Genomic DNA, 56,671 nt, shown 5'->3' on the forward strand with positions numbered 1-56,671 from the left:
GCCGGGGGGACCGGGGGTTGGCGGCGCAGGTGCAGTTGTTCGGCCAGCGTGCCGAGGTTGTCGTTGAGCACCAGCCGCGCTACCGACAGGGTCAGTAGCCGGTCCTCGGCAGACAGTTGCTGCGCAGGCCTTACAAAGATGCCGCCCGGGCGGTCGAGCAGGGCCGCTTCGCTGCCGGAGGCGACGATCCCCATGATCAGCTCCTGCAGTTGCTGGCGATAACCGGCCTGGTCTTCGTTCCAGATCACCAGGTCGAGTGCCAGCCCTTTCTGGCGCCAGTAGGCATGGGCCAGCACCATCTGCTTGACCAGATGGATGTTGGCCGGGTCGCCGATCTGTACCAGCACGATCGGCAGGTCACCTGACAACCCCTGGCCCCACAGGCCGGACTGGTTGCGCCGGTTGCTGGCCAGCAGCGCTGCGCTGGCCCGCAGGCTGGCATTGGGGTAGAGCACCGAGGCGGCCATCTGCTCGAACAGCCTGGCGTCGGCCAGCGAACCGTTGAGCTGGTGCAGCAGCACCTGGCTGTGCGGCCAGGCGAGGTCGAACACCCGGTCAGCCAGGTGCCGGTCGCGGTACTTGGCGACTTGCAGCAGGCAGGCGTCGCGGCTGTCGGCGACGCCTGTGACCAGGTCGACCGTGGTCGCATGGCCGGGCATCAGGGTGATGCGGCAGCGGATGGCCACGATCGGGTCCAGCACGGCCCCCGCGCTGTCGGATAACGCCTCGCTGTCCCGGTCCATGGCCGCCGGCCGCGCCAGGGTGCGCCCTCGGCCGATGAAGCGGGCCCGATCGGTTTCGTAGGACAGTGCCTCGATGTCGGCCCCGTGCACCGCCAGTACGTGGCACATCCACGGTACGGCGTCCTGTTGCGAGCGCGGCCGCCGCGTGCACAGAATGGCCTGCAGCGGGCGGATCAGTTCGGTCTGGATAAACAGCTTGCTGAAGGCCGGGTGCAGGGCATCGCTCAAGGCCGGTGCCAACACCACTTCGGCGTAGCTGGTCAGCTCCAGGGTACGGGGCTGGTCGCCATGGTTGGTCAGGTGCAGGCGACGCAGTTCGATGTCGTCTTCGGGCGACACGGCAATTTCGGTATGGCAGTCGAAGTCGCGCTCGCGCACGCGAAACTCTGCGCGGCCGTCGCTAAAGATCGCTTCCTGGTTTTTCGTGCGGTGCCGGGTCGGCTGGTAGGTGGTGGACCAGTACGCGCCGCTGGCGACATCGCGCAGGTAGCAGAAGCTGCCCAGGTCGTCGCGGCTGGCGTCTTCACGCCAGCGGGTCACTGCCAGTGTGTTGCGCTGGCTGTAGCCACTGCCCACGTGGTTGACCATGACGTGATAACGGCCGTTGGACAGCAGTTGCACGGCCGGGTGGCGCCGGTTTGGCTCGCTGAACACCCGCAGCCGGGTTTCGGGGACGCGCTCGGCGGCCTCCTCGGCCGGGGCCTGGAGGGTATGCAGGTAGGGTGCGGCGGTTTTTGGCACGCGTTCCTGCAACAGCAGCATGCTGGCCTGGAACTGTGGGTCGCAGCTGAAGCGCCGTTGCATGGGCTTGTCCAGCAGCAATGCGGTCAGGGCCAGGAAGCTCATGCCCTGATGGTGGGCCATGAACGAGCGGACCACTACGGCGTCCTGCCCGGGCGGCAGGCGTGCCTCGGTGTAGTCCACCGCCTCGTAGAGCCCGAAGCGGCCAGCCAGGCCCAGTGTGGCCAGCCGCTGCAGGTTGTGACACGCGGCAGCGGGCGCCACCATCAAGGCCAGTGCACTGGCATACGGTGCCACCACGCGCTCTTCACCCAGGCCGCGCTTGAGGCCAAGCCCCGGTACGCCGAACGCCCGGTATTGGTAGTTGAAATGCGCGTCCAGCGCGTTGTAGGCCGACTCCGAGACACCCCAGGGCAGGCCCGACAGCTTGCCGTGTTCGATCTGCCGTTTGACCGCGGCGTGGCAGGTCTGGTCGAGCAGGGTGCCCTCATAGTTAGGCATCACCAGCAACGGCATCAGGTACTCGAACATCGAACCGGACCAGGACAGCAGCACAGGGACGCCCGCGTTGCTGGTGAGCAGCCGGCCGAGGGCAAACCAGCTGGCCTGGGGCACCTGGCCCTGGGCGATGACGACGAAGTTGGTCAGGCGCATCTCCGATGCCAGCAGGTCGTAGAACGCGGCGTCCAGGCGGTGTTCATCGGCGTTGTAGCCGATGGTGAACAAGTCGCGGTGGCTGTCATACAGGAGGGTGAAGTCCATGCTGGCCAAATCCTCGATACGGCTGGCCAGGGCGTGTGCCTGTGCGATGCGCTGGCGGGCAACCGCCCTGACGTTGGCCACCGCCAGGCGCTCGGCGGGCGGCCACTGGTCTGCGTCGAGCTGTGCCAGCTGGCGCCAGGTCAGCGGCGCTTGGGCGGCCTGATCGTTGCCTGGGGGTAATTGCAGCTGCTGCAGTTCGCCGCTCAGGTCCAGGCATTGCGCATGCAGGGCGTTCAGCCAGAATGCACAATCTTCAGCAGCTTCTGCGCCGGGCGCCAAGGTAGCGGGCTGCGTGATCAGCGCCTGCAACTGATCACGCAGCTTCGGCAGCAGCGTGGCGGATACGTTGCCCTCCTGCTCATGAGCGTGCCACACCTGCTCGCGCAGGGCCGTGATCGGCTGGGCGTCGGCGCTTGTGCGGGCATAGGCGTCCAGCAGCGTGTCGAAGGTGTCGAGCAACCCCTGGGTCAGTCGCTGGTCAAGCAGGGGCGTGTCGGCCATTTCCAGCAGGCCGGGCCTGAGCGTCAATAGCAGGGCGGCCAGGTTGCCGCTGTCCACGCTGGAGATATACAGCGGTGACAGCGGCTTGAGGGTCTGGGTGTCGTACCAGTTGTAGAAGTGCCCTTTGAAGCGCTCCAGGCGGGCCATGCTGTCGAGCATGCAGGCCAGGCGCTCGAACAGGCGGCCTGCACTGAGGTAGCCGAAGTCATGGGCCGCCAGGTGCGAGAGCAGGGCCATGCCCATGTTGGTCGGTGAGGTGCGGTGGGCGATGCTGGCGAAGGGCGGCATCTGGATGTTGTCGGGTGGTAGCCAGTTATCGTCAGGGCCGACGTAATTGTCGAAGAAGGCCCAGTTGGCGCGGGCGAGTCGATGCAGGAAGACCAGGTCTTCGGCACCGGGCATGAGCGCGGTCAGGTCACTCGGGCGGCTGAGCCACCAGGCCAGCGCAGGGCCGAGCAGCCACAGCACAAGGACCGGCGAGGCAATCAGCAGTACCGTCGGCTGCATCGCCAAGGCACCGGTCAGCAGAGCCACCAAAGCCGGTTGCCCCCATTGTTCGCGGTACACCGCCTGCAGGGTATCTGCGCTGCTGCGTTCGTCCTCGCGTGAGGGGTTCCATTGCAGCAGGCGTTGTTTACTGACGGCCAGCCGCCACAAGGTGCGGAAGATGGCGTCCAGGCTGTAACAGGTCTCGAAAGGTAACCAGGCCAATGAAAGGCCAGCACGCAAGAAATAGGTACCCGAGGTGTGCAACGCTGCCAGCAGGTGCTCTGACACCGGTACATCGGTGGCCTTGCCCAGCACTTCGAGCAGCGAGTCCAGCACTGGTCGTGTCAGCAGCAAGGCCAGCAGGGCCAGCGTCCAGGTGAGCGGCGCGGCACTGGCCAGCCAGCCCCACAGCAGCAGCGCCAGCAGCGCCGCCGGCTCCAGGCTGCGGCGCAGGTTGTCGAAAATCTTCCAGCGCGACAAGGCGCTGAGCGGGCTCTGCGCCAGGCCTTGGGTGCCGGTGTGCAGCCCGGGCACCAGCCACGGCAGCAGTTGCCAGTCGCCGCGTATCCAGCGGTGTCGGCGTTTGCTGTCGGCGCTGTAGCGGGCCGGGTAGGTTTCGAACAATTGCACATCGCTGAGCAGGCCCGAATGCGCGTAGCAGCCTTCGATCAGGTCATGGCTGAGTACACGGTTGTCGGCAAAACGGCCCTCCAGTGACTGCTCGAAGGCGTCCACCGCATAGATGCCTTTGCCAATGAAGGAACCGCTGAGAAACAGGTCCTGATAAACGTCCGAAACGGCCCGCGTATAGGGGTCGACACCGGCGTCGCTGCCAAACAGGCGTGCATAGCGCGAGCGCGACACGCTGGGCAGGCTGATGCCCACCCGCGGTTGCAGGATGGCGTAGCCTGCGTGGATGCGCCCCGTGTGCGCGTCGAACCGTGGTCGGTTCAGTGGGTGCTGCATGGCGCCGATGAATTGCTGGGCGGCACCGCGCGGCAATTGGGTGTCGGTGTCCAAAGTGATCACATAGCGCACGTGGCCGAGTGTTTGCAGGTCGCCGACGATGCGCATGAAGCACCCGTGGCCGTGGCCGCGCAACACCGCGTTCAATTCGGCGAGCTTGCCGCGCTTGCGCTCGCGGCCCATCCAGCAGCCCTCGGCGGCGTTCCAGATGCGTGGCCGGTGAAACAGAAAAAAGCGCGCACCGCCCGGGCTTGGGTACTTGTGGTTGAGGCCCCGGATCCCTTCGCTGGCCAGGTCGAGCAGTGCTTCATCTTCGGGCAGGCTCTGTTCACGGGCATCCATGAAGTCGCTGAGCAGGGCAAAGTGCAGATGCTCGTCACGGTTGGCCAGAAAGCGTACTTCCAGCCCTTCGACCAGTTCTTCGACATCGCCGGCGTTGGCCAGCAAGGTGGGTACTACCACCAGCGTGCGGGCGTCTGCGGGAATGCCCTGTGTGTAGTCCAGCCGTGGCAGGAAGGAGGGCTTGACGGTCAAGGTCACCAGCCAGTTCACCAGGCCGATGGCCAGGCGGCTGGTGCTCAGCAGAACCGGCAGGGCCATGGCGGCCAGCACCGCCAAAGGCCAGCCCTCCAGGCCAATGGCGCGGATGAAGCCCCACGCCAGCAGGCAGGACAACAGCGTCACAGGCACCAGGTAAAACGCCAGCGGCGCCCGGTGCAGCAGGCGTTGGCAGCGCTCGGCCAGCGGCACCCGCGCGGCCAGGTGCTGCTCCAGCAACGGCAGGCCGGCCCCCGCCAGGTAGAAGCCCACGTGCTCGGCCGGTTCACCCGGCGCGGCGCCTGCCGTTTGGGCCAGTTCGATGGCCGTGCGCGCCACAGCGGGCTCGCTGAATTTACTGTGGCGTGCAAGGCGCTCGACGCTGTGCCGGTAATAATCACGGCTGGTGAAGTCCATGGCAGGATAAATGGCGGCGGGGTCGCGGCGCAGCGTCTGTTCAACCAGGCTAAGGTGCTCGACGAACAACTTCCAGTCGATGGTCGACAGCAGGCGCAGGCTGCCGATGCTGTTGCTGATGGACACCTGGTCGATGGCCTGCTGCTGGGCATCGAGCTGCACATGGCGCTCGATGCTGTGCGCCGACTCACTGAGCATCTGCTCCACCCACAGCAGCGGCTGGGTCAGTGAAGCGCTGTGGCCCTGCAGCCGCCGGGCCAGCTCGGCGACGAAGGCGGCGGTCATCGGCGGTTGCGAGCGGGCCATGTCGGCAACCACCAGGACCACGCTCTTGGCGTCGCGCTCGGCGGTTTCGCCAAGCTGGTCGGCCCAGACATTGGCCAGGTCGCGGTCAGCCCAGTTGGCCATGACCCGCGCCGCCACACGGCGCAGGTTTTCTATCAGGGCCAGGCGCAGCATGATGGGGATGGCCCAGAGCTCGCCCAAGGTCAGGGTAGAGGCCTGCTGATAAGCCTCGACAAAACGGCTGAAGCTCTCGGCGTCGATGCGCCCGTCACCGTGGGAGATGGTCTCCAGGGCAATGTCGTAGACACGCGGCAGGCCGGTCGAGGGGCCGTTGTCCAGCTGCGGCAACTGCAGGCTGTAGTTGGCTGGCAGGTCGTGCTTGGCAATGCGGATGTGGGTTTCGACCAGGTAAAAGTTGTCGAGCAACCACTGCGCGGCCGGTAACGCCGGGCGGGAGCCGGGCAGGGCGGCGGCGAGGGCGGTGCAGCTGGCAGAGAGCATGCGCTCGTTGTCGGCCAGGCGGTCCAGCAGCGCGTCGTTGGCCGGCCGCTCGCTCAAGCGGTGCTGATGGGCCAGCCGCAGGCCGTGCTCGGCCATCTGATCTGCGTTGTACAGCTCCGAGCGCAGCAGGCTTTCATAGGTGAAGGCATGTCGGGGCGAACGCCAGCGCCCTGCATGGGCGTACAGGCGTCGAAGGTAGCTGCGTGCGAGAAGCCAAGGGTTGTCCATGGTGTGCCGGGGTGCCGATCTGGCCTTCCAGCATTCAGTGTGCGGCGGTTGCCCGGGCAGCGTCTGTACGTTAGCGAACAGACCGGTAATAGCCCTGCGCCCATGCTGAACTCCCGTAATCCTTGCACCGTTTTGTCATGGCGCGCGGTGCTTTCGCCCCTGTCCATCCGGCAGAGGCGGCAATGCCCGCTCGCAGGAGGTTCCACCTTGAACGCGCTTTTGAGCCCAACCGCAGCCTCGGCGTACACCGGCGCCGACGTAGCGTCGCACATACGTGAAGACGCTTCTGACTACGGGTTGCTGTTGACATCGCAGAATGGGCAGATTGCCAGCGCCAACCCGGCGCTGTGCAGGCTGCTGGGCTACACGTACGAAGCCTTGGTCGGTATGCGCCTTGGGCAGCTGCTGGCGGTGGAAGCCAACACCCTTCATCAGCTGTACTGGCAGCCATTGATCGGGCAGTTGGGGGCGGTGGCGAACGTCAAGTTCGATTTCGTGCACCGTCAGGGCTTCACGCTGCCGCTGATGTCCAATGCCATTGCCTGCGCGGGTTCGAACGGCGTTGTTCACGAGCTGACCGTGTTCAACCCTGAAGGGCACCGCTACGAACGTGATCTGCTGCGCGCGCGACTGGTGGCCGAACGTTGCCTGGCCAACAATCTCAAGGCGCAGCGCGCCTTGCTTTCTCGTAGCTGCGCGTGCGTGATGCAGCCCCCTGAGCGCCCGCAGTCCCTGGTGACGGAGCAAATGTTGGGCATCGTCAGTCACGACCTGCGTACGCCATTGCAGGCGATCAGCATGGCGGCCGACCTGTTGAGGCGCCGCTCACACGCAGACGATAGCCCCAGGTTGCTCACGGTGATCAGCCACTCGGTGTCACGTGCGCAGCGGCTTGTGGCGGACTTGCTGGACTTCACGCTCATCCAGGCCGGGCTCGGTATCGCCATCGTGCCCAAGGTGGCTGACTTGCCGCACACCGTGGAGGGATGCCTGGACGAGTTGCGGCTCACATGCCCCGGCCATCAACTGATTTATCAGCATAGTGGCGGGCGCAGTGCCGTGTTCGATACAGACCGCCTGTATCAGGTGATCGGTAATCTGGTGGCCAACGCAGTGGCCTACGGCGATCCTCGCACACCGGTTTACGTGACATCCTGCGCTGACGGCATGACAGCTACCCTGACGGTGCACAACAGCGGCAAGCCAATTCCCTTGGACCTGCTAAAGCACGTGTTCGAGCCGTTCGCATTTGGCGAGCAGCAACTTGCGGGTGCAACCAGCATAGGCCTCGGGCTCTTTATCGTGAACCAGATAGCGAAGGCCCATGCAGGATACGTGTCGGTGGTGTCGACACAGCAGGAAGGCACCACCTTCACGGTAAGGCTTTCGCAACAGAACACTGGCACACGTCCGAGCCTGCCCGCGCGCACAGTGAACCGTCCCCTGGCTCGCCTCGTTACTTCCCGCTAGTCACTCGGGTCCACAGCCGGGTACTCGCGCGCATCCCCGCCGGCGACAGGGTCTTGATGGGGAACAGCGTATCGAGTACCGATTCGGGCGGGTAGACCGCCGGGTTGTCGCGCAGTTCAGGTGTGATGTACTGCAGCGCGGCCGCATTGCCGTTGGGGTACTTGACCGTATTGCTGATGTTGGCGATGACTTTTGGCTCCAGCAGGTAGTTCAGGTACGCATACCCGTTCTCGCGATGCGGTGCCCCCTTGGGCATCACCACCATGTCCACCGCCACTGTCGAGCCCTCGCGCGGAATGCTGTAGCCCACGTTCACCCCGTTGCCCGCCTGCTGCGCGCTACCCATGGCCTGCAGCACATCGCCGCTGAAGCCGATGGCTACGCAGATGTTGCCATTGGCCAGGTCGCTGACGTACTTGGACTGGTGGAAATAGCTGATGTAGGGCCGCACTGCCAGCAAGGCCGCCTCGGCTTTCTTCAGGTCTTCTGGCTTCTCGCTGTGCGGGTCCAGGCCCAGGGTCCTGAGCGTGATCGAGATGATCTGCGTCGGGTTATCGAGGAACGCCACGCCGCACTGGCTCAGCTTCTGGATGTTCTCCGGCTTGAACAGCAGGCTCCAGGATTGCGTCACCTCGGTGCTGCCGAAGATGGCCTTGATCTTGTCGGCGTTGTAGCCGATGCCGGTGGTTACCCACATATACGGGATCGCATAGCGGTTGCCCGGGTCGCTTGCCTCCAGGATTTTCATCAGCTTCGGATCGAGGTTATGCCAGGCCGGCAGCTTGCTGCGGTCCAGCTCTTCGATGGCGCCGGCCTTGATCAGTCGCGGCAGGAAGTGGTTGGACGGGCTTACCAGGTCGTAGCCACTGTTGCCGGTCATCAGCTTGGCTTCGGTGGTCTCGTTGCTGTCGATCAGGTCGTAGGTGGTCTGGATGCCCGTGCGCCGGGTGAATTCGGCCAGGGTGTCGTCGGCGATGTAGCCGCTCCAGTTGGCAATGTTGACCCGTTCTTCGGCCTGCACTGCCGCAGCCAGCAATGCTGAGGACAACAGGGCCACGCAAGTGTGCTTGATCATGGGATAGCGCTCTTGTTCTTGTTTGCGAGGTAATTGAAATATCAGCGTTCCAGCCGTGCACGGCGTACTTCCCAGGCCATGCGCACCTTGGCGCCCAGGTCGAAGAACGGGCGGGGCGGCAGGTAGCCAGGGCTGGCCTGGGCCAGTACGTCGCCGAGCAACGGTGAGTCGATGCCGAGTGCAATTTCGACCAGCAGGCGGCCCCACAGGGTGCCGCGGGCAACGCCGGACCCATTGCAGCCGGCAACGGCATGCAGGCCGTCCGCGACCCGGGCGAAATACGGCTCGCCCGTGCGGGTGCCGCTGAGGTGGCCGGTCCAGGTGTATTGCAGATCTTGTGCGGTGATGCCGGGGAAGCGCTTTTGTAGCCCCAGCAGGTGTGCACCCTGGCGCACGGCCAGGCCACAGTTGTCGATGTCGTGCTGGCGGTATTCCACGGTATTGCGGATCAGCAGGCGGCGCCCCGGCAGCAGGCGCAGTGTGCAGCCGCCCGGCAAGGTAGACAGCACGCCCCAGCCCTGCTCGTCGAACAGCTGCTGCCAGTGCGCCCCGGTCAACGGGCGGGTGATGCTTGCACTCAGCTCCAGCGGGAAAGTGCCGCTGCGCTTGAGCCCGACCCTGGGCAGGAACGCACCGACACAGGCCAGTACCTGTCGGGCTTCTACCTCGCCAGCCTCGGTGCGGGCAGTCCAGCCCTTGCCAGGGCGACGGCGCAAGTCGGTCACGGCGCTTTGCTCGAACACTTCCACCTGCTCTGGCAGGCCGTCAGCCAGCCCTTTGACGTAGCGCGCCGGCTGCATCAAACCGTTGCCGCCCGCACAATGGATCGCGCGTGAATAGAACGCGGTACCGAGGCGCCGGTGCAGCGCTTCACCCTCGTAATAGCTTGCCTGGGCACCCACGGCACGCAGGGTTTCCAGTGCCTGCTCGGCCTGCTGCAAATGGGCAGGCTCGTGTACCGCAAAGTGGTAGCCGTGGTCGCTGAGCTCGCAGTCGATAGCCAGCGCCCGGATTTGCTGGCGCACTTCATTACCCGCCGCGACACCGATGCGCGAGGCGACCTGATAGCCGGAAAAACCTGGTGTACCGATCAGTTCGCCAGCACCTGGCAGCTCGTGGCTGACCACAAAGCCAGAGTTGCGTGCCGAAGCGCCCTGGGCGACGCGCTGGCGCTCCAGCAGCACGATCCGCTGCGACGGAAAACGGCGCGCCAGGGCGTGGGCTGCGGACAGGCCGGTAATGCCGCCGCCGATGATCAGCCAATCGGCCTTGTGGGTGCCTTGCAGGCGCGGCCGCTGCGGTGATTCACCGGCCAGCGCAATCCAGCCACAGTGGTTGTTCATTGCGTGCTACTCCTTCAGTATCGATGCACAGGCGTTATTGGCTATTGCCCGCAAAATCGCGTCTTGGCTCCAATTTACGGGGACCAAAGCGCAATTTCTAACGCTAATAATTCATTCATCCATTCGGAATTTGCATGGATAAGAACCTTCGTGTGCCATCGTTCCAGGCGCTGCAGGCCCTGGTCCGGGTAGCCGACACCAGCAACTTCACCGAGGCTGCGCGCCAGTTGCACCTTACCCAAAGCGCCATCAGCCGGCAGATCCAGCAACTGGAAGAGCATTTCCAGACCACGTTGTTCGACCGCACCAGCCGCAAGGTCGCGCTGACCGCCCATGGGCACGAGGTGTACGGGGTGGCAAAGGGCATGCTGCAAACCCTGCGCACACTGGAGGAAAAGCTGGCGCCGACGCCACTGGACCGACCGTTCCGCGTGCGCATGTTCGTATCGCTGGCAGTACGCTGGCTGCTGCCGCGGCTGACCTCGTTCTATGCGCTCAACCCAGGCCTGACCCTGTCGATTGAAACGGTCGGCGGCGACCTGGTAGACACCGGTGGCGACTGCGACGCGTATGTGCTGTACCTGCCGGGCGGCCTGGACGAACGCCGGTTGACGCCGCTGTTCGACGAGTACCTGATCCCGGTTTGCGCGCCCGTGCTGGGCGACGGCCGCGCCCCGCCCAAGTGTGCGGCGGAGCTTGTCGACCATGCACTGATCCACGGCTCCACCTCGCGCTATGAATGGAACCTGTGGCTCAACGCCCAGCAGGCCCCGGCCGAGCACAAGTACCAGGACCTGTTGTTCAACCTTGACGACCTGGCGCTGGATGCTGCGACCCGAGGTATGGGCATCGCCATGACCGACCGAATGCTGGCCCACGATGCGTTGGTGCGCGGCGACCTGGTGGTGCCGTTCGGCGAGGCCCTGAAGACAGGGGGTGTATATGCCCTGTGGTTACGGGACAGCGGCGTTGCTCACCCCGCGTGCCAGGCCGTGTTGAAGTGGTTCGAGCAGCAGGTGGAGCAGACCGTTCTGCAAGAGCGGCGGCCCCGGCAACATCAGCCGCGAGGCTGAAATCCGGGCACCGCTTTGTGGCCTTTTCGCGACACGGCCGCACCTACACAGTCGGCAGGTGCTTTTCCATCGGCTGATAGACCAGCCCGGCAAATTCGCCCACTTCGCCTGCCAGGGTGAAGCCGTAGCGTTGGTAGGCAGGCACCGAAGGCAACGATGCCTTTACCGTCACGACGTCAACCCGGGCATGTTCCAGCGCCGCATTCATCAGGCGCGTGCCGATGCCCTGGCGTTGCCAACCCGGTGCAATGAACAGCATCGCAACGTGGCGGCCTTCCTTGAGCTCGATCAGCCCCGCGATGGCGCCCTGCGCAACACAGGCCAGCATCAGGTTGTCGCCTTGCATGCGCTCGGCAAACGCCTGGGGTGCTGCCACCTTGGTGAAGGTCTCGATGCCTTGCGCAGACAGCGAAGGCGCGACTGCCTGCATGAAGGCATCCAGGCACACGATGCTGGCCTGGGGGAGGTCGTCAGGGGTGAGGTTGCGTATTTGCATGGCAGGCGTCCGTGTCTGTTATCGTCCTGTTGCCAACCTTACCCTGTAAACCCGGATTGATCGACGAGCGCCCGGGTCCACAGGGACGGTCAAGCTGCCCTTGCCACGGCCGGCTTGCCTTCGCCAATCAGGATGTCTTCGAAAAACGCCCCGACCGGCTCGGTGGGGTGGCACAGCTGTATTTCCAGCACCCATACCACCTCGCTCGGGACGATTTCCACCTCGGCCAGTTTTTCCTGCCCATACAGCACATGCGGGAAGTCGGCGATGCGATGCCCGGCCAGGTTGCGTTCCAGCTGCCAGCCTTTGGCCTGGGCGCTGCGCTCGGCGAAGTCATACAGCTCGCGCCCGGTCAGCCCGCGGCCCCAGGCCTGGCGGGTTTCGTCGAACACCTCGTGCAGTGCCTTGACGCACGCGTGGTGCAGGTCGCGCTGGCCAAACACGAAGGTGTCGCCATAGTCGCCTTCGTAGCCATCCCATACCGGGCCGACGTCGACCACGACAATATCCGTAGTACGTAATACACGTTGCAGGTCGATGCCTTGCCGCGGTGTACGCACGGTGTCGTCGCCGAAGCGGATGTAGGTGGGGTGCCAGGTGTGGGACGCGCCCATTGCCTGCAAGGTTTGCGCAGCCATCTCCAGTGCCTGGGCGGTGGTCATGCCGACGCGCAGTTGGCTGGCGATCGCGGCCACGGACCGCACTGACTGCTCGCGGGCAGCGAGCATGCCATCCAGCGAGTAGCGTGGGCCGACCTTTTCCAGTTCTGGGTGCAGGGTGTTGGCGGTTGCAGCCTGGGGTGCCAGTGCACCGCTGGCGACAAAGGCCTCCGCGACAAAACGATGGGGTTGTACGCCGGCGGCAACGCACAGTTCGCGCGCCTGGCTGATCATTGCGGCATTGCCACAGGCATAGACCTGGGTGTCGGCCCACTGATGCGCCTGGCCCAGCGCCACCTGCTGCACGCGTGCCTCAGCCGAGAGAACCGGGTGCCAGCGAAAATGTGGGTGTTCATGGCTGGCCTGCTCGAGAAACGCACGGTCATAGAAATCCGCCGTCGATGAACCGCCCCAGTACAGCGTAACCTCGGCAGCGCGGGCCAGGGCTGTCAGCAACAAGGGCTTGATGCCGGCGTAACCTGTGCCGGTGGCGAACAGCACCAGTGGGCGTTGGTCTTCATGCTGCCAGGTGCAGGCGCCCACCGGCCCCTCAAGGTTCAGTACGGCACCTGCTTGCAGGGTGGGCAGCAGGCCTTCGGTGAACACGCCGTCGCTGACCTTGCGGATGTGAAACACCAGTTGGCCCTGGTCCTGAGCGGGCAGGTTGGCGATGGAGAAGCAGCGGCTGTCACCGTTGTCGAGCTGGAACCTTACGTATTGGCCTGCCCGCACTTCCAGCGGTTGAGCAGGTTGCAGCACCAGTTCGACGATATCTGCACTCAGCTCGCGCTGGCTGTGAACCTGCGCCTGGAACGCGAGTGACGGAGTGTCCAGGGACCAGCCAGGGATCTCCAGGCGCATGTCGCTGCAGGCGTGGCTCTGGCACAGCAGCATCTCGTCGGCGGCCAGGGGGTAGGAGGGCGCGGGGGCGTCTGCATCCCGCTGCTTGTCCTGATACTGCCCAGACACTACCTTCACTTTGCAGGACCCGCAGGCGCCTCGGCGGCAGGAGAAGGGTACCGGCAGGCCGCTGGCGAGCATGGCATCGAGCAGCAGCTCCTGGCTGGCTTCGAAGGTTTTGCCCGAGGGCGACAATTCGATAACGTGGCGGCTTTGCATGAACACCTCGGGGGCAAATGGAGGCTCGATTGTTGCTATAGTCCAGGACCAGCAGAACCTCCAGTTTTGGATAATTCACATGGTCCAGCTTCGCAAATGGCAGCCGCTGCTCAAGCTTGATGGGGCGCAGGCTTCGTACCGGCAGATCGTCGAGGGGCTGGTGGCCGCGATCAGCGAAGGCCGCCTGCGCCCTGGCACACCGTTGCCGGGCACGCGGGAGATGGCGCAACTGCTGAACGTCAACCGCAAGACGGTGATCCTTGCCTACGAGGAAGCCGAGACCAAAGGCTGGCTGCAGAGCGTGCAGCGCCGGGGCACTTTCGTCAGCCAGCAGCTGGCGGCCGGCACACCCACCGAGTCTGCTACCACGGGCCCCTTCGCCCTGGCGTTGCCAGAAGAGCCCGCCGTTGCCTACTTCGAGGCGAACGAACGGGCTGCAGCGCAGCAGGGGCGGCCAGGGGCCTTGTTCTTCGACAACGGCGCCTGTGACCACCGCCTGCTGCCCCAGGCAGTACTGCATCGCTATTACCGCAATGCCTTGCGCAACAGCTTTACCAGCAACAGCGTGCGCCATGGCAGCGATTGCAGCAGCCTCTACCTGCGCGCCGCCCTGGCCGACATGCTCAGGCACAACCGCAGCCTGAACGTCGGCGCCGAGCATATCTGCCTGACCCAGGGCGTGCAGATGTCGCTGTCCCTGTTGGCCAGCGTGTTGCTCAAGCCGGGGGATGCGGTGCTGGTGGAGCGCCTGAGCTATCCGCCGGCGTGGGAGATTTTCCGTCAGCTGGGTGCCCGGCTGGTGACCGTCGACCTGGACCATGAGGGTTGCCGGGTCGACCAGATCGATGCCCTGTGCCGGCAGCACAAGGTGCGGATGATGTACATAACGCCCCATCACCAGTTTCCGACCACGGTCAGCTTGCCAGCCGGGCGCCGGCAGCAGTTGCTGGAGCTGGCGCGGCAGCACGACTTCTGCGTGGTCGAGGAAGACTACGACTACGAGTACCACTTTTCCGGCCGGCCCTATCTGCCTTTGGCAAGCGACCGCCAGCAGCGCCATGTGATTTACATTGGCACACTGTCCAAGCCCTTGGGCAGCACGTTCCGTTGCAGCTATATCGTCGCGCCGGTGGAGGTGACCGCAGTGCTGGAGCGCAGGGCGACGCTGACCCTGGGGCAGGGCGATGCGGTGATGCAGCGGATGCTGGCGGACTTGATCAATGATGGCGAGCTGAAGAAGCACTTGCGCCGGGTCAACCGCGAGTACCGTCGGCGCCGGGAGACCCTGCTGGCTTGCCTGCACGATGCGTTTGGCGAGCAGGTGACCGTACAGGAACCCGAAGGCGGGTTGGCGCTGTGGGTGCGGTTTGCCGACGCGATCAATGTGGACCAGTTGGTAGATAAGGCGCTGGAGCTGGACCTGGTGGTGCGCAGCGGTCGGCAGTTTTCGCCGTTTGGGCATGCCGAGAATGCCTTGCGCCTGGGGTTTGCTTCGCTGGATGTGGATGAGATCCGGCAGGCTACGCAGCGTTTGGCACAGGCGTGGAGCGCGATAGGCAAAACGTGGTCCCTGTAGGAGCGGCCTTGCGTCGCGAAAGGGCCGCAACGCGGCCCCGGCAATTTTGTGGCGAGGCGAAGATCCTGGGGGCGCTTCGCACCCCTATCGCGACGCAAGGCCGCTCCTACAAGGGAGCGCGTTTGGCCTAGATACGTCTCCACACCTCGCCTTGTTCGGTCACTACCCAAGGCCTGTCAGCTGCATCGACCAGCACCCCGCCAACCCAACGCTGTGCAGGGTTGTGATCAAGCCAGTGCGCCTTACCTGCAAGCACCTGCTCGGCAAGCGGGGTCAGTCGCAGTGGTCGCTGCGCCCAGGCCTCGCCCGGGCCTTCCAGCAGCAGCGGCTGTGGCGCATGGATCAACGGTTGCAGAAGCACATGGAACATCATGTCACCGAGGTAGGGCAGGGGTTCATCCTGCATCATCAACTGGCCAAACACGCGGCCGGCCGCCAGTTCGCCGCGTGAAGCCAGTACCCGCAGCAGCAGGCGTTCGGTAAGGCTCAATCCATCCTGCGCCCCCGGCAGCTCCTGCAGCTGGCGCGCCAATGCCCGGCCCAGCAACGGCAAGGCCGAGTGCTGGCGGCCAGCCAGGCTTGCCCAAGCCTGTGGATCCGCTGCGGTGTAGGCCGCCCATGCTTCGCGGGCCAGGGCCAGTGCATCCTCACCCAGGGTGCGACGTTGCGGCCACAGCCAGGCCAGCAGGTCGGGGGCCAGTTGCCCGATGCCGATGAAACGCTCGATACCGGGCACCTGGCCAATTTCGATCAGTTCCAGCCGACGCGGCAGGCAGGGCAGGCTGGCCAGCACGCGAACCAGGAACAGCTGGTCGTATGCGTCGGCCTCGCACCACAGCACAATTTCACTGTCGCGGTTCAGCCCGGCCAGTGCTTTGCGCTGCGCCGTTTGGCGCTGCTCAAGGTCGTGGGTGCTCAGGTTGAACGCCTGTTGCACGTAGGCGCTTCGCACCTGCCAGTACTGTTCGTCAGGCAGTGCCGGTACGGGCCCCATGACCATGGGGTCGTCGAACATCTGGAAGGCACCGGCAAACCCGGCGGTGCGCAAGCTGTGGGCGATGTCGTTGCCGCAGCGCCAGTGCTGCACGCTTGCCTCGTCGTCGGCGGAAAAACCGGGGTGGCGTGCTGCGAAAGCCACGGCATCGGCATGCGCCTTGAGCCTGGGCCAGCTGGCAAAGCCGGCGTCGCGGGCCACCAGCCATTGGGTGTCGGCCAGCCGGTAGTCGGGGCCGGGCAGGCCAAGCGTGCGCAATTGCTCGCGAGCGTCGTCGGCTTGGTGGTTTTTCAGTTCAGTCAGCAATCGCTTGGCGCGTTTGCGCAAGGCGGGCAGGTCGAGCAAGCCGTGGTGGCGGGAAGCATTTATGGCGGGCATGCCAACTCCTTTGGGGCTCGGTCCGCCGACAAGCCGGGAGCTGGTATGGGAATGTAGAGACGCATGGCTCGGGCAACCCCTTCGCGCGGACCGCAGGCGCAGCCAGCGCCCAGGCCCCGACTTTAACGGTGCAGCGCGGCGGGTTGCAAACGATAGTTTTCCCATGGGTTGCCGTGCGCCTTATAGTGGCGGGCTTTTCTCCGTTGAAGTCAAAGGAATGGCGACCATGCGCATACGCACCCTGCTTGCAGCAATCGGCACCAGTTTGTCGCTGGGCTCGGCATTGGCTGCACCAAGCCAGCCAGTGCCTGTGGCTGGCGAACGTATTTCGGTAAAGGTCGAGGGCACTGGGCCGGACGTCATCCTGATCCCCGGGCTGGCCTCATCCCGTGAGGTTTGGGCGGGGCTCGCCAGCACACTGCGCCAACAGCATCGCCTGCACCTGGTGCAGGTTGCAGGCTTTGCCGGTTCGCCTGCCGTGCCCACGTTGGACGGGCGCGTGGCCGCTCCGGTGGCCGAGGCGGTTGCAGACTATATCCGCAGCCAGCACCTTGAGGCGCCAGCCATCATTGGCCATTCGCTGGGCGGTGAGGTCGCGCTGATGCTTGGCGCACGCCATCCCGAGCAGGTAGGGCGGCTGATGGTTGTCGACGCGCTGCCGTTCTACACGTTGTTGATCAATCCCATGGCAACCGCCGAAGCGGCTGCACCGCAGGCGGCGGCATTGCGTGATGCGATGCTGGCGGCCCCGCCAGCCCAGGCCGAAGCGATGCAGCGTACAGCCATCGACCGGCTGGCCAAGACGGCTGAGGCCAGACCTGCGCTGGCCGAGGCAGCGCTGCGTTCGGACCGCAAGGCTGTAGCCGATGCCACCTACGAATTGATGACTACCGACCTGCGCCCGGAACTCGCCCGTATCCAGGCGCCCGTCGAGGTCGTGTATGCCTATGACCCCTTGTTTGGCATACCCGCTGCCAGCGTTGATGCAACGTTCGCTAACGCCTATGCCGGCACGCCGGGTATCAGCTTCAAGCGCATTGACGGCAGCTTCCACTTCGTCATGCTGGACCAACCACAGGCGTTCGCTGACGCGGTCGTCGACTTCCTCGGCCGCTGACGCAAGCCTCGGCGCGAGAAGATCGCAACGTCCTGCCGGCCGTCAGTGCGCAGCGGTCGGCAGCATGCCTGAGCGCTGGGCATTGTGCGCGGCCTCTATCAGCTGCAGGTTGCGATTGCGCAACGCGCGGTTTGCGCCGACACGCAGGTTGGAGCGCAACGCGAGGGTTTCTGCCTGTTCATACTGCCCTTGCTGCAGGCGAAGAACGCCCAGGTAGTGCAAGGTTGCCGGGTTGTTCGGCTGTATGTGCAGTGCTCGCTCCAGGGTGGCTGCAGCCTGGTCCAACTGGCCGTCGGCATACTGCTGCGAAGCCGTTTCGATCAGCACGGTCGAGGCATTGTTGCTGCGCGCAGGCGCCGAGCGCTCGCCGGCCTGTGCATAGGCTGATGCGGCTACGCTGAGCAACAGTAGCAAGGCTGACAGAACAGGTGTGCTGGGCATCGGCAGTAAACTCGACAGGTCTTTGGCAGGCCCCTTGCTGATAGAGGGCGAGGGGTGCTATCGACCGGTAGCAAGGGATGAAGTTCCCAGCTGAGCAGCGCGACCTTCGCCCCCTGCCTTTTCAGCAACATCTGTTCGGTTACCGCCCATAACCGCCTCCCTGCGGCTCAAGCCTGCGCCGGCACCTCCGATAGCAGCACACCCACCGTCGAATCTCGACCAGAAGTGGTGCCAACAAAGGAGTACTGCCTGCATGCTTGCCAACCTGAAGATACGTACCGGAATGTTCTGGGTGCTGTCGTTGTTCAGCCTGACCCTGCTGTTTTCCACCGTCAGTGCCTGGCGGGCAGCAGTGGGCAGCGGCCAGCAGATCACCGAACTGGACCAGACCGCACACCAGTCGGACCGGTTGAACAATGCGTTGCTGATGGCGATTCGCGCCAGCGCCAATGTGTCCTCGGGCTTCATCGAGCAGTTGGGTGGCCACGACGAGAGCGCCGGCAAGCGCATGGCGCTGTCGGTCGAGCTGAACGACAAGAGCCAGAAACTGGTCGACGAATTTGTTGAAAATGTCCGCGAGCCAGCCCTTCGCACGTTGGCAACCGAGCTGCAGGCTACCTTTGCCGAATACGCCAAGGCGGTGGCGGGGCAGCGTGAGGCAACCCGCCAGCGCTCGCTGGAGCAGTACTTCAAGGTGAACGGCGATGCCGGCAATGCCATGGGCCGGCTGCAAGCGCTGCGCCAGCAACTGGTGGGTGCACTGAGCGAACGGGGCCAGCAGATCATGCTTGAGTCTGACCGGCGCCTGGCCCGCGCCCAACTGCTAAGCCTGGGGCTGCTGGCGGTGACCTTGGTGCTGGCGGCGCTGTGCTGGGCTTTCATTGCGCAGCGTGTGTTGCACCCGTTGCGCGAAGCCGGTCGGCATTTTCAGCGTATTGCCGGCGGCGACCTGAGCGTGCCGGTACAAGGGCAGGGCAACAACGAGATCGGCCAGCTGTTCCATGAGTTGCAGCGCATGCAGCAGAGCCAGCGCGACACCCTGGGGCAGATCAACCACTGTGCCCGGCAGCTGGATGCCGCTGCCACGGCGTTGAACGCGGTTACCGAGGAAAGCGCCAACAACCTGCGCCAGCAGGGGCAGGAGCTTGAGCAGGCAGCCACCGCCGTGACCGAAATGACCACGGCCGTGGAGGAGGTGGCGCGCAACGCCATCACCACTTCGCAGACCACCAGCGAGTCCAACCAGCTGGCCGCGCAAAGCCGCCAGCAAGTCAGCGACAACATCGATGGCACCGAGGCCATGACCCGGGAGATCCAGACCAGCAGTGCGCACCTGGAGCAACTGGTCGGGCAGGTGCGGGAAATCGGCAAGGTGCTGGAAGTGATCCGCTCGGTGTCCGAGCAAACCAACCTGCTGGCGCTTAATGCTGCCATCGAAGCGGCCCGCGCAGGCGAGGCCGGCCGCGGCTTTGCGGTGGTGGCGGATGAGGTGCGCACGCTGGCCTATCGCACGCACCAATCGACCCAGGAAATCGAGCAGATGATCGGCCGCGTGCAGGCGGGCACCGAAGCGGCGGTGGCTTCGATGCAGGCCAGCACCAACCGCGCCCAGTCGACACTGGACGTGACCCTGGCCTCGGGGCAGGTGCTGGAAGGTATCTACAGTGCAATCGGCGAAATCAACGAGCGCAACCTGGTCATTGCCAGTGCGGCCGAAGAGCAGGCTCAGGTGGCGCGGGAAGTGGACCGCAACCTGCTGAACATCCGCGAGCTGTCGAACAATTCGGCGACGGGAGCGCTGCAGACCAGTGAGGCGAGCAAGGCGCTGTCGGGGCTGGTGGGGGAGATGACCGCGTTGATGGGGCGGTTCAAGGTTTGAGGTTCGAGGGGCGACACGCCCGCACCTGACCGGCTGTTGCGGTCAGCTGCAGGCGCGGCCTTGTGTCGCGAAAGGGCTGCAAGGCAGCCCCAACATTTTCTCGGTATACGGCATTCTGCAAACCTGGCAACGCCACCTGCCAAAAAACGACCACCCACACATTCGGGGTATGTCGCCCCTCGGCAAATCCCTCGATAGTGAACCCATCGGCTCGTTCCGGAGCACTCACACGATGGAGTTGCCATGCGCAAGGTACTGAAGGTGATTGGTGGTCTGCTGCTGGCGTCTGGTGCCAGCCTGGCCCAGGCGGCAGAGGTGGACAGCGCCAACACGTTACGCTTGTACAACTGGACCGACTACATCGGCGAGACCACCCTGGCCGACTTCGAGAAGGCCACCGGCATCAAGGTCATCTACGACACCTTCGACGGCTACGAGACGGTACAGACCAAACTGCTGACCGGCCGCTCCGGCTACGACCTGGTCATGCTCAACGCCTCGCTGGTCCCCCCGCTGATCAGCGCTGGCGTGTTCCAGGCGCTGGACAAGCAGCAACTGCCCAGCTGGCACAACCTCGATCAGCAGGTGGTCAACAACCTGCAGGGCTACGACCCTGGCCTGAAGTACTCGGCGCCCTACACCTGGGGAAGCTCGGGGGTAACCTACAACGTCGACAAGATCACCGCGCGCATGCCCGACGCACCGATCGGTTCGCTGGCCATGCTGTTCGACCCCAAGATCGTCTCGCGCTTCGCCGACTGCGGCGTCACCCTGATGGACGCGCCCACCGAGGTCATCCCGCTGGCCCTGCAGTACCTGGGCAAGGACCCGCGCAGCGCGTCGCCCGCCGACCTCAAGGCGGCCGAACAACTGCTACTGGGCATCCGCCCCTACATTCGCAAGTTCGACTCGGTCAACTACCTCACCAGCCTGCCCAACGGCGATGTCTGCCTGGCGCTGACCTGGTCCGGTGACTACGCCACCGCCCAGGCCCGTGCGATGGAAGCGAAGAAGGACATCAAGCTGTCGTTCTTCATCCCCAAGGAAGGTTCGCTGATCTGGTTCGACAACCTGTACATCCCCAAGGATGCGCCGCACACGGCCAACGCCCACCGCTTCATCGAGTTCCTGCTGCAGCCGCAAACCATGGCCAAAGTCACCGACTACATCCACTACGCCAACAGCAACGCCGCCGCCACCGCGCTGGTGCGTGACGACATCCGCCAGGACCCGGCCATCTACCCCGACGCACAAACCCGTGAGCGCCTGTTCGCGCAGAAAACCCAGAGCCCCAAGGACATGCGCGCCATCACCCGGGTCTGGAGCACGGTCAAGACCGGTTTCTGAACACTGCCCAACGATTCCCGCCAAGGAGCTGCCCATGGCCACCCCAAGCAAAGCATTCGCCATCGCCCACGACCCGCTGGTGGAGGCCGACAAGGCCCACTACATGCACGGCTACCATGTGTTCGACGAGCACCGCGAGCAAGGCGCGCTGAACATCGTCGCCGGCGAGGGTGCCTACATTCGTGACACCCACGGCAACCGCTTCCTCGATGCCGTCGGCGGCATGTGGTGCACCAACATCGGCCTGGGCCGCGAGGAAATGGCCCTGGCCATCGCCGACCAGGTACGCCAGCTGGCGTACTCCAACCCGTTCTCCGACATGGCCAACGACGTGGCCATCGAACTGTGCCAGAAGCTTGCGCAGCTGGCGCCCGGCGACCTGAACCACGTGTTTCTGACCACCGGCGGCTCGACTGCGGTAGACACCGCCTACCGGCTGATCCAGTACTACCAGAACTGCCGCGGCAAGCCGCACAAGAAGCACATCATCGCCCGTTACAACGCCTACCACGGCTCCACCACCCTGACCATGTCGATCGGCAACAAGGCCGCCGACCGGGTGCCGGAGTTCGACTATCACCACGACCTGATCCACCACGTCTCCAACCCCAACCCGTACCGCGCCCCGCACGACATGGACGAGGCCGAGTTCCTCGACTTCCTGGTGGCCGAGTTCGAGGACAAGATCCTGTCGCTGGGCGCCGACAATGTGGCGGCGTTCATCGCCGAGCCGATCATGGGCTCGGGCGGGGTGATCATTCCGCCCGAGGGCTACTTCCAGCGCATGTGGCAGCTGTGCCAGACCTACGACATCCTGTTCGTCGCCGACGAAGTGGTGACCTCGTTCGGGCGCCTGGGCACCTTCTTTGCCAGCGAAGAACTGTTTGGCGTCACCCCCGACATCATCACCACCGCCAAGGGCCTGACCTCGGCCTACCTGCCGTTGGGCGCGTGCATCTTCTCCGAGCGTATCTGGGAAGTGATTGCCGAGCCGGGCAAGGGCCGCTGCTTCACCCATGGCTTCACCTACAGCGGTCACCCGGTGTGCTGCACGGCGGCGCTGAAGAACATCGAGATCATCGAGCGCGAGCGACTGCTCGATCACGTCAAGGACGTCGGTGGCTACCTGGAGCAGCGCCTGCAAAGCCTGCGCGAGTTGCCGCTGGTGGGTGACGTGCGTTGCATGAAGCTGATGGCCTGCGTCGAGTTCGTGGCCGACAAGGCCAGCAAGGCGCTGTTCCCCGATGAGGTGAACATCGGTGAGCGCATCCACAGCAAGGCCCAGGCCCGCGGGTTGCTGGTGCGCCCGATCATGCACCTGAACGTGATGTCGCCGCCGCTGATCGTCACCCATGCGCAGGTGGACGAGATCGTCGACACCTTGCGCCAGTGCATTATCGAAACCGCGCGCGAGCTGACTGCGCTTGGCCTGTACCAGGGCCGATGAACCTGGCGCAAGGGGCTGTGCGGGGGCGTGCCTGGCAGGCTAGACTGCCGGGCATGACCCAGGCCACTCCCGACACCCCGCTTACCCTGACAATGGGCGCGCTGCAGCAATGGCATGCGGCGCTGCAGCGTGCGCTGGCCAATAGCGATACGCCCGAGGCGCTGGCGTATGTGGCCGCTGCCATCGGCCAGCTGGTGCAGGTTGAATCGATGATGATCAGCCTTGAATGCCAAGGGCGGGCGCCGCAGCTGCTGTACCAGCAAGGCATTCCCGAGCTGCACCGCGCCGCCGTGCTGGAGCGTTATTTCAGTGCCGGCTACCTGCTCGACCCGTTCTGCCTGGCCGTGCAAAGCGGCCTGGCCGAAGGTTTTTACCACCTGCAGGAAATCGCCCCCGACAACTTCTTCGACAGCGACTACTACAAGGCCTATTACCTGGGCACCGGTTGCAGCGAAGACAGCTATTACATCGTCGACCTCAGCGCTGGCCGCAAGTTGTCGCTGAGCCTGTTCCAGGGTTGCAGCGGCACGCCCCTGAGTGCCGGGCAGGTTGACCTGCTGCGGGCGCTGGAGCCCATGGTGCGGGAACTACTGGGGCGCTATGCCCGGCATAACCTGGAGCCCGGTGCAGCATCGGCCGAACACGGCAGCCTGCAGGCGGCGTTCGACAGCTTTGGTTGCCAGGTGCTGACCGACCGTGAGCGGGAGGTGGCACACATGATCCTGCGTGGGCACTCGGTGAAGTCGACCGCGCTGGAGCTGGGCATCTCACCGGAGACGGTGCGCATGCACCGCAAGAACCTGTACCTGAAGCTGGAGATCAACTCGCAGTCCGAGTTGTTTGCGCGGTTTATCGACTGGTTGCGTGGCGATCAGCTGAAAATCTAGAAGTCATCGCGGTCCCTGTGGGAGCGGGCGTGCCGAGGCGTCGAACCGCCGCGAACACGGGCGAAGCCCGTGCCATCCACCGCGGTGCCTGTTTCGCGGGCATGCCCGCTCCCGCAGGGATCGCGTCAGTTCTGAAATTCCGGGTAGGTCACGAAACCGCCAGGCGGGCTTCCAGGGCGGCGATGTGCGCCTGTAGCCGTTCATGCTCCTGGCGCTCGGCGCTGATGTCTTCGAACACGCTGATCAGGTGTTCCGGTTCGCCGTTGTCCCGGCGCTGCAGCGAGGTGCGGGCGCGTACCCAGATGTACTCGCCGTTCTTGTGGCGCACGCGTTTTTCCACTTCGTAGCGCTCGGTTTCACCGGCCAGCATGCGTTGCAGTAGTTGCAGGTTCTGCGCCAGGTCGTCGGCGTGGGTGATCTGCTGGAAGGTCATGCCGTAGAGCTCTTCGGCGCTGTAGCCCAGCAACTCGCACAAGCTGTTGTTGACCCGCTGCCAGGTGCCGTCCGGGTCGATGTAGGCCAGGGCGCCCCAGGCCAGCTCGAAGATCGCCCGCAAGCGTTCCTCGCTCTGGCTCAGCGCCTGCTGGGCCACCTGGCGTTCGGTGTTGTCCATGCTGATGCCAACCATCTTCACCGAGCGCCCGGCGCTGTCGCGCACCACGGTGGCGCGGGAAGAAATCCAGCGGACTTCACCGTCCGGGCGGGTGATGCGGAAGTCGCATTCACAGCCACTGCCGTCAGCCACCGCGTCGGCGTACATCACCTGCATGCGCTGCACGTCTTCGTCGGGCAGGTGCTTCCAGAAGTCTTCGTTGTGGTGGACCGGCCAGCCATACACCTGCTCGACGTTGGGCGAGTAGGTGACTTCGTCGCTGATCAGGTTCCACTCCCAGGTGACGATGCGCGCGCCTTCCTGGGCCAGCTTCATGCGCGCTTCGCTTTCCATGATCTCGGCGGTCAGGCGCCGGCGAACGTCGGTCATCGGCAGCTCGACCACCTGCGGTTGCTGGATGTTCTGCAGTGCTTCGTCGCCATAGCGCAGCCAGATCCAGTTAACCTTGAGAAAGTCGGCCAGCTTGCGCAGGTTGTCGTAGTCGATCTCGCCGCCTCGGGTCCACTTGTGCACGGCGGTGCGCGAAATGCCCAAGGCCGTGCCCACGGCTTGCAGGGTCAGCTTGTGATGCTCGAGCAGTTCCTTGAGGCGGAAGGCGAAGCTGTTTTCCAACATCGGCAGGGTGTCCTGATCTGGGCCAAGAGCCTGCCAGTATACGCAACTTGTCAACTTTGGGTTGACGTTGGGGCGAGGGACGCAGTACCTGTGGGAGCGGGCTTGCCCGCGAAGCAGACACCGCGGTGGCTGGCACGGGCTTCGCCCGTGTTCGCGGGCAAGCCCGCTCCCACAGGAGCCCGCACAAACCTTCAATACTTACAAGTCAAGCACCAGGCGGGCAGTGCGGGCGCGGGAGACGCACAGCATGATGCTCTGCTGCGCGGCCTTCTCTTCGTCGCTCAGGTACTGGTCGTAATGTTCGGCTTCACCTTCAAGGATGGCCGTCTCGCAGGTACCGCACACGCCTTCGCGGCACAGGCACTCGACCTTCGCGGCCTTGGATTTCTCGATGGCCTGCAGGATGGTCATGCCTTCTTCCACCTGCAGTTCCACGCCCGATTGCGCCAGCACCACGGTAAAGGCACTGCCGGTGACCGGGGTGGCGGCAAACTGCTCCCAATGCACGCGCTGCTCGGCAATGCCGGCCTTGGCGGCGCAGGCGATGACCGCGTCGATCAGTGGTTTCGGGCCGCAGACATAAAGGTGCGCTTGCTCGTCCAGCCCCGCACACAGGGCAGCCAGGTCAAGCTTGCGGTCGAGGCTGTCGATGTAGAACTGCGTGTTGGCAGCATGCGGGCCGTTGGCCAGCTGGTCCTGGAACGCCCCGTGCTCTGGCGCGCGGAAGGCATAGTGCAGCTCGTAGTCGGTGCTGCCGCCTTCCAGCTCATGCAGTTGCGCCAGGAACGGGGTAATGCCGATGCCGCCGGCAATCAGTACGTGACGGCCAGCCGAAGGGTCGAGGGCGAACAGGTTGTTGGGCGAGGAGATGGTCAGGCGGGTGCCGACCTCCACCTGCTGGTGCATGAACGCCGAGCCGCCCTTGGACTGCTCCTCCAGGCGCACGCCAATCTGGTAGCTGCGGGTGTCGCGCGGGTCGCTCATCAACGAATAGGCGTTGCTGAACTGGCTGCCGTCAGCGCCTTGCATCTGCACGATGACGTGGCTGCCGCCGGTGAAGGCGGGCATCGCCGCGCCGTCTTCGCGGGCCAGGGTGAAGCGCTTGATCAGCGGCGTGGCGTGTTCCACGTCGGTTACGCGTACGCTGAACATTTCATAAGTGTTGGCCATGGTTCACCTCGACTGCCTGGGCGCGCGGCAGGCCCTGCCGCGCACCTTTACGTGCAAATAAACGTGGAGCGGTTGCTATCAATCGTCGAGGTGGGCCACGGCGATCAGGTTGTGGAAGTGGGCAATGCCGTGTTCGCTCATGCCACTGCGCTCGCGGTCGGCCATGATCCGGCCCTGGCCACGGTAGCCACGCGACTTCAGGCCCTTTTGCACGCTTTCGACCAGGCGCAGGTCTTCTGGGCGGAACACTTCGCGGTACCAGTCGATCAGCTTCTGCTGTTCCTCGGTGATGTCCTTGTTGAGGAAGTAGATGTCGTAGTGCTGCAGGGTGGTTTCGGCATCGACCGGGAACTCGTAGATCACGGTCATGAAGTTGGCCCCTGGCGGCACGTTGAACATGGTGCACGGCCAGGCCCAGAAGCCGGCGAACGACGGGTCTTTCACGTTTTCGTCGAACTTGAACGACTGCTCCGAAGGCTTGGCCAGGCCATATTGCAGGGTCCAGTTACCGTGCATGGTGTGGCTGTACTGGCCGACGTCCACCGAGTCGGAGAAGCCTGGGTGCGCCGGGGCGCAGTGGTAGCACTCCAGGTAGTTGTCGACGATCGACTTCCAGTTGGCCGGGGTGTCGCTGACGAAACGCGCCGCCAGGTGCAGGTCGTCGATCACCGCGCAGGCTTCGCGCATGCGTGCTTGCATGCCTGGCAATTGGTCTTCGACGGAGCCCGCGTCCATGTCCATGTTGATGAAGATGAAACCGGCGTATTCCTCGACGCGCAGCTGCACCAGGGTGGAGTTCTCTTTGTCGAAATTGACCACGTTGTCGCAGTTGCGGGCGTGGGCCAGTTCGCCGTCGAGCTTGAAGGTCCAGGCGTGGTACGGGCAGGTGATGACGTTCTTGGCCTTGCCGCTGCCGCTGAGCAGCTGGTGGCCACGGTGCGGGCAGACGTTGTAGAACGCCCGCAGCACGCTGTCACGGCCGCGCACGACGATGATGCTTTCGCCAATCACGTCGCGGGTGATGTAGGCATTGTTGTCTGCCACCTCGCTGCGGTGGCCCACACAGATCCAGCTGCGGGCGAAGATGGCTTCTTTCTCGTGTTCGAACACCGCGGCCTTGGTGTAGAAATTGGCCGGGATGGTGAAGGCCTCGTCGGCGTTCGCGCAGAAATCGGCGGGCAGGCGTTTGAAGTCGTTCATGACAGGTTTCTCACAAGCTCGGTTTATAGTTGTTGGTTAACGCGTATCTGTTGGTTAACAGGCCAGGCAAAAAAATTTGCAACCCCTCAGAGGGGCCGCAGTACGGCCCCTCTGATTGAATCAATGCACGGCAGCAGCGCTGCGCGGGGCATGTTCGGCAGGTTGTTCACCGGCCATCCGTGCCGCCTCTTCTTCGATGACGTGGGCCGGTACGTGGCCGTAGTCGGCGATCATCCACTTGAAGAAGCCGTAGATTTTCACCAGCAGAATCACCATGAACGGGATTGCGGTGAGCACCACGGCGGTCTTCATGGTCGACAGCGAGGCCTTGGCGAACAGCATGGCCAGCGGCACCAGGGTCAGCACCACGCACCAGAACAGGCGGTGGGTGGGTGTCGGGTCGTCACCTTCACGCAGGTTGCGGGTGCTGGTGGCAGCCACCGCGTAGGCCGCGGCATCCATGTGCGAGGCACAGAAGATGGCCATGATGAACAGGTACACGCCAAGGAACACCTGGCCCCACGGCAAGGCCAGCAGCAGGTGCGTCACGGCCGATTCGCCGCCTTGCTCGGCGAGCATTTTCGGCACATCCACCGCGCCGGTGATGAACTGGTGCATGCTGTAGCTTTCCAGCGCGCCGAAGAAGAACCAGCAACCAAAGCTGCCCCCCATCAGCAGGGCCAGGACCACTTCCTTGATCTGCCGGCCGCGCGACACGCGGGTGACGAACATGGCCACGCCCGGTGCGTACGACACCCACCACAGCCAGTAGAACACTGTCCAGTTGCGGGTGAAGGCACCGTCGCCGGCCGGGTCGGTGAACAGGCTCATGTGCACGTAGTTCTGGATCATCAGGCCAATCGAGTTGGCGGTGTTGTTGAGGGTGAACTGGGTAGGGCCCACCAGCAGCACGACCGCGGCAAACACCAGCGCGCCGATGCACACCATCTTGCTCAGGCGCTGCAGGCCACCGTCGATACCGATGTAGGAGCTGAGGGAGAACATCACCGCCACGCCGCCGATCACCATCAATTGCACGGTGAAGGTATCCGGGGTGCCGGTCAGGTCATGCAGGCCACGCGTCAGGGTAGAGGCGGTGAGGGCCAGCGACACGGTCAGTGCGCCCATCATGGTCAGCAGGAAGATCAGGTCGACGGTACGGCCTACCGGCCCGGTGGCCTTGAAGCCCGTCACCGCTTCGATCACCGAAGCCAGGTTCAGGCCGCTCTTCTTGCGTACATGGAAGTGGTAGGCCATGGCCAGCGAGGCCAGGGCGTAGATCGACCAGGCGCTGATACCCCAGTGGAAGAACGAGTAGCCCACGCTGTACTCGAGTGCCTTGGGGGTGGCCGCGGCGATGTTCAGGCCCGGGGTCTGGTAGTAGTAGGCCCATTCCATCACGCCCCAGTAGAGGGTCGACGAACCCATGCCGGCGCAGATGAACATGAACACCCAGGTGGCGGTGGCGTATTCAGGCTTGCCACTGCCCAGGCGGATGTTGCCGTACTTGCTGAAGGCCAGGTACAGCACGGCCAGGGTACTGGCAAACACCAGCACCTGCACGCTGGTACCGAAGGTGCGGGTGGACAGCTCGAACAACTGGTTGGCAGCGCTTTCAGCCTGGGCGGGGAAGGCTGCAAGGCCGATCACGGTGAGCAGTACGGCGATCAGGCTCATGGTAATCAGGAACACATCAATCTTTTTATTCTTGTGCGACATCATCGTCTCCTGGACGTTGGCGTACTTGTTATACCCGGCAGGCATCCGGGGTGTTGCGGTACCACTCCTTCCTTGGTCGTTAACTTATGGTTAACTAATATCTAATGGTTAACAGATTTTGCATACAATCCACGCCGCTCGCAAGAGGCAAACGGCCGATTGTCAGACACTTCTGACAATCGGCCCCGGGTGCATCAGGCTTCGATCAGCGCGGTGATGGCCTGGCCCACTTGCTGGGTAGACTGCTGGCCGCCCATGTCGCGGGTCACGTCACCGGCGGCGATCACCTGCTCGATGGCTTTGAGGATGTCGTCGTGGGCAGCGCGGTAGCGTGGGTCGGTGCCTTCGTTGCCGAGGAAGTCGAGCATCAGCGCACCGGACCAGATCATCGCGATCGGGTTGGCGATGTTCTTGCCGTAGATGTCTGGCGCCGAGCCGTGCACCGGCTCGAACAGCGACGGGAACTTGCGCTCGGGGTTCAGGTTGGCCGATGGCGCGATGCCGATGGTGCCGGCGCAGGCCGGGCCGAGGTCGGACAGGATGTCGCCGAACAGGTTCGAAGCCACGACCACATCGAAGCGGTCCGGTTGCAGAACGAAGCGGGCGCAGAGGATATCAATGTGCTGCTTGTCCCAGCTGATTTCCGGATAATTGGCTGCCATTGCGGCAGTGCGTTCGTCCCAGTACGGCATGCTCACGGCCATGCCGTTGGACTTGGTGGCCGAGGTGACGTGCTTGCGCTCGCGGGTCTGGGCCACTTCGAAGGCGTACTTGAGAATGCGGTCGACGCCACGGCGGGTGAACACCGATTCCTGCAGCACGAACTCGTTCTCGGTGCCTTCGAACATGCGCCCGCCCAGCGACGAGTACTCGCCTTCGGTGTTTTCGCGGATGACCACGAAGTCGATGTCGCCCGGTTCACGGCCAGCCAGCGGGCAGGGTACGCCGGGGAACAGGCGCACCGGGCGAATGTTCACGTACTGGTCGAAGTCGCGGCGGAACTTGAGCAGCGAACCCCACAGCGAGATGTGGTCCGGCACCTTGTCTGGCCAGCCCACGGCACCGAAGTACAGGGCGTCGAAACCCTTGAGCTGTTCGAACCAGTCGTCCGGCATCATCTTGCCGTGGGCCAGGTAGTAGTCGCAGCTGGCCCACTCGAAGAACTCGAAGCTGATGTCCAGGCCATGCTTGCGCGCAGCGGCCTCGACCACACGAATGCCCTCAGGCAGTACTTCGTTGCCGATGCCGTCGCCTGGGATTGCCGCGATTCTGAAGGTCTTGCTCATGGGGTGCACTCGTTGTCTAGGGAACAGGTGCTGGCCATGCTATAAGGGCTTTGCCTGGAGATAATCTGGCCAATCATGGATTCTTGGAACACGATACGTGAATAATCTGCCCAGCCTCGACGACCTAAACATCTTCCTGCAAGTGGCCAGGCGCGCCAGCTTCGCGGCCGTGGCCGACGAGCTGGGCATGTCGGCGGCGTACATCAGCAAGCGCATCCGCATGCTTGAGCAAACCCTGGAAGTGCGCTTGTTGCACCGCACCACCCGGCGGGTGACGGTGAGCGAGGAGGGCGAGCGGGTGTATCAATGGGCGTTGCAGATATTCGATGCGGTGCAGCGCATGGGCGATGACATCAGTGCCCAGCACCGCGAGCCGGCCGGGCAGTTGCGCATCGCCAGCAGCCTGGGCCTGGGCCGGCGTTTCGTGGCGCCGGCTTTGTCGGAACTGGCCGAACGCTACCCGCGGCTGGACATTCGCCTGGATGTGCACGACCGCCTGGTGGACCTGATTGCCGAAGGTGTCGACCTGGACATCCGCGTGGGCAACGCCATTGCCCCCAACCTGATCGCCAAGCCGCTGGCCCGCAACCGCCGGGTGCTGTGCGCCGCGCCGGCATACCTGGCGCGTCGCGGTACGCCCAAGGTGCTGGGCGAACTGGGCAGCCACGACTGCCTGGTGATCAAGGAGCGCGACCACCCGTTCGGCGTGTGGCAACTGACGGGGCCGATGGGTGAAGAAAGCGTGCGGGTGACCGGCGGCCTGTCGACCAACCATGGCGAAGTGGCGCACCAGTGGTGCCTGGACGGGCGCGGGATACTGCTGCGTTCATGGTGGGACGTGCACGACAGCTTGCAGGACGGGCGCCTGGTGCAGGTGCTAGAGGCCTATCACCAGCCGGCGGACATCTGGGCGGTGTACACTTCGCCGCTGGCCAGTTCGGCCAAGGTGCGGGTGGCGGTGGACTTTTTCCGGCAGTACTTTGCCGAGCGCTACAGCCTGCCGGAGTAAGATCAGGCCCTGGCGCGCTTTGTGTAGGAGCGGCCTTGTGTCGCGATGGGCTGCGGAGCAGCCCCAGATGTCAGCATTGACGCATAGATTGCCGGGGCTGCTTTGCAGCCCTATCGCGACACGAGGCCGCTCCCACAAAAATCAAAAGCGGAGCGCGGCGGGTTTCAGGGCACGGGTATTCGGGAAACCGCCTTCACTTCGCGCAGCGCCAGGCTCGACTGGATCGAGGCGATGCCTGGCTGACGGCGCAGCACCTCTTCGACAAACCGCCCATAACTCTCCAGGTCATTCGCCAACACCGTCAGCACATAGTCCGCCTCGCCAGTCACCTTGTGGCAGGACAGCACCTGCGGCAGCTTCAAAATCACCTGCTCGAACTCATCCGGTGCGTTGGCCGAATGGTTGCCAAAGCGCACCTGGGCAAACGCCATTACGTCGTACCCCAGCTTCCTGCGGTCGAGGTTGGCCTGGTAATCCTTGATGATGCCCAGCTCCTCCAGCCGTTTGCGCCTGCGCCAGCAGGGCGTCACGGTCATCGACAGGCGCTCGCCCAGCGCAGCGCTCGACAGGGTGCCGTCCTCCTGCAAAAGGCGCAGCAGCTCGCGGTCGGTGTCGTCCAGTTGTTCGATAGCAAAGGCTTTGCTCATAGGTGGCCAACCCTGTGAATATTTTGCTCAAGCATCCGGTTTGGTTGAGCATAAAGCAAAGCATTTTCACCGCTCTGTCGCGAAAATTGGTTATCCGGTAACCCCTTGGAAAAGGACATTCGCGTGCTGACAGTCTTTAGCAACAACCACCGCTTGCACCATGGCTCGGAACTGAAGGACGGCGCCATTACGCCATCGTTCGAAAACCCCCAGCGTGCCGACACCGTGCTGGCCCGGGTGCACAGCACCGGCCTTGGCGACGTTATTGCCGAACAGGCTTTCGACCGTAACTGCTACGTCGCGGCGCACAGCGAGCGCTATGTAAGCTTCCTGGAAAACGCCTGGTCGGAATGGGCCGCCACAGGCAAGACCCACGACGCACTGCCACTGGTGTGGCCCGTGCGCGACCTGGCCATCGACCGTGAGCCCGGTTTCATCGACGGCAAGCTGGGCTTCTATGCCATGGACGCAGGTGCGCCGATCACTGCCGGCACCTGGGAAGCGGTGCGCAGCAGCGCCAACGTTGCCTTGACCGGCATGCAGCGCATCATCGACGGTGCCGACAGTGCCTTCGCCCTGTGCCGCCCACCGGGGCACCATGCAGCGCGGGAATACATGGGCGGCTACTGCTACCTGAACAACGCCGCCATCGCCGCCGAGCGCTGCCTGAGCCAGGGCGCCAAACGCGTTGCCGTGCTGGACGTGGACTTCCACCACGGCAACGGCACACAGAACATCTTCTACGATCGCCCTGATGTGTTCTTCGCCTCCCTGCATGGCGACCCGCACGTGTCCTACCCGTACTTTTCCGGCTACGCCCATGAACAGGGCGCAGGCGCTGGCGAGGGTTTCAACGCCAACTACCCGATGGGCAAGGGCACGCGCTGGGCCCAGTACCAGCTGGCTTTGCAGGACGCGCTCAAGCGCATTGTCGCGCACAAGCCGCAGTTCCTGGTGGTGTCGCTGGGTGTCGACACCTTCGAGGATGACCCGATCAGCCACTTCAAGCTCACCAGCGAAGACTTTCTGCGCATGGGCGCCGAGATCGCCAGCGCCGGTATCCCGACCCTGTTCGTGATGGAAGGCGGGTACATGGTCGACGAGATCGGCATCAACGCCGTGAACACCCTGCAAGGTTTTGAAAGCGCGCGCTAACCCGCGTAACAAGCCGTGACGAAGCCTCTAAAGGGCCTCGCCACGGCACAGCGACATGTGACAGGCCAACAATAACAAGAGGTCGCCATGCAAGACATGCCCGCAAGCCTTGAGCAAAGCAAACCGGTAACGCCCGACCGTGAAGGGCACCTGCAACGCACGCTGGAAAACCGCCACATCCAGCTGATTTCCATAGGCGGCGCCATCGGCACCGGCCTGTTCATGGGCTCGGGCAAGGTGATCGCGCTGTCCGGCACCTCGATTCTGCTGGTGTACGCCATCCTCGGGTTTTTCGTGTTTTTCGTCATGCGCGCCATGGGCGAGTTGCTGTTGTCCGACCTGCGCTTCAAGTCGTTCGCCGACATCGTTGCCCATTACCTGGGGCCGCGCGCCGGCTTTGTGCTGAGCTGGTCATACTGGCTGAGCTGGAGCGTGGCGGTGGTCGGCGACGTGGTCGTGGTGGCCGGGTTCTTCCAGTACTGGTACCCCGATGCACCAGCCTGGCTACCCGCGTTCTTCACCCTGTTCGTGCTGCTGGGGTTGAACATGCTGGCGGTGCGGATATTCGGCGAGGTGGAGTTCTGGTTCGGCATCATCAAGATCGTCGCCATCGTACTGCTGATCATCACGGCGGCGGTGATGATCGCCACCTCCTATACCTCACCCAATGGCGTGGTGGCTTCGCTGTCCAACGTGGTCGCGCCCGGCGCGGTGCTGCCCCATGGCATCAGCGGTTTCTTTGCCGGCTTCCAGATTGCCGTGTTTTCCTTTGCCGGCACCGAACTGATCGGCACCACCGCCGCCGAGGCGAAGAACCCGCATCGCTCGCTGCCCAAGGCCATCAACACCATCCCCTTGCGCATTCTGCTGTTCTACATCCTGGCGCTGGTGTGCATCATCAGCGTGGTGTCGTGGGCCGAGGTGCCGGCCAACCGTAGCCCCTTCGTCGAGCTGTTCCTGCTGGCCGGGTTCCCGGCGGCGGCCGGCATGATCAACTTCGTGGTGCTGACCTCGGCAGCCTCTTCGGCCAACAGCGGTGTCTACTCGGGCTGCCGGATGCTGTTCGGGCTGGCCGAGCGGCGTAACGCGCCGGCCCTGTTCGCCAGGCTTTCGGCACTGAGCGTGCCGGTGTACAGCCTGGTGTTTTCCGGCGTGTGCATGCTGATCGGGTTGAGCCTGCTGTTCATCATCCCGGAGGTGATGACGGTGTTCACGCTGATTTCGACCGTGTCGGCGATCCTGGTGATCTTTACCTGGTCGATGATCCTTGCGGCGTACCTCGCCTATCGCAAACGCAACCCGGCTGCGCATGATGCCTCGGTGTTCAAGTTGCCGGGCGGGGTGCCGATGGCCGTCACCACCCTGGGCTTCCTCGGCTTTGTGCTGGTGCTGCTGGCGCTGCAGCCGGATACCCGGTTGGCGCTGTGCGTGATGCCGTTGTGGTTCGTGTTCCTGCTGCTGGCCTACCGCCGCCGCACTCAACCAAACGCCTGAGCACAACACCTATCCTGTGGGAGCGGGCGTGCCCGCGAACACCGGCGCAGCCGGTGCCATGTACCGAGTCGCCTGCTTCGCGGGCATGCCCGCTCCCACAGGGCCTGTGTCAGGCTGACAACCGCATATACCTCCCGGTATATGGACAGCCCACCACCTGCCGAATAGCTTAAGCCCTCGACGGGGCACGCCTTGCACGCGCCATAACAACAACGATGCCCCGTGACATTTCAGTCCTGCCAACCCCACAACTCTAAAAATGAGGCGGCAAATGGAAAGCATCGGCACCTATGTCATCTACGTCATCATGGTGTGCGCGGTACTGGGTGCCGTGGCATCCATCTACAACCCTGAAGGCGAGCTGGGCCAGGAGTTCATCGCCGGCTTGCACAGCATCGGCCCCATCTTCATCCCCGTGGCCGGCATCATGGCGGCAATCCCGTACATCTCTGCGGGCATCAGCCACGTGATCGCGCCGCTGTTCCAGGCCATCGGCGCCGACCCTGGCATCGCCGGCCCCATCTTCATCGCGTCCGACATGGGCGGCTACCAGTTGGCCAAGGCCCTGGCGCAAAGCCCGGAAGGCTGGATCCTCGGCCTGATCACCGGCTTTCAGTGCGGCGCCACGATCATCTTCGTCATCCCGGTAGGGCTGGCCATGCTGCGCAAGGTCGACCACAAGTACATGGCCCTGGGGATCATGGCCGGGCTGCTGACCATCCCGGTGAGCATCATGATCATTGCCATGACCATGCAGGCCCTGGGCCTGAACGTGCGTCCCGACATCGCCACCACCGGCGCCGCCACCCAGGCGCTGCACTTCACCTGGGCGATGCTGCTGCGCAACCTGATGCCGCTGATTCTGTTCTGCATTGCCCTGGCCGCGGCGTTGCGTTATTTCCCGACGCTGATGGTGTACCTGTTCCTCAAGCTCGGCCAGTTCATGTACATCGCCGTGGTGCTGGTGCTGGTGGCGTCCATCGTGCAGTACTTCACCGGCCTGTTCAGCCACCTGTTCGGCAGCTGGGGCTTCGCGCCGATCATCGCCGATGCCGACGACCAGTTCCGCGCGCTGGAGATTGCCGGCTACATCGGCCTCATGCTGTGCGGGGCGTTCCCCATGGTGCACCTGCTCAAGCGCTTTCTGGCACGGCCGATCGAGCGGGTGGCCTCGCGCTTTGGCATGTCGGGTGTTGGCGCGGCCGGGGTGCTGGCGGCCTCGGCCAATATCCTGGCCATGTTCCGCCTGGTCAGCGAAATGCCGCCCAAGGACAAGGTGCTGGTGATTGCCTTCTCGGTGTGCGCCGCCTTCACCTTTGGCGACCACATGGCCTTCTCTGCCAACTTCCAGCCGTCGTTGATCGTGCCACTGATGATCGGCAAGCTGAGTGGCGGCCTGATCGCGATGCTGCTGGCCAGCTGGCTGGCGGTGCCCAAGGCGCAGGAGATGGGGCGTGAGGACGCCGCCGCAGGTGCCTTCAAGGTGGCGGCCGAGCCGTCCTGAGCAAAAAGCGTCATGCACATGATCCGGAGCGTCCAGGGCGCCCCGGATTTTGTGCTTTTTGCCGATCAAGGCGGTAAGGTCGCACAGGCCTTCCGTGCACGAGCGTGGTGAACAATGACAAATGATGAGGCGAACGGGCTGGCGGCGGTGATCGACGCCATTGGCAGCGACTTGTTGGGGCCGGCGCTGGATGCGTGGCTGCGCAGCAAGCTGGCGTTCGACATGAGTTGCGCTTACCTGTTCCAGTTCAACCAGCCGGCGCTGCTGGTGCATAACGGCTACAACCACTCGGTGACCGAGCGCACCCTGAATGCTTATGTGCGCGGCGGTTACCTGCTTGATCCGTTTTACGTCGCCTGCGTCAACGAGCACCCGGCCGGGTTGTGGCGCATGAGCGAACTGGCCCCTGACTGCTTCTTCTCTTCAGGGTTTGCCATCTCCAAGGATATCCACCCCTGTGTGTCTTCCGACTACGGCACGGCGGTGGAGGAGGTGGGCTTTATCATTCCCTTGCAGCCCCAGGTGGCGATTGTCCATTCGCTGATGCGCAACCACAGCAGTGGCGATTTCAGTGCCGCGGAAATGGACCTGTTGGCAGGGATGGCGCCGTTTCTGGCATCGGTATTCGGCCAGCATTGTCGGTTGCGTTATGCCGACCGCCTGCGCGCTTCACCCGAGGGGGCGGTGCTGGAGGATGCCTTTGTCGAGATCCTGCAGGGGCAACTGACGGAGACCCAGCGCTTTATCGCCAAGCTGCTGTTGCAGGGGCACAGCAATGCATCGATTGCGCGGCAGATGAACATCTCGGATGGGACGGTGAAGGTGCACAAGCACAACATTTACCAGCGGCTGGAGATATCCACCAACGCCGAGCTGTTCCGCCTGTTTATCGATTACCTGGCCAAGGCCTGACACAGCAAGGGGCCGCTTTGCGGCCCAATCGCCGGCAAGCCAGCTCCCACAGGAATGTCGCTGCCCTTGAGGCCTGTGTTGTACCTGTGGGAGCTGGCTTGCCGGCGATTGGGCTGCAAGGCAGCCCCTGTATGCAGCAAGTTCAGGTTACTTGAACAGCGGGCTCAGGTGCTCGCTGAGGTAGATGCCCTGTGGGTCAAGCTGGCGGCGCAGCTTGCGGAAGTCTTCGGCGCGCGGGTAGATGGCACTGACATCCTCACCGGTCAGGAAGTGCAGCTTGCCCCAGTGCGGCCTGGCGCCATACGAACGCAGGATCTGATCCACCGCCCGCAGGTAGTCCCAGTAGTCGGTACCCGGCTGGCCAGACACCGAGATGGTGGCACTGTCCTGCTCGAAGAAGGGGCTCATCCACGCGCCGTCACCGGCAGTGAAGCGGTATTCGATGGGGTAGATGGCCTCGGGGAAGTCTTCCAGCATCAGCTTGCGCACGGCCCGCAGTGCTTCCTTGCTGTGGCGCACAGGCACCGCGTACTCCAGTTCGTGGAAGTTGGGCAGATACTCGATGGGGTACACGTCCGAGCTGTAGGCCACTTTCTCGAACTCGCTTTCCCAGGCCGGGCGGTCGGTGATGTCCATGACCTTCACTTCACACATGTCAGTGGTGCGCCCGCTGGTGGAGGTGGCGGCGGTATCGGGCAGACAATAGCAATGGCGGCTCTGCTCGTAGGGGCACCAGAAGAAGCTGAAATGGCGGTGCTTGCGCGCCAGTTCATCGTGCTTTTCCATCACGCTTTCGAAGTCTTCACGCCAGATGCGCTCGTGCAGGTTGAAGCTGTCGGTCACCTGTAAGGTCAGCTCGGAAACGATGCCCAGCACACCCAGCGACACGCGGCCTGCCTGCAACAGGTCGGGGGTGCTTTCGTCCACATTGAGGATTTCGCCATTGGGCTGCACCAGCTTCATGCCGACAATGGACGAAGCCAGGTTGCCCAGGGTCAGGCCGGTGCCGTGGGTGCCGGTGGTCAGGGCACCGGCAATCGACTGGCTGTCGATGTCGCCCTGGTTGACCATCGACAACCCGGCTGCACGCAAGGCCTTGCCGAAGGCATTGATGGTGGTGCCGGCGGCAGCGGTGACGCGCTTTTTCTCGTGGTCGATATGGCGCACGCCGCTCATGTTGGCCAGGCTCAGGTGCAGGCCGTTGGTGAGCGCCACCGGGGTAAAGGAGTGGCCGGAGCCTGCCACGCGCACGTTCATGCCGTTGCTGCTGGCCTGGTTCACCATCGAGCACAGTTCGTCCTCGCTGGCCGGCGCCCCGCGCGCGGCGCGGATGCAGGACTGGTTGCCGGCCCAGTTGCGCCAGTGCGCGTGCTCCAGGCCAAATTCGTTGATATGCATGTTGTTGGAAGAGGTGCTCACATTGCTCTCCTGCTTGTTGTTCTTCTAGTCAGATGGCCGTGTAGCCGTTGTCGGCAAACAGGTGCGCGCCGTTGACGAAACTGGCGTCGTCACTGGCCAGGAACAGGGCTGCGGTTGCGACTTCCGAGGGTTGGCACAGGCGCCCCTGAGCGGCGGCGATGGCCTGTTCACTGACGTCCACGCCATGCTGGCGCAGCATGTCGATTTCGCGCAGGCCGTGGGCGGTGGCGATGAAGCCCGGGCAGATGGCATTGGCCCGGATGCCCCGGTCGCGAAACTCCACCGCGATGGCCCGGGCAAACATGTGCGTGGCGCCCTTGCTGGTGCAATACAGCACCTCCATCGGTGTGCCCACCACCGCAGAAATGGACGAGGTACAGACGATGCTGCCACCACCGGCGGCCAGCATGCCGGGCAGCACTGCGCGGGTGACCAGGAACATGCTTTTCACGTTCACCGCCATCACCCGGTCCCATTCTTCTTCGCTGGTTTCCAGGAAGGGGGCGGCCGCGAGGATGCCGGCGTGGTTCATCAGCACGGTGATGTGGCCGAAGGCCTTTTCCACGGTGGCTACAGCGGCCTTCACCTGCTGCGCATCCGATACATCGGCTGCGGCGAAGATGGCCTCGTAACCAGCATCACGCAATTGCCGGGCAACCTCGGCGCCCTTGCTGCCGGGCAGGTCGACAATGCCGACCTTTGCCCCTTCTGCTGCGAACAGCTGCGATGCGGCCAACCCGCAGCCACCCGCGCCGCCAGTGATCAGCGCCACCTTGCCGTTAAGACGTCCCGCCATGTTCGACTCCCGTTGGTTTTTATTGATCTGTTCTTGCTGCCCGGGCGTTTCGCGATTCGCGTGTCGGAGCATGAAACAGATCAACGGGAACATCCATATACCGATGGGTATACGGGGCAGGCATAGCTATGGGGCAGGGGCTGTGGTTTTGCTCACCCGACCTGTTGGGCGATCAATGCCAGGCACCGCTGCACGATCGGGCTCACATCACCCTTGCGCCGGCTGAGGATGATCGGGCTGACGGCGCTGCTATCAAGCAAGCCGACATACTCGATATCGGTGCGGTGCTGCTGTTGTACCGATGCTGGCACCAGGGTCACCCCCACGCCGACAGCTACCAGGCCGATGGCCGTCTGCAGTTCGTTGGCCCACTGGCTGACGCGGATGCTCATGCCGTGCTGGGCGAACAGCGCCAGCACGTGGTCGGCGTAACTGGGCCGGGGGTTGGCCGGGTAGAGGATGAACGCCTCGCCAGCCAGTTGGGCGAGGCTGAGCGGGCTGCCGGCCAGCGGGTGGCCCTTGGGCAGCACGGCCACCAGCGGGTCTTCAAGCAGTACCTGTTGGTGAATGGCCGCATCCTCGATACGGATGCGCCCGAAGGCGATGTCGATGCGCCCGCTCTTCAGCGCTTCCACCTGCTGCAGCGTGGTCATCTCGCTCAGGCCCAGTTCCAGCTCGCTGTCCTGGCGCAGCTCGCGGATCAGCTCTGGCAGCACGTTGTACAGGGTCGAGGGGGCAAAGCCGATGCCCAGCCACTGGCGCTGGCCCTGGCCGATGCGGCGGGTGTTGTCGCTGATGTTGTGCAGTTGCTGCAGTACGGTGCAGGTCTGTTCATAAAAAAAACGGCCGGCTTCGGTCAGCCGCAGCGGGCGTTCGCGCACTACCAGCAGGGTCCCGAGCTCGTCCTCCAGCTGGCTGATCTGCCGGCTCAAGGGCGGTTGGGCAATGTGCAGCAGCTCGGCGGCGCGGGTGAAGTTCAGGGTCTCGGCCAAGACCTTGAAGTAACGCAGGTGGCGCAGCTCCATCAGACCTCCAGGGTATGGTGGGAGATTCATTTGATATTGGACGGTCATCAGGGTCTCGCGCAATCCTTGAACAATCAAGTAAATGCACCATTCGGGCCTGCAACTGGCAGCCCGACCTGACGGGACCTGGCAACAATGACAAGCGCGCTGATTGAACGTATTGATGCAATTATCGTCGACCTGCCGACCATTCGCCCGCACAAGCTGGCAATGCACACCATGCAGCAGCAGACCCTGGTGGTATTGCGTGTGCGTTGCAGCGATGGCGTGGAAGGTATTGGTGAGGCCACCACCATCGGGGGCCTGGCCTATGGCTACGAAAGCCCCGAGGGCATCAAGGCCAACATCGACGCGCACCTGGCCCCGGCGCTGATCGGCCTGCCGGCGGACAACATCAACGCCGCCATGCTCAAGCTGGACAAGCTGGCCAAGGGCAACACCTTTGCCAAGTCGGGTATCGAAAGCGCCTTGCTCGATGCCCAAGGTAAACGCTTGGGCCTGCCGGTCAGCGAGCTGCTGGGCGGCCGTGTGCGCGACAGCCTGGAAGTGGCCTGGACCTTGGCCAGCGGCGACACCGCCCGCGATATTGCCGAAGCACAGCACATGCTGGAAATCCGCCGTCACCGGGTGTTCAAGCTGAAGATTGGCGCCAACCCGGTGGAGCAAGACCTCAAACACGTGGTGACGATAAAACGCGAACTGGGCGACAGCGCCAGCGTGCGGGTGGACGTGAACCAATACTGGGACGAATCCCAGGCCATCCGCGCTTGCCAGGTGCTTGGCGACAACGGTATCGACCTGATCGAGCAACCGATTTCGCGCATCAACCGCGGTGGCCAGGTGCGCCTGAACCAGCGCAGCCCTGCACCGATCATGGCCGATGAGTCCATCGAAAGCGTCGAGGATGCCTTCAGCCTGGCCGCCGACGGCGCGGCCAGCATCTTTGCCCTGAAAATCGCCAAGAACGGCGGCCCGCGTGCCGTGCTGCGCACCGCGCAAATCGCCGAGGCCGCCGGTATCGGCCTGTATGGCGGCACCATGCTCGAAGGTTCGATCGGCACCCTGGCCTCGGCCCATGCCTTCCTTACCCTGCGCCAACTGACCTGGGGCACCGAGCTGTTCGGCCCGCTGCTGCTGACCGAAGAAATCGTCAACGAGCCACCGCAATACCACGACTTCCAGCTGCACATTCCCCGTACCCCAGGCCTGGGCCTGACCCTGGACGAACAGCGCCTGGCGCGCTTCGCCCGTCGCTGATCAGCAAACAAGGAGATAATCATGCTGTTCCACGTGAAGATGACCGTGAAACTGCCGGTCGACATGGACCCGGCCAAGGCCACCCAGCTCAAGGCCGATGAAAAGGAACTGGCCCAGCGCCTGCAACGTGAAGGGACCTGGCGCCACCTGTGGCGCATTGCCGGGCATTACGCCAACTACAGCGTGTTCGATGTGCCCAGCGTCGAGGCGTTGCACGACACCCTGATGCAACTGCCGTTGTTCCCGTACATGGACATCGAGGTCGACGGCCTGTGCCGGCATCCCTCGTCGATTCACAGCGACGACCGCTGATACGCACCTGTCTACCTGACAAGAACAATATGAGGTACGCACGATGACCGTGAAAATTTCCCACACTGCCGACATTCAAGCCTTCTTCAACAAAGTGGCTGGCCTGGACCACGCCGAAGGCAATCCGCGTTTCAAGCAGATCATCCTGCGTGTGCTGCAAGACACCGCACGCCTGGTCGAAGACCTGGAAATCACCGAAGACGAGTTCTGGCACGCCGTTGATTACCTCAACCGCCTGGGTGGCCGTAACGAAGCTGGCCTGCTGGCCGCAGGCCTGGGCATCGAGCACTTCCTCGACCTGCTGCAGGACGCCAAGGACACCGAAGCCGGCCTGGGTGGCGGCACCCCGCGTACCATCGAAGGCCCGTTGTATGTAGCCGGGGCACCGCTGGCGCAGGGCGAAGCGCGCATGGACGACGGCACTGACCCGGGCGTGGTGATGTTCCTGAAAGGCCAGGTGTTCGACGCCGACGGCAAGCCGCTGGCCGGCGCCACCGTCGACCTGTGGCACGCCAACACTCAAGGTACCTATTCGTACTTCGACTCGACCCAGTCCGAGTACAACCTGCGCCGCCGCATCATCACCGATGCCGAGGGCCGCTACCGTGCGCGGTCCATCGTGCCATCGGGGTATGGCTGCGACCCGCAGGGCCCGACCCAGGAATGCCTGGACCTGCTCGGCCGTCATGGCCAGCGCCCGGCGCACGTGCACTTCTTCATCTCGGCACCCGGGCACCGCCACCTGACCACGCAAATCAACTTCGAAGGTGACAAGTACCTGTGGGACGACTTTGCCTACGCCACCCGTGACGGGCTGATCGGCGAGCTGCGCTTTGTCGAGGATGCTGCGGCGGCGCGTGATCGCGGCGTGCAAGGCGAGCGTTTTGCCGAACTTGCGTTCGACTTCCACCTGCAGGGGACCAAGGCGCCGGAGGCCGAGGCACGCAGCCACCGGCCGCGTGCGTTGCAGGAAGGCTAAACCGGCCTGGCTGCCACTGTGGAAGCAATTGTATTGCTCAAAATTTGAAAGCTTGCGCAAACTCTGTGGGAGCGGGCGTGCCCGCGAACACCGGCAAAGCCGGTGCCATTCACCGCGTCGCCTGATTCGCGGGCACGCCCGCTCCCACAGGGGCCGGTAAAGTTTGAGCGTTGCGTAGCCCTGTTCATTTTTGCCTGGGCCTTTCCGTGCGGGGAGGGCCTGGGCTTTTTGCTCTCTGCTGAAAATCCATCTGCATTTCCCTCCTGCTTCCCCTTCTGGTCCTTTCGAAATATCCCTCGCTGAATTACGTGAAAAGTGGTCTAAATATTTTTGCGCTTTCGCTTAAGTGCAGGTCTATCCGTTTTTTGTAAAAAATCTATATAAATCAATATTTAGCGTGGTTTTGGCTGTCTTAAAACGCAAATAAACGAGGTATTTTTCTCTGTTTTTAGCGTGAAAATTCAATTGACAATTCACGTAAATAATCGCAAATATCTGTCACCGGCACCCAAAACAAGAGAGACAGATCATGCCGCCCCAACCTGCCTTCGCTTCCCCGCGTGGCCGGTGCTTGCCAGTGGCCAGCGCCGCCCGCCATTCCCAGCCTCAACACCCGAACCGCGCCTGAGACGGAGATAGTCCATGGATTCGCTTTGCCTGCGTGACGCGCCCGTGTCGGCGCTTGCTTCCGGGCCTGCTTTCGAGGCCTTGCTTGATGGCGTTCGTGATCGTGCCCGCCTCGGTGAGTTTGATCGCCAGCGCCACATTTCCCGCGATGTGATCGATGCGTTCAAGGCCCATGGCGTGTACCGCGCCCTGGTGCCCAAGCGCTTTGGTGGGCTGGAATGCTCGCCAGCGGCCTTCTGCGAAATGATCGAACGCATCGCCCACGCCGACGGCTCCGCCGGCTGGGTGGCCAGCTTCGGCATGAGCCCGGTGTACCTGGCGGCGCTGCCGCTGGAGACCATTGCCGAGATCTACGGCAACAGCCCCGACACCGTGTTCGCCGGTGGCATCTTCCCGCCACAGCCGGCCGAAACCGTGCCCGGCGGCTTCAAGGTAAATGGCCGCTGGAAGTACTCCAGCGGCTCGATGGGCGCCGACATCGTCGGTGTCGGCATCACCCCGCGCAACGGCGACAAGCTCGACCTGCCACGCCTGGCGGTGCTGCCGCGCAGCCAGGCGCGCATCGAAGAAACCTGGGACACCGTCGGCCTGCTCGGCACCGGTAGCCACGACCTGGTGGTCGAGGATGTGCAGGTGGGCGAGCAGTGGACCTTCGTGCGCGGCGGCAAGCCAAACCTGGACGAGCCGTTCTTCCGCTACCCGTCGTTGTCGTTCGCCACCCAGGTGCTTTCGGTGGTCGGCCTGGGGATTGCCCGCGCCGCACTGGACGAGCTGTCGGGGATGGCCAGCGGGCGCATTTCGGTCACCGGTGCTCCGGCCTTGGCCGACCGGCCACTGGCCCAGGTCGACGTGGCCAAGGCCGAGGCCGCCCTGCGTTCGGCGCGGGCGTTCTTCTACGAAGCCATCGAGCAGGCCTGGGGCCACGTGCTGGCCGGTGACCCGGTGCCGGTCGGGGTGACCAACCTGCTGCGCCTGTCCTCGACCCACGCCGCGCGCGTCGCCGCCGAAGTGGCGCGCAGCGCGCAACTGCTGTCGGGCATGACCGGTATCTACAACGAAAGCCCGCTGGCGCGCTGTGTCAACGATGCGCAAGTGGTCACCCAGCACGCCTTCATGGGCGATGTCACCTACCAGAACGCCGGAGCCATGTTCTTCGGTAAACAGCCCCTGCCGGGCTACCTGTAACCCTCGGGAGATTTGTCATGAGCGACACCAAAGCCTTGCGCGTGCTGTTCTGCATGGGCATCAACCAGAACTTCTTCGATGCCCCACGCGAAGAGCAGCTGCAGGTGTGGGCCGCCTTCAGCGCCATGTGGAATGGCATCCACGACCTGCCCGCGGTGCGCGTGCTGGGCAACATGGACGACGACCAAGGCATGGTCGGCCCGTCCGACGGCTTCCCCTGGACCACCTACCTGCTGGCCGATGTGCCCGACATCGAGACCGTGCACGCCGCCTGCAACCTGTTCCGCACCACGGCGGTGGGCGAGGGGCCTTACAAGCTGTGGCGCTATGCCAAGGTCGAAGCCCGTGTCGGCCGTGAACTGATCATCCAGCGCGCCTGAGAAGAGGACTAATCCCGTGAGCAACCTGATACCCGCCATCAACCTGGCAATCGACCCGGCCGAACTGGTGCAGCCCGACCGCGTCCACACCTCGCTGTACACCGACCCGGCGCTGTTCGATGCCGAGCTGGAAAAGATCTTTCACAGCACCTGGATCTGGGTCGCCCATGAAAGCGAAATCCCCGAGGCCGGCAGCTACAAGACCACCTACATCGGCAAGCAGCCGGTGATTGTGGTACGCGACCGCAAGAAGGCCATCAACGTGCTGCTCAACCGCTGCCGGCACCGTGGCGCCACCGTGTGTGAGCACAAGAAGGGCAAGACCAACAGCTTCGTCTGCCCGTACCACGGCTGGGGCTATGCCCTGGACGGTTCGCTGCGCGGCATCCCGCACCCGGAAAGCTACGGCGACTGCCTGGACAAGGCCGAGCTGCCCTTGGTCAGCCTGCGCACCGAAAGCTACGCCGGCATGGTCTTCGCCACCTTCAAGGACGATATCGAGCCGCTGGAGGACTTCCTCGGTGCGGCGAAGAAGTGGATGGACCTGTTCATGAAGCAGGGTGCCGGCTACGGCATCAAGGTGCCGGGCGAACACCGCTTCCGCTTCCCCGGCAACTGGAAGATCCAGCTGGAAAACACCACCGACGCCTACCACTTCCCGCTGGTGCACAAAAGCTTCCTGTCCTCGGTCGATGAGCAGACCCTGGCGCTGTTCGACTTCGTCAAAGGCCCCGGCTATGTCGAGGACCTGGGCAATGGCCACAGCGTGATGGTGATGATCCCTGACCTGGTCGACCTTGAGGCCGACCTCGACAAACCCATCCCGGAACGTTTCGAAAGCCTGGCCGCCGAGCTGCGCGACGAAGGCATCGACGAGTTGCAGGTGCGGCGCATTGTCCGCGCGGTCGGTGGCTCGGGCTTCAACCTCAACCTGTTCCCCAACGTGGCCTGCTCGATGGCGTTCTTCCGTGTGCTGCAGCCGGTTTCGGTGAACGAAACCGAAATCCACCACGCGGTGATCACCATGGACGGCGGCCCGGCGGCGGCCAACCGCTACCGCCTGCGCCTGCACGAGCACTTCCAGGGGCCGATGGGCTTCGGCACGCCAGACGACTCCGAGGCGTGGGAGCGGGTGCAGAAGGGCGCCCGCGCCGGTGAAGACCTGTGGATCATGCTCAACCGTGGCCTGCCGGGTGAAAAACCCAGCGCCGATGGCCTGATTTCTGACGTCAGCGCCGAGACCGGCATGCGCGCGGCGTACCAGCAGTGGAAGAAGATGATGACTGCGGAGGCCAAATGATGAACCTGAACCTGTTCAATGAAGTGACCGCGTTCATCTGGCAGGAAGGCGACATGCTCGACCATGGCGAGTACGGCGGCTGGCTTGACCTGTGGACCGAAAAAGGCACCTACATCATCCCGATCGACCCCCGGGAAACCGACTACGAGAACACCCTGAACTACGCCTATGACGACCACCACATGCGTGCCCTGCGTGTGCAGCGGCTGGTCGGTGGCGAGTCGATCTCGACCAGCCCGCAGCCGCGTACCGTGCGCACCCTCTCGCGTATCCGTGTGCTGGGCGACGACGGTGTAAACGTCACCGTGCGCGCTGCGCAGAACGTGCGCGAGTTCCGCAAGGAAAGCCTCAAGCACTACAGCGCCGACCTCACCTACACGCTGGTGCGTGCCGAGGGCGGGTTCAGGATCCACCGCAAGGTGATCAGCCTGATCAACAGTGACGATACCCTCGCCGGTATCGGCTACATCCTCTGAGGAGACGGCCATGAACCAAGTCGCATTGGTCACCGGTGCCGGCCAAGGGCTGGGCCAGCGTTTCTGCGCCCGGCTGCTTGCTGCAGGCTTTGATGTGGTGGTGTCGGACCGTGACCTGGGTCGGGCCCAGGCCGCTGCCGAACAGTTGCAAGCACTGGGTGGGCGCACCTTGGCGGTGAAGCTGGATGTCGCCAGCAAGGCGGATTTCGAGCAGGCCCTGGCCCAGGTGCTGGAACAGTTCGGTGGCTTGCACGTGGTGGTGAACAACGCCGCCGTGACCAAGACCACACCCCTGATGCAGATCAGCCCGGAAGAGTTTGACGCCGTGGTCGGCCTGAACCTGCGCAGCGTGTTTCTTGGCTGCCAGGTGTTCGGCGCGTACCTGGCCGAGGCCGGTTACGGGCGGATCATCAACATGGCCTCGCTGGCCGGGCAGAACGGCGGCACCGCCACTGGCGCGCACTACGCGGCGAGCAAGGGCGCAATCGTCACCCTGACCAAAGTCTTTGCCAAGGAGTTCGCTGCCCGGGGTGTCACCGTCAATGCCATCGCCCCCGGCCCCATCGACTCGCCGGCGGTGCATGCCGCGGTGCCGGCCGAACGGCTGCCGGGCCTGCTGGCCAACATTCCGGTACAGCGCCTGGGGGATGCCGACTTTCTGGGCGACCTGATCGTGCAGCTGGCGCGGCCCGAGGCGTATTTCACCACCGGGGCGACCTGGGATGTGAACGGCGGCCTGTTCATGCGTTGACATTGACGGGGCGCCCGCGCGCCCCTGGCTATTACAGGACACCGAGCATGAATGAAGAACTGTTGAACGTAGTTGTGCGCAAGCGCGAGATTCAAGGGGCCGACGTGGTCGTGCTCGACCTTGGGCGAGCCGACGGCGCTGCCTTGCCGGCGTTCGAGGCCGGCGCGCACGTGGATATCCACGTGGCACCCGGCCTGGTGCGCCAGTACTCGCTGTGCAGCGACCCGGCGGATGCCTCGGTGTATCGCCTGGGCGTGTTGAAAGACCCGGCTTCCCGCGGTGGTTCGGCAGGTGTGCATGAGGCCCTGGTGGAAGGGCGCGAGGTGCAGATCAGCGCGCCGCGCAACCTGTTCCCGCTGGCGGCCGGGGCTACCCGCTCGATCCTGCTGGGCGGCGGCATCGGCATCACGCCGATGATCGCCATGGCCCACGCCTTGCACCAGCAGGGCGCCGATTTCGAGCTGCACTATTGCGGGCGTTCGCGCAGCCGCAGTGCCTTTCTCGAAGTGCTGGCCACCGCGCCGTTCGCGGCACAGGTGTTTACCCATTTCGACGATGAAGCCCCAGCCCAGCGCCTGAACCTGGCGGATGTGCTCGGTGCTGGCCTACCCGGCACGCATCTGTACACCTGCGGCCCGTCGGGCTTCATGGACTGGGTGATAGCAGGCGCACGGCAGCAGGGCTATGCAGAAGAATACATCCACAAGGAGTACTTCCAGGTCGAGGTTGACGCCACGGGCCAGGGTTTCGAAGTGGTCGCCGCGCGCAGCAACAAGACCGTGCAGGTGGCCGAGGGCCAGACCATCCTCGATGCCTTGGCGCAGGTGGGCATCCGCATCGACATTTCCTGCGAGCAGGGTGTGTGCGGCACCTGCATGTGCGAGGTGCTCGAAGGCGAGCCCGACCACCGCGATGTGTACTTGACCGATGAAGAGAAGGCCGCGAACGACCAGATTCTGGTGTGCTGTTCGCGGGCCAGGTCGAACAAGCTGGTGCTGGATATCTGAGGAGCATGACCATGGTAGAGATAACCCGTTTTCGCAACGCGATGGCCATGCTCGGTGGCGCCGTCTCGGTCATCACCACCGACGGCCCCGCCGGGCGCTTCGGCTTCACGGCTTCGGCGGTGTGCAGCGTGACCGACTCACCGCCCACCTTGCTGGTGTGCATGAACCGTTCTTCGTATTCCAACGAGCAGTTCAAGGCCAACGGCGCGTTGTGCGTGAACGTGTTGGCCGGCACTCATCAGGAATTATCCGGGGTGTTTGCCAACCGCCACCTGAGCATGGAGGAGCGCTTTGCCTCGACCGTGTGGACGGTGCTGGAGAGCGGGGCGCCGGTGATGCAGGAGGCGCTGGTGAACTTCGACTGCCGCATTGCCCAGGTGCACGAAGTGGGCTCGCACAGCATTTTCTACTGCGAGATCCAGGATATCCGCCAGGGCGGTGCCGATGATGGGCTGGTGTATTTCAACCGCGCTTATCACCGGGTGTGCGAAACCTCCAAGGCGTGTTGAGGCAGTGGGCTGCTGCGCAGCCCAATCGCCGGCAAGCCAGCTCCCACATCGACCGCATCGGCCTCAGGTCATGTGCAATACCTGTGGGAGCTGGCTTGCCGGCGATGAGGCCAGAGCAGGTTACCTGGTAATGGCTGGCTAGAAGGTATCCAGGTTATGGAAAACCACCTCGAGCATCTTGTTCAACCGCTGCACCTGCGCCTCGGTCAGCCCTTTGAAGCTGCGCTGGAACAGGTCCCGGGTCACGTCCTGCATACGCGCGATGTTCTGCAGGCCGGCTTCGGTGATGCGCACCTGGGTCACACGGCCGTCTTCGGGGCTGGGCGCGGTGTCGACCAGGCCGTCGTCCTTCATGCGGTAGACGATCTTGGTGATGGTCGACAGCTTGGCAATGGCATGGGTGGAGATTTCGGAAATGCTCGATTCACCGTTCTCGTTGAGGATCCACAACACGCGCCAGCGCGGCACGTCGAGGTCGATCTTCTTCAGCAGCCGTTCCATGTTCTGGGTGTAGCGGCCATGCACACGGGCCAGCCAGTAGAAGGGGAAGTCTTCCTTGCGAAACTCATCGCTGGCCGGGTCGTGATGGCTGTGGCCTTTGTTCTTCGAGGTGCTCATCGCTTCACTACTTGTGCGGAAATAGTCGCGACATCATAGACGTTTCCGCGTGTTTGGCTATTACCAAGGTGCGTCTGAATACTGGAATGTTCAGTTGACATTTCATGTATTTGCCACGCATCCATTTTCCAAAGGGTGGCATGACAATGACAATAATCGTAGAAACCCTCGACCTGGGCGGCAGCGGCCCACGGGTCGCGATCAAGGACACCATCGATGTCGCCGGTACCGCGACCCGCGCCTCCAGCCAGGCGCTGGAGGATGCGCCGTTGGCTGAGCGGCATGCCGAGGTGGTCAGCCACCTGCTGGCGGCCGGTGCGCGCCTGACGGCCAAGGTCAGCCTGCACGAGCTGGCCTTTGGCACCACCGGCATCAACCGCCATACCGGCACGGCGGCCAACCCGCGTTTCCCAGGGCGTATTCCCGGTGGCTCGTCCAGCGGTTCGGCGGCTGCAGTGGCCGCTGGCCTGGTCGACTTCAGCCTGGGCACCGACACCGGTGGCTCGGTGCGCGTGCCGGCCTGTTGCTGCGGGGTGTTCGGCCTCAAGCCCACGTTTGGCCGGGTCAGCCGCCGGGGCGTGATGCCGGTCTACAGCAGCCTTGACTGCGTCGGCCCGTTCGCCGCGAGCCTGCCGATGCTGGTGCGCGCCATGGGCATGATCGACCCCACCTTTGTGCCTGCCCAGGTGCCCGCCCAGGCGCGTATCGGCGTACTGCGGGTAACCGCCGAGGCGGGCATCCACAAGGTGGTGCAGGGTGCACTCAGCGCCAGCGGCTTGCCGTTGGGCAATGTCGAGCTCAAGTACTTTGGCGCGGCCTATGAGGCCGGCATGGTGGTGATCAACCGCGAAACGTTCCAGGCCTGTGGCCACTTGCTGGAAACGGGCAAGGTGGGCAGCGACATCGCCGGGCGCCTGGCGGCGGCGGGGCAGACCCGGGATGCGGCATTGGCCGAGGCCGAGGCGGTACGCCTGGGCTTTACCGAGGAGGTCGACCAGGCCTTGGCGCGCTACGACGTGCTGGCGCTGCCGACCATGCCGGACTTTCCGCTGCGCCTGGAAGAGGCCGCCGACACCCGCGCAGTATTGGGCATGACCTCGCTGGTGCGGCCGTTCAACCTGTCCGGGCACCCGGCATTGAGCATTCCACTGGGCAGCGAGGCCGGCCTGCCGGTGGGCCTGCAACTGGTGGCGGCCAAAGGTGCGGACGAGAAGCTGCTGGCAGTGGCCGAACGCTTGCTGATCAACCTGTATGGCGGCAATGGGGGCAGCGATGGCCGACATGCTTGAGTTGCAAGCCCGCCTGCAGGTGTTCGAGCGCCAGCAGGCCATTCGCGTGTGCATCAATCGCTACATGGAACTGTGTGACCGGCTGGATGCCGACACGCCGCTGGATGAGCTGGCCGGCTTGTTCACCCGTGATGCCGTGTGGGAAGGCAAGGGCGCCAGGTATGCCGCAAGCTTCGGTGGGTACCGTGGCCGCGAGGCGATCCGGGCGATGTTTGCCACCTACATGAAAACCCCGCCGCACTTTGCCTTGAACGTGCACTTCCTGACCAGTGAGGTGATCGAAATGGACGACGGGCAAGGGGTGGGGCGCTGGGTGATGCTGCAGACCAGCACCTTTGCCGACGGTGCATCGCACCTGAATGCAGCGCGGCTCACGGTGCGCTTTGTGCTGGAAGAAGGGCAGTGGCGCATGGCGCATTTCCAGACCGAGAACCAGTTCAGCCGACCGGTTACTGCCTGGAACACAGAGGCGCCTTTACCGGTACCCACCCATTAAGCCTTGACGCGGTCCCTGTAGGAGCGGCGCCAGTTGTTCAGAAGGTACTGACAAACACAATCTGGCTATACAGGTTGTTGTTGTCATTGCCCAACTGTGTACCGCCTTGCCCGGCACTGCGCTCAGGCCTGTACAGCCCCACCAGCGGCACAACCATCAGGTGTTCGTTGAAGGTCCATTCTGCATACAGGTCCACCTCGTGGCCATCTACATTGCCAAGGCTGCGATCGAGGGTGTCGAACTTGAAACCCATCAGCCCCACGTTCAGCGACGAAGTCGGGCTTACCGTCAGCCCCACCTTCTGGATCCGCGCATTGCTGTTGAACGGCCCGGCATAGTTGCCCGCCACTTCGCCCTGGAACCAGGTACCCAACCCACGGCCCAGGCCATAGAACAATGTGTCGTAGTGCTCTGAGAACCGGCTGTAGCGGTAGCTGACGTTTGGTGCCCAGGGCAGGTCGGCGAAGGTCCAGCCCGCTTCCAGGTACCAGGCGTCTTCAGTGGCCGTGTGCGGCTTGTCCTGCTTGGCGTATTCGCCGGACAGGAACAGGTTCTCCACCCCGGCGTTGCCTTGGCCACGAATGCTGTAGGTCTTCATGCCGTCGCGCTCCTGCTGCAGCGGCGAGGCGTACTGCGCGTCGACATGGGTAGTGCCGATGTAGGTCAGCCCGACCGTGCCTGCGTCCGCCACATGCTCCAGCGTAGCCACGTGCATTTCGGTGTTGGCCTGCGCGCGGTTGTCCGATTGCAGCCACATCAGGTCGCCACGCCAGCCTTTGCTGCCGCCCAGGCGCAGCACGGCGGTCTTGTCGAAGCTTTTGCGCGCGGCCAGGTAGTAGGCGCCGCCACGGTTGAACTCGCCATCGGCCAGACCATGGCCAACGTTCAATGAATCGCCCTGGATCAGGAAGCCATCGCCCACTGCAATCATCTGTTTGCCAAACGACAGGTCGATGCCGTCCTCGCCAAGCATCGGCACCAGGTTGCCGGATTTCCAGCCCAGGTAGGCGTCCTCGATCTTGGTGGTGCGCTCGCTGCCATCGCTGAAGCCGGCGGCGTCACCGTCGCCCCAGGTGCCCGAGCTGAGCAGGGCGAAGGCCCCGTACAGCGAACCGGCACTGCCCAGGCGTTGGTCGCCACTCAGCCCGTATTTGATGTAGCCCTCACGCCATGAGGTGGCGCCGGGTTGGTCGCGGGCGATGGCATAGCGCTCTTCGCTGTGGAATACACCGAACACGGCTTCCACGTTGGCGTTAAGGTGGCGCTCGGCATCGCTGTACAGTTCCTGCGCGCAGGTACCCAGCGAAGCCCCGGCCAACAGCGCGGCCAAGGTGAGGCGGAATGGGCGGTGGTGCATGGTCTGGCTTCCTTTGTTATGGCGTTGGCAGAAGTCCTGAAGACATGCCATCGATCATGCAGGAAGCCCCGGCGCAGGCTTTTGCCCTGGCTGCCAGTTGCCTTTGGCGTTGTGCCAGGGCGATGAAAAGCACAAAGCCCCGTGACGGGGCCTTGGTGGAAGGGCGTTGGTGGAATGCGTTATTTGAGACCGGCGAGGAAGCAGGTTACCGCATGGCGTTCGCCGGCGTCTGGCAGCCCGGCGTAAGGCATGTAGGTGCCGGGGACCGCAGCTTGCGGTTGTTCGATGAAGGCACCGATGGCTTGCGCCGTCCAGCTGGCCTGGCGGCTTTTCATGGCCTGCGAGTAGTTGGCGCCCGGCACGCTGCCGGGGGCACGGCCGACCACGTCGTGCAGGTTGGGGCCCATCATTGTCGGGCCGTCCTTTTGTGCCGAATGGCAGGCTGCGCAGTCACGGGCGAATACCTGTTCGCCGTGCTGGCGCTGGGGGACGGCGCAGTCTTCGGCCAGGGCGAGGGGGCTGGCCAGAGTGGCGAGCAGAAACGGGATTGCGAATTTGCGGGGGGCGAGGGTGGGCATCACGCACGGATCCTGGGTGGGTTCTTGTTGGTATTTGGCTGGATTGTGCGCCAGGGCCTTACTGCAAGTTTTGCTCTGGCTGCCAGGCTGTTTGTTGGGCTTGCCAAATGGGTTGTCTGTACCGGCCTCTTCGCGGGTAAACCCGCTCCCACAGGGAGATCACATTGCTCAAGTCCAGTGCAATACCTGTGGGAGCGGGCGTGCCCGCGAAAGGGCCGGTACAGGCAAACGATCAGTTGGCATGCTGGCGCCGATACTCCCCAGGCGTCACCCCAAACCGCGCCTTGAACGCAGTACTGAAATAGCTCGAGTCCGAGAACCCCCAGGCATACCCCAGCGACGACACTTTCTGGTCCATCGCCGGGTTGCGCAGGTGCTCGGCGCAGAAGTCGAGGCGGCGGTTGCGGATGTACTGGGCGATCACCAAACCATGCTTGGCAAAAATGCGGTACAGGCTACGCATCGAAATCCCCACTTCACGGGCAATCACTTCGGGCGTGAGCTGTTCGCAGGTGATGCGCTGGTCGATCAGCGCCAGCGCCTTGCGGAACATGCGCTCGTGGCTGCCGGGCACCGTGTCGTGGCTGATGGCCGGGCGCAGCAAGGCGATCAGCGCATCAAGTACGGCCTGGCTTTCGTGGTCGGTCATGTGCCGGGTACGCCCCGTCTCCAGCATCATCAGCCGCGCCATGCTGGCCAGCGGCGTTTGCGCCTCGATACGTTTTGCGCAGGCCACGACGGTGCCGCGTGTGCCGCTTTCCACCTGGGCGCGCGGCAGGATCAGCGACAGTTGCCGAGAGCGTTGGTGAAAGTGCATGTCCAGCGGGCTGCTGGCGTCGATCAGGGTCAGGTCGCCGGCCTGCAGTTCGATGCGCGCCCCCTGATGCTCGATGTGCGAGGTGCCGGCCAGTTGCAGCACGGCATAGTAGTTGTCGGCGCCACTGGCACGGATTTCCCGGGGGCCGCGGAACAGGTTCACCTGGGTCATGTCGACGATGCTCATGGAGATCTGGCCTGCCTGGCACTTTTCGAGCTGGCCGACGAACCCCGGGTCGAGCTTGCGGCCGTTGAAGTGGCCACAGGCTTCATTGACCTGGCTGAGCCAGGCCTGGAAACGGTCGTCGTGAACGCGGGTTGCAGGGATCATTGGGGGCCTCGCACGGGTAACGCTGAAACGGGTCGCTTGGGCGACTCTTGGCGTGTTGTTTAAAGTTTAAAATTCACTTGAATATTCAAGCAAAAAGCGGGCCCTGTGGATTGTTTGAAACATACAGACACATCCTAAGCTGATGATATGTATGTGTTTAATTTTATTTTCCTTCAATTTACGAGGAAGGCTGTGAGGTTTTTGTGCGCTCAGGTGGCGCAAAAATGTGCAGATACTACCCATCGGGTGTTTCGTGGGCGTGCGCAGTTTACGGGCGAAAAAAAGCCCGCTGAGCGGGCGGGCTGAAGGCACAACGCTTGCGTGTTTCATCAATGGCCGAGGCCGTCGCCGATGGCAATGCCCCTGGCCCGCATATCTTCAATCAAGCCTGCGCGCACATTGGGCAGGTTCAGCATGCTCTGCTGGCGTACCCGGTGCACTTCCGCGCCGGTATAGGCCGGCCACTGCTCTGGCGAGCTGTTACCGGCCATGCCATCGCGCGTCAGCAACCAGTTGAGCAGGTCGGCGATCTGCTGGTCATTCAGTGCGGACTGCGAAATGCCCGGCACCCGTACCAGGAACTCACGGCCACCTGGCACCCGCAGGAAATTACCGACAAAACCCTGCATGCGCGGTGTGTCGTTGGCCGCCGAGCCTTCACCATGGTCACGGTGGCAGCCGGCACACTGCAGCTGGTAGTTCACCGGTACCGAGTAGCCCGCCTGGGCAATCGGCACCGGCGCTACTTCGTTGCCGGGGGCGGGCCGCTGGTTGGGGTTGGGCAGGGTTCTGGCCTGGGCCACGGGGGCCAGCAGGCACAGAAGCAGCAGTAACGTCATGCCGCGCATGGCGCTACACCGCCACGCCACGGATGATGGTGACGGTGCAGTTGTAGATCTTCGACGCCGCACCCAGGCACCAGTTGATGTCGTTGTTGTTGAACGGCCGGTACAGCGGCTGTTCATCGTCATTGCGTGAGCAGGCGCACTGGCCGCAGGCGTGCTTACCGCAGCAGTCGTTGTACGAAATGATGTAGTTCTTGCCATCGGCCGGGTTTCGGCAGGTGCCGATCCAGGTCACCAGCGAGGCTTCGGTGCCGGGCGGGCAGGAGGTGATCGACCCACCGCAGCACGAGCACAGGAAGCCGTCGATCGAGCAGTTGCGCCAGTAGTCGCAGCTGGTCGGGTCACCCGGGTCACCCATCTTCGGTTGTTCGGCGGCCAGGGCCTTGGCGGTACGGTCGATGGGCAGCAGCACCGGCAGGGCGGCGCCGGCGACGATCAGCGACCCCAGGCGTGCCAGCACCTTGCGCCGCGAGGTGGTGTCGGCGACATGGCGGCTGGAGCGTTCAAACAGTTTGTCGAGAAAACTCATGGTCGGCTCCGCGGTCAGTGCTGCGCGCTGTGCTGATGGGGGTGGGCGTGAGGGTGGTCATGGTCATGGCTGTGCGGCTGGTCGCCGTGCAGGTAATGCTGCAGGCTGGCGCTGCCCAGGTGCAAGGTTTCGAACAGGCTGTCCAGGTGCTCGCGTGAGTTGACCAGGCCTTTGGCGCGCAGGGTGCCAGCCGCGTCGATCAGCACGGCATAGGGCAGTTTGCCGATCTGATAGGTCATGCCGACTTCCGGGCCGACCACGTAGCTGGCCTGCTGCAGGCCGTTGGCCTCGATCAGCGCCTGTTGCTCGGCGAAGTCGCCATCGCTGACATAGATCACGTCCAGCGAACCGCTGTTGTCCTTGGCGATGGATTTCACCGCCGGCAGGAGCGACTTGCACACCGGGCAGCCCGGGGCGAGGAAGAACAGCAGCTGCGAACGCTCGCCGCGGTAGCCGATGTTGACCGGGCGGCCATGGCGGTCGGCTGCAGTCACTTGCGGTGCGGGGTCGTTGACGGTCACGCCTTTGTCCACCATCAGCGCGCCGGCCGGGGCGATGCGGCCGTGCAGTACGCCAATCTGGCGCACCAGGGCCATGACGGTGAAGGCCACCGCTACCAGCAGCAGCCAGAGCAGGATGTTCGATGCGATAAGCAGTTGCATGGGGTTATCTCCCGGTCAATTTGGCAAGGCGCGGCTGGTTGGCCAGCAGGCCATCCACCGTCACATGAAGCAGCAGGGCCACGGCCGCAGCCGCGATCACCACGAAGATGTCCAGCACGCCAAGGGCGCGTTCGGCCATGGGCAACGCCGCAAGGCCGGCAAGCAGGGCGATCACCAGGTTGCGCAGCAGCAACACCGGGCGCAGCGGCTGGGCGGCACCGGGGCCGGAGCAACCACAGTCGATGTCGCGCCGGCCGCGCCACAGGTTCAGGCCGATGGCGCTGGCGTACAGCACCATCAACAGCGCTACCCCCAGTGCTGCACTGGCACGC

General features: G+C 63.8%; 49 protein-coding genes (1 of these 49 cut by a window edge). 25 read left to right on the top strand and 24 right to left on the bottom strand.

Annotation, left to right across the window (positions count from 1 at the left end; all coding sequences use genetic code 11):
- Nucleotides 1-6,170, bottom strand: a 6,170-nt coding sequence (locus AK81_RS19935; protein WP_043201709.1) for a glucoamylase family protein, incomplete at its 3' end; no start/stop codon positions are given.
- Nucleotides 6,171-6,377: 207 nt separating this feature from the next.
- Here AK81_RS19935 and AK81_RS19940 point away from each other — a divergent pair.
- Nucleotides 6,378-7,640 carry a PAS domain-containing sensor histidine kinase gene (locus AK81_RS19940; RefSeq protein ID WP_241496104.1) on the top strand — a complete coding sequence of 421 codons (1,263 nt, stop codon included), beginning with the start codon at nt 6,378-6,380 and terminating at the stop codon, nt 7,638-7,640.
- Here AK81_RS19940 and AK81_RS19945 read toward each other — a convergent pair.
- Both AK81_RS19945 and AK81_RS19950 read right to left on the bottom strand, forming a co-directional pair.
- A complete protein-coding gene (locus AK81_RS19945) occupies nt 7,627-8,715 on the bottom strand; it encodes a polyamine ABC transporter substrate-binding protein (protein ID WP_043201710.1) in 1,089 nt (362 codons plus the stop codon). The two genes, AK81_RS19940 and AK81_RS19945, sit on opposite strands and share 14 nt — an antisense overlap.
- Nucleotides 8,716-8,756: 41 nt before the next feature.
- A complete protein-coding gene (locus tag AK81_RS19950; protein WP_043201712.1) occupies nt 8,757-10,058 on the bottom strand; it encodes an NAD(P)/FAD-dependent oxidoreductase in 1,302 nt (433 codons plus the stop codon).
- Between the two features lie 134 nt (nt 10,059-10,192).
- Between AK81_RS19950 and AK81_RS19955 the strand changes: the two genes are divergently transcribed.
- A complete protein-coding gene (locus AK81_RS19955) occupies nt 10,193-11,131 on the top strand; it encodes a LysR substrate-binding domain-containing protein (protein ID WP_043201714.1) in 939 nt (312 codons plus the stop codon).
- A gap of 43 nt (nt 11,132-11,174) precedes the next feature.
- On the opposite strand, the gene AK81_RS19960 is transcribed toward AK81_RS19955, so the two are convergent.
- Together AK81_RS19960 and AK81_RS19965 are read right to left on the bottom strand one after the other, a co-directional pair.
- Nucleotides 11,175-11,627, bottom strand: a complete 453-nt coding sequence (locus AK81_RS19960) for a GNAT family N-acetyltransferase (RefSeq protein ID WP_043201716.1) — start codon at nt 11,625-11,627, stop codon at nt 11,175-11,177.
- 89 nt (nt 11,628-11,716) lie between these two features.
- Nucleotides 11,717-13,405 (bottom strand): NAD(P)H dependent flavin oxidoreductase family protein, encoded by a 1,689-nt coding sequence (locus tag AK81_RS19965; RefSeq protein WP_043201717.1) that lies wholly within the window; start codon nt 13,403-13,405, stop codon nt 11,717-11,719.
- 79 nt (nt 13,406-13,484) lie between these two features.
- On the opposite strand from AK81_RS19965, the gene AK81_RS19970 reads away from it, so the two are divergent.
- Nucleotides 13,485-14,981 carry a PLP-dependent aminotransferase family protein gene (locus tag AK81_RS19970; protein ID WP_043201719.1) on the top strand — a complete coding sequence of 499 codons (1,497 nt, stop codon included), beginning with the start codon at nt 13,485-13,487 and terminating at the stop codon, nt 14,979-14,981.
- Between the two features lie 127 nt (nt 14,982-15,108).
- On the opposite strand, the gene AK81_RS19975 is transcribed toward AK81_RS19970, so the two are convergent.
- Nucleotides 15,109-16,353 carry a DUF1835 domain-containing protein gene (locus AK81_RS19975; protein ID WP_043201721.1) on the bottom strand — a complete coding sequence of 415 codons (1,245 nt, stop codon included), beginning with the start codon at nt 16,351-16,353 and terminating at the stop codon, nt 15,109-15,111.
- Between the two features lie 226 nt (nt 16,354-16,579).
- On the opposite strand from AK81_RS19975, the gene AK81_RS19980 reads away from it, so the two are divergent.
- Nucleotides 16,580-17,470: an alpha/beta fold hydrolase gene (locus AK81_RS19980; RefSeq protein WP_043201722.1), complete on the top strand. Its 891-nt coding sequence runs from the start codon at nt 16,580-16,582 to the stop codon at nt 17,468-17,470.
- Between the two features lie 42 nt (nt 17,471-17,512).
- Here the strand turns inward: AK81_RS19980 and AK81_RS19985 are convergent, their stop codons facing one another.
- A complete protein-coding gene (locus AK81_RS19985) occupies nt 17,513-17,911 on the bottom strand; it encodes a tetratricopeptide repeat protein (RefSeq protein ID WP_043201724.1) in 399 nt (132 codons plus the stop codon).
- A gap of 253 nt (nt 17,912-18,164) precedes the next feature.
- Between AK81_RS19985 and AK81_RS19990 the strand changes: the two genes are divergently transcribed.
- From AK81_RS19990 to AK81_RS20005, 4 genes are all read left to right on the top strand, one after another.
- Nucleotides 18,165-19,790 (top strand): methyl-accepting chemotaxis protein, encoded by a 1,626-nt coding sequence (locus AK81_RS19990; RefSeq protein ID WP_043201726.1) that lies wholly within the window; start codon nt 18,165-18,167, stop codon nt 19,788-19,790.
- Nucleotides 19,791-20,033: 243 nt separating this feature from the next.
- Nucleotides 20,034-21,137 carry a polyamine ABC transporter substrate-binding protein gene (locus AK81_RS19995; protein WP_043201727.1) on the top strand — a complete coding sequence of 368 codons (1,104 nt, stop codon included), beginning with the start codon at nt 20,034-20,036 and terminating at the stop codon, nt 21,135-21,137.
- Nucleotides 21,138-21,171: 34 nt separating this feature from the next.
- Complete coding sequence (locus tag AK81_RS20000; RefSeq protein WP_043201728.1) at nt 21,172-22,584, top strand: aminotransferase; 1,413 nt, start codon at nt 21,172-21,174, stop codon at nt 22,582-22,584.
- 53 nt (nt 22,585-22,637) lie between these two features.
- Nucleotides 22,638-23,471 carry a helix-turn-helix transcriptional regulator gene (locus AK81_RS20005; protein WP_043201730.1) on the top strand — a complete coding sequence of 278 codons (834 nt, stop codon included), beginning with the start codon at nt 22,638-22,640 and terminating at the stop codon, nt 23,469-23,471.
- A 148-nt stretch (nt 23,472-23,619) separates the two neighbouring features.
- On the opposite strand, the gene AK81_RS20010 is transcribed toward AK81_RS20005, so the two are convergent.
- The 5 genes from AK81_RS20010 to AK81_RS20030 form a co-directional block, all read right to left on the bottom strand.
- Nucleotides 23,620-24,699: a helix-turn-helix domain-containing protein gene (locus tag AK81_RS20010; RefSeq protein WP_043201731.1), complete on the bottom strand. Its 1,080-nt coding sequence runs from the start codon at nt 24,697-24,699 to the stop codon at nt 23,620-23,622.
- 198 nt (nt 24,700-24,897) lie between these two features.
- A complete protein-coding gene (locus AK81_RS20015) occupies nt 24,898-25,869 on the bottom strand; it encodes a PDR/VanB family oxidoreductase (protein ID WP_043201732.1) in 972 nt (323 codons plus the stop codon).
- A gap of 78 nt (nt 25,870-25,947) precedes the next feature.
- Nucleotides 25,948-27,069 (bottom strand): aromatic ring-hydroxylating oxygenase subunit alpha, encoded by a 1,122-nt coding sequence (locus tag AK81_RS20020; protein ID WP_016499196.1) that lies wholly within the window; start codon nt 27,067-27,069, stop codon nt 25,948-25,950.
- A 120-nt stretch (nt 27,070-27,189) separates the two neighbouring features.
- On the bottom strand, nt 27,190-28,788 hold the full coding sequence (locus AK81_RS20025; RefSeq protein WP_050491923.1) for a BCCT family transporter: 1,599 nt from the start codon (nt 28,786-28,788) through the stop codon (nt 27,190-27,192).
- 194 nt (nt 28,789-28,982) lie between these two features.
- The gene (locus AK81_RS20030) at nt 28,983-30,074 is read right to left on the bottom strand and encodes a tartrate dehydrogenase (protein WP_016499198.1); all 1,092 of its coding nucleotides are present in this window, start codon (nt 30,072-30,074) and stop codon (nt 28,983-28,985) included.
- 97 nt (nt 30,075-30,171) lie between these two features.
- Between AK81_RS20030 and AK81_RS20035 the strand changes: the two genes are divergently transcribed.
- The gene (locus AK81_RS20035; RefSeq protein WP_043201734.1) at nt 30,172-31,083 is read left to right on the top strand and encodes a LysR substrate-binding domain-containing protein; all 912 of its coding nucleotides are present in this window, start codon (nt 30,172-30,174) and stop codon (nt 31,081-31,083) included.
- Nucleotides 31,084-31,247: 164 nt separating this feature from the next.
- Here AK81_RS20035 and AK81_RS20040 read toward each other — a convergent pair whose 3' ends face one another.
- Nucleotides 31,248-31,730: an Lrp/AsnC family transcriptional regulator gene (locus AK81_RS20040; protein WP_016499200.1), complete on the bottom strand. Its 483-nt coding sequence runs from the start codon at nt 31,728-31,730 to the stop codon at nt 31,248-31,250.
- 123 nt (nt 31,731-31,853) lie between these two features.
- On the opposite strand from AK81_RS20040, the gene AK81_RS20045 reads away from it, so the two are divergent.
- From AK81_RS20045 to AK81_RS20060, 4 genes are all read left to right on the top strand, one after another.
- Nucleotides 31,854-32,885: a histone deacetylase family protein gene (locus AK81_RS20045; RefSeq protein WP_043201737.1), complete on the top strand. Its 1,032-nt coding sequence runs from the start codon at nt 31,854-31,856 to the stop codon at nt 32,883-32,885.
- A gap of 87 nt (nt 32,886-32,972) precedes the next feature.
- Nucleotides 32,973-34,379 carry an amino acid permease gene (locus AK81_RS20050; protein ID WP_043201738.1) on the top strand — a complete coding sequence of 469 codons (1,407 nt, stop codon included), beginning with the start codon at nt 32,973-32,975 and terminating at the stop codon, nt 34,377-34,379.
- A gap of 271 nt (nt 34,380-34,650) precedes the next feature.
- The gene (gene eutH / locus AK81_RS20055) at nt 34,651-35,883 is read left to right on the top strand and encodes an ethanolamine utilization protein EutH (protein WP_043201739.1); all 1,233 of its coding nucleotides are present in this window, start codon (nt 34,651-34,653) and stop codon (nt 35,881-35,883) included.
- A gap of 114 nt (nt 35,884-35,997) precedes the next feature.
- Nucleotides 35,998-36,795 (top strand): helix-turn-helix transcriptional regulator, encoded by a 798-nt coding sequence (locus tag AK81_RS20060; RefSeq protein ID WP_043201741.1) that lies wholly within the window; start codon nt 35,998-36,000, stop codon nt 36,793-36,795.
- Between the two features lie 147 nt (nt 36,796-36,942).
- Here AK81_RS20060 and AK81_RS20065 read toward each other — a convergent pair whose 3' ends face one another.
- The 3 genes from AK81_RS20065 to catR form a co-directional block, all read right to left on the bottom strand.
- Nucleotides 36,943-38,214, bottom strand: a complete 1,272-nt coding sequence (locus tag AK81_RS20065; RefSeq protein WP_043201743.1) for a D-arabinono-1,4-lactone oxidase — start codon at nt 38,212-38,214, stop codon at nt 36,943-36,945.
- A 28-nt stretch (nt 38,215-38,242) separates the two neighbouring features.
- Nucleotides 38,243-39,010: an SDR family NAD(P)-dependent oxidoreductase gene (locus AK81_RS20070; protein WP_043201746.1), complete on the bottom strand. Its 768-nt coding sequence runs from the start codon at nt 39,008-39,010 to the stop codon at nt 38,243-38,245.
- A 152-nt stretch (nt 39,011-39,162) separates the two neighbouring features.
- Nucleotides 39,163-40,035: an HTH-type transcriptional regulator CatR gene (catR, locus tag AK81_RS20075; RefSeq protein ID WP_043201749.1), complete on the bottom strand. Its 873-nt coding sequence runs from the start codon at nt 40,033-40,035 to the stop codon at nt 39,163-39,165.
- A 135-nt stretch (nt 40,036-40,170) separates the two neighbouring features.
- On the opposite strand from catR, the gene AK81_RS20080 reads away from it, so the two are divergent.
- From AK81_RS20080 to AK81_RS20125, 10 genes are all read left to right on the top strand, one after another.
- Complete coding sequence (locus AK81_RS20080) at nt 40,171-41,292, top strand: muconate cycloisomerase family protein (RefSeq protein ID WP_043201751.1); 1,122 nt, start codon at nt 40,171-40,173, stop codon at nt 41,290-41,292.
- 21 nt (nt 41,293-41,313) lie between these two features.
- Nucleotides 41,314-41,604 (top strand): muconolactone Delta-isomerase, encoded by a 291-nt coding sequence (gene catC / locus AK81_RS20085; RefSeq protein WP_016487549.1) that lies wholly within the window; start codon nt 41,314-41,316, stop codon nt 41,602-41,604.
- Between the two features lie 43 nt (nt 41,605-41,647).
- Nucleotides 41,648-42,583, top strand: coding sequence for a catechol 1,2-dioxygenase (gene catA, locus AK81_RS20090; RefSeq protein ID WP_043201753.1), 936 nt, complete (start codon nt 41,648-41,650; stop codon nt 42,581-42,583).
- 642 nt (nt 42,584-43,225) lie between these two features.
- Complete coding sequence (iacA, locus tag AK81_RS20095) at nt 43,226-44,395, top strand: indole-3-acetate monooxygenase (RefSeq protein WP_043201756.1); 1,170 nt, start codon at nt 43,226-43,228, stop codon at nt 44,393-44,395.
- Between the two features lie 17 nt (nt 44,396-44,412).
- Nucleotides 44,413-44,775, top strand: coding sequence for a hypothetical protein (locus tag AK81_RS20100; protein ID WP_043201759.1), 363 nt, complete (start codon nt 44,413-44,415; stop codon nt 44,773-44,775).
- 16 nt (nt 44,776-44,791) lie between these two features.
- A complete protein-coding gene (locus AK81_RS20105) occupies nt 44,792-46,075 on the top strand; it encodes an aromatic ring-hydroxylating oxygenase subunit alpha (RefSeq protein WP_043201762.1) in 1,284 nt (427 codons plus the stop codon).
- The gene (locus AK81_RS20110) at nt 46,075-46,551 is read left to right on the top strand and encodes an aromatic-ring-hydroxylating dioxygenase subunit beta (protein WP_043201765.1); all 477 of its coding nucleotides are present in this window, start codon (nt 46,075-46,077) and stop codon (nt 46,549-46,551) included. The genes AK81_RS20105 and AK81_RS20110 overlap by 1 nt, the downstream gene beginning before the upstream one ends.
- Before the next feature lie 10 nt (nt 46,552-46,561).
- The gene (locus AK81_RS20115) at nt 46,562-47,302 is read left to right on the top strand and encodes an SDR family NAD(P)-dependent oxidoreductase (protein WP_043201768.1); all 741 of its coding nucleotides are present in this window, start codon (nt 46,562-46,564) and stop codon (nt 47,300-47,302) included.
- Between the two features lie 47 nt (nt 47,303-47,349).
- Nucleotides 47,350-48,309, top strand: coding sequence for a PDR/VanB family oxidoreductase (locus AK81_RS20120; RefSeq protein ID WP_043201771.1), 960 nt, complete (start codon nt 47,350-47,352; stop codon nt 48,307-48,309).
- 11 nt (nt 48,310-48,320) lie between these two features.
- Complete coding sequence (locus AK81_RS20125; RefSeq protein WP_043201774.1) at nt 48,321-48,818, top strand: flavin reductase; 498 nt, start codon at nt 48,321-48,323, stop codon at nt 48,816-48,818.
- A 138-nt stretch (nt 48,819-48,956) separates the two neighbouring features.
- On the opposite strand, the gene AK81_RS20130 is transcribed toward AK81_RS20125, so the two are convergent.
- Nucleotides 48,957-49,436, bottom strand: coding sequence for a MarR family winged helix-turn-helix transcriptional regulator (locus AK81_RS20130; RefSeq protein ID WP_043201776.1), 480 nt, complete (start codon nt 49,434-49,436; stop codon nt 48,957-48,959).
- A 146-nt stretch (nt 49,437-49,582) separates the two neighbouring features.
- Between AK81_RS20130 and AK81_RS20135 the strand changes: the two genes are divergently transcribed.
- Together AK81_RS20135 and AK81_RS20140 are read left to right on the top strand one after the other, a co-directional pair.
- Nucleotides 49,583-50,725 carry an amidase gene (locus AK81_RS20135; protein ID WP_043201778.1) on the top strand — a complete coding sequence of 381 codons (1,143 nt, stop codon included), beginning with the start codon at nt 49,583-49,585 and terminating at the stop codon, nt 50,723-50,725.
- Nucleotides 50,709-51,221, top strand: coding sequence for a nuclear transport factor 2 family protein (locus AK81_RS20140; protein WP_043201780.1), 513 nt, complete (start codon nt 50,709-50,711; stop codon nt 51,219-51,221). Before AK81_RS20135 ends, AK81_RS20140 begins: the two co-directional genes overlap by 17 nt.
- A gap of 37 nt (nt 51,222-51,258) precedes the next feature.
- Here the strand turns inward: AK81_RS20140 and AK81_RS20145 are convergent, their stop codons facing one another.
- The 7 genes from AK81_RS20145 to AK81_RS20175 all read right to left on the bottom strand — a co-directional run.
- Complete coding sequence (locus tag AK81_RS20145; RefSeq protein WP_043201782.1) at nt 51,259-52,578, bottom strand: hypothetical protein; 1,320 nt, start codon at nt 52,576-52,578, stop codon at nt 51,259-51,261.
- A gap of 179 nt (nt 52,579-52,757) precedes the next feature.
- Entirely contained in the window at nt 52,758-53,156 is a 399-nt protein-coding gene (locus AK81_RS20150; RefSeq protein WP_050491924.1) for a c-type cytochrome, read from the bottom strand.
- Between the two features lie 232 nt (nt 53,157-53,388).
- The gene (gene feaR, locus AK81_RS20155; protein WP_043201783.1) at nt 53,389-54,303 is read right to left on the bottom strand and encodes a transcriptional regulator FeaR; all 915 of its coding nucleotides are present in this window, start codon (nt 54,301-54,303) and stop codon (nt 53,389-53,391) included.
- Between the two features lie 329 nt (nt 54,304-54,632).
- Nucleotides 54,633-55,151 (bottom strand): cytochrome c, encoded by a 519-nt coding sequence (locus tag AK81_RS20160; RefSeq protein ID WP_043201785.1) that lies wholly within the window; start codon nt 55,149-55,151, stop codon nt 54,633-54,635.
- Between the two features lie 4 nt (nt 55,152-55,155).
- Nucleotides 55,156-55,677 (bottom strand): methylamine dehydrogenase light chain, encoded by a 522-nt coding sequence (locus tag AK81_RS20165; protein WP_012271870.1) that lies wholly within the window; start codon nt 55,675-55,677, stop codon nt 55,156-55,158.
- A gap of 14 nt (nt 55,678-55,691) precedes the next feature.
- Nucleotides 55,692-56,339, bottom strand: a complete 648-nt coding sequence (mauD, locus tag AK81_RS20170) for a methylamine dehydrogenase accessory protein MauD (RefSeq protein ID WP_043201789.1) — start codon at nt 56,337-56,339, stop codon at nt 55,692-55,694.
- A gap of 4 nt (nt 56,340-56,343) precedes the next feature.
- A protein-coding gene (locus AK81_RS20175) for a MauE/DoxX family redox-associated membrane protein (RefSeq protein ID WP_043201790.1) crosses the window boundary here: on the bottom strand, nt 56,344-56,671 show its 3' portion. Its footprint extends 209 nt past the window's final position; only the last 328 of its 537 coding nucleotides appear in the window; its start codon lies beyond the right edge, outside the window; its stop codon occupies nt 56,344-56,346.

Source organism: Pseudomonas putida W15Oct28, from assembly GCF_000708715.2.
In the GTDB taxonomy this organism is placed as follows: Bacteria; Pseudomonadota; Gammaproteobacteria; order Pseudomonadales; family Pseudomonadaceae; genus Aquipseudomonas; species Aquipseudomonas putida_R.

What these genes read in the sequence shown, in the direction of transcription:
- AK81_RS19945 (WP_043201710.1), bottom strand. Translation starts at nt 8,715, where the DNA reads ATGATCAAGCACACTTGCGTGGCCCTGTTGTCCTCAGCATTGCTGGCT.
- AK81_RS19950 (WP_043201712.1), bottom strand. Translation starts at nt 10,058, where the DNA reads ATGAACAACCACTGTGGCTGGATTGCGCTGGCCGGTGAATCACCGCAG.
- AK81_RS19955 (WP_043201714.1), top strand. Translation starts at nt 10,193, where the DNA reads ATGGATAAGAACCTTCGTGTGCCATCGTTCCAGGCGCTGCAGGCCCTG.
- AK81_RS19960 (WP_043201716.1), bottom strand. Translation starts at nt 11,627, where the DNA reads ATGCAAATACGCAACCTCACCCCTGACGACCTCCCCCAGGCCAGCATC.
- AK81_RS19965 (WP_043201717.1), bottom strand. Translation starts at nt 13,405, where the DNA reads ATGCAAAGCCGCCACGTTATCGAATTGTCGCCCTCGGGCAAAACCTTC.
- AK81_RS19970 (WP_043201719.1), top strand. Translation starts at nt 13,485, where the DNA reads ATGGTCCAGCTTCGCAAATGGCAGCCGCTGCTCAAGCTTGATGGGGCG.
- AK81_RS19975 (WP_043201721.1), bottom strand. Translation starts at nt 16,353, where the DNA reads ATGCCCGCCATAAATGCTTCCCGCCACCACGGCTTGCTCGACCTGCCC.
- AK81_RS19980 (WP_043201722.1), top strand. Translation starts at nt 16,580, where the DNA reads ATGCGCATACGCACCCTGCTTGCAGCAATCGGCACCAGTTTGTCGCTG.
- AK81_RS19985 (WP_043201724.1), bottom strand. Translation starts at nt 17,911, where the DNA reads ATGCCCAGCACACCTGTTCTGTCAGCCTTGCTACTGTTGCTCAGCGTA.
- AK81_RS19990 (WP_043201726.1), top strand. Translation starts at nt 18,165, where the DNA reads ATGCTTGCCAACCTGAAGATACGTACCGGAATGTTCTGGGTGCTGTCG.
- AK81_RS19995 (WP_043201727.1), top strand. Translation starts at nt 20,034, where the DNA reads ATGCGCAAGGTACTGAAGGTGATTGGTGGTCTGCTGCTGGCGTCTGGT.
- AK81_RS20000 (WP_043201728.1), top strand. Translation starts at nt 21,172, where the DNA reads ATGGCCACCCCAAGCAAAGCATTCGCCATCGCCCACGACCCGCTGGTG.
- AK81_RS20005 (WP_043201730.1), top strand. Translation starts at nt 22,638, where the DNA reads ATGACCCAGGCCACTCCCGACACCCCGCTTACCCTGACAATGGGCGCG.
- AK81_RS20010 (WP_043201731.1), bottom strand. Translation starts at nt 24,699, where the DNA reads ATGTTGGAAAACAGCTTCGCCTTCCGCCTCAAGGAACTGCTCGAGCAT.
- AK81_RS20015 (WP_043201732.1), bottom strand. Translation starts at nt 25,869, where the DNA reads ATGGCCAACACTTATGAAATGTTCAGCGTACGCGTAACCGACGTGGAA.
- AK81_RS20020 (WP_016499196.1), bottom strand. Translation starts at nt 27,069, where the DNA reads ATGAACGACTTCAAACGCCTGCCCGCCGATTTCTGCGCGAACGCCGAC.
- AK81_RS20025 (WP_050491923.1), bottom strand. Translation starts at nt 28,788, where the DNA reads ATGTCGCACAAGAATAAAAAGATTGATGTGTTCCTGATTACCATGAGC.
- AK81_RS20030 (WP_016499198.1), bottom strand. Translation starts at nt 30,074, where the DNA reads ATGAGCAAGACCTTCAGAATCGCGGCAATCCCAGGCGACGGCATCGGC.
- AK81_RS20040 (WP_016499200.1), bottom strand. Translation starts at nt 31,730, where the DNA reads ATGAGCAAAGCCTTTGCTATCGAACAACTGGACGACACCGACCGCGAG.
- AK81_RS20050 (WP_043201738.1), top strand. Translation starts at nt 32,973, where the DNA reads ATGCAAGACATGCCCGCAAGCCTTGAGCAAAGCAAACCGGTAACGCCC.
- eutH (WP_043201739.1), top strand. Translation starts at nt 34,651, where the DNA reads ATGGAAAGCATCGGCACCTATGTCATCTACGTCATCATGGTGTGCGCG.
- AK81_RS20060 (WP_043201741.1), top strand. Translation starts at nt 35,998, where the DNA reads ATGACAAATGATGAGGCGAACGGGCTGGCGGCGGTGATCGACGCCATT.
- AK81_RS20070 (WP_043201746.1), bottom strand. Translation starts at nt 39,010, where the DNA reads ATGGCGGGACGTCTTAACGGCAAGGTGGCGCTGATCACTGGCGGCGCG.
- catR (WP_043201749.1), bottom strand. Translation starts at nt 40,035, where the DNA reads ATGGAGCTGCGCCACCTGCGTTACTTCAAGGTCTTGGCCGAGACCCTG.
- AK81_RS20080 (WP_043201751.1), top strand. Translation starts at nt 40,171, where the DNA reads ATGACAAGCGCGCTGATTGAACGTATTGATGCAATTATCGTCGACCTG.
- catC (WP_016487549.1), top strand. Translation starts at nt 41,314, where the DNA reads ATGCTGTTCCACGTGAAGATGACCGTGAAACTGCCGGTCGACATGGAC.
- catA (WP_043201753.1), top strand. Translation starts at nt 41,648, where the DNA reads ATGACCGTGAAAATTTCCCACACTGCCGACATTCAAGCCTTCTTCAAC.
- iacA (WP_043201756.1), top strand. Translation starts at nt 43,226, where the DNA reads ATGGATTCGCTTTGCCTGCGTGACGCGCCCGTGTCGGCGCTTGCTTCC.
- AK81_RS20100 (WP_043201759.1), top strand. Translation starts at nt 44,413, where the DNA reads ATGAGCGACACCAAAGCCTTGCGCGTGCTGTTCTGCATGGGCATCAAC.
- AK81_RS20110 (WP_043201765.1), top strand. Translation starts at nt 46,075, where the DNA reads ATGAACCTGAACCTGTTCAATGAAGTGACCGCGTTCATCTGGCAGGAA.
- AK81_RS20115 (WP_043201768.1), top strand. Translation starts at nt 46,562, where the DNA reads ATGAACCAAGTCGCATTGGTCACCGGTGCCGGCCAAGGGCTGGGCCAG.
- AK81_RS20120 (WP_043201771.1), top strand. Translation starts at nt 47,350, where the DNA reads ATGAATGAAGAACTGTTGAACGTAGTTGTGCGCAAGCGCGAGATTCAA.
- AK81_RS20125 (WP_043201774.1), top strand. Translation starts at nt 48,321, where the DNA reads ATGGTAGAGATAACCCGTTTTCGCAACGCGATGGCCATGCTCGGTGGC.
- AK81_RS20130 (WP_043201776.1), bottom strand. Translation starts at nt 49,436, where the DNA reads ATGAGCACCTCGAAGAACAAAGGCCACAGCCATCACGACCCGGCCAGC.
- AK81_RS20135 (WP_043201778.1), top strand. Translation starts at nt 49,583, where the DNA reads ATGACAATAATCGTAGAAACCCTCGACCTGGGCGGCAGCGGCCCACGG.
- AK81_RS20140 (WP_043201780.1), top strand. Translation starts at nt 50,709, where the DNA reads ATGGCCGACATGCTTGAGTTGCAAGCCCGCCTGCAGGTGTTCGAGCGC.
- AK81_RS20145 (WP_043201782.1), bottom strand. Translation starts at nt 52,578, where the DNA reads ATGCACCACCGCCCATTCCGCCTCACCTTGGCCGCGCTGTTGGCCGGG.
- AK81_RS20150 (WP_050491924.1), bottom strand. Translation starts at nt 53,156, where the DNA reads ATGCCCACCCTCGCCCCCCGCAAATTCGCAATCCCGTTTCTGCTCGCC.
- feaR (WP_043201783.1), bottom strand. Translation starts at nt 54,303, where the DNA reads ATGATCCCTGCAACCCGCGTTCACGACGACCGTTTCCAGGCCTGGCTC.
- AK81_RS20160 (WP_043201785.1), bottom strand. Translation starts at nt 55,151, where the DNA reads ATGCGCGGCATGACGTTACTGCTGCTTCTGTGCCTGCTGGCCCCCGTG.
- AK81_RS20165 (WP_012271870.1), bottom strand. Translation starts at nt 55,677, where the DNA reads ATGAGTTTTCTCGACAAACTGTTTGAACGCTCCAGCCGCCATGTCGCC.
- mauD (WP_043201789.1), bottom strand. Translation starts at nt 56,339, where the DNA reads ATGCAACTGCTTATCGCATCGAACATCCTGCTCTGGCTGCTGCTGGTA.